General features: G+C 60.1%; 45 protein-coding genes and 4 tRNA genes (2 of these 49 running past the window's edge). 38 read left to right on the top strand and 11 right to left on the bottom strand.

Features of this window, described 5'->3' with window-relative positions:
• The 5 genes from dppA to dppF all read left to right on the top strand — a co-directional run.
• Positions 1–907: the 3' portion of a dipeptide ABC transporter periplasmic-binding protein DppA gene (dppA, locus tag BHU62_RS18055; RefSeq protein WP_073533239.1), read on the top strand. Its footprint begins 701 nt before the window's first position; the window shows 907 of its 1,608 coding nt (coding positions 702–1,608); its start codon lies off the left edge, out of view; its stop codon occupies positions 905–907.
• Between the two features lie 170 nt (positions 908–1,077).
• On the top strand, positions 1,078–2,097 hold the full coding sequence (dppB, locus tag BHU62_RS18050) for a dipeptide ABC transporter permease DppB (RefSeq protein WP_073533232.1): 1,020 nt from the start codon (positions 1,078–1,080) through the stop codon (positions 2,095–2,097).
• A gap of 11 nt (positions 2,098–2,108) precedes the next feature.
• Positions 2,109–3,011 (top strand): dipeptide ABC transporter permease DppC, encoded by a 903-nt coding sequence (gene dppC, locus BHU62_RS18045; protein ID WP_073533231.1) that lies wholly within the window; start codon positions 2,109–2,111, stop codon positions 3,009–3,011.
• 15 nt (positions 3,012–3,026) lie between these two features.
• Complete coding sequence (dppD, locus tag BHU62_RS18040; RefSeq protein ID WP_073533230.1) at positions 3,027–4,007, top strand: dipeptide ABC transporter ATP-binding protein; 981 nt, start codon at positions 3,027–3,029, stop codon at positions 4,005–4,007.
• A complete protein-coding gene (gene dppF, locus BHU62_RS18035; protein ID WP_073533229.1) occupies positions 4,004–4,993 on the top strand; it encodes a dipeptide ABC transporter ATP-binding subunit DppF in 990 nt (329 codons plus the stop codon). Before dppD ends, dppF begins: the two co-directional genes overlap by 4 nt.
• Positions 4,994–5,289: 296 nt before the next feature.
• Here the strand turns inward: dppF and bcsG are convergent, their stop codons facing one another.
• The 3 genes from bcsG to bcsE are packed head-to-tail and all read right to left on the bottom strand — an operon-like array spanning position 5,290 to position 8,700.
• Entirely contained in the window at positions 5,290–6,945 is a 1,656-nt protein-coding gene (gene bcsG, locus BHU62_RS18030) for a cellulose biosynthesis protein BcsG (RefSeq protein WP_073533228.1), read from the bottom strand.
• Positions 6,942–7,145, bottom strand: coding sequence for a cellulose biosynthesis protein BcsF (gene bcsF / locus BHU62_RS18025; protein WP_004934139.1), 204 nt, complete (start codon positions 7,143–7,145; stop codon positions 6,942–6,944). Before bcsF ends, bcsG begins: the two co-directional genes overlap by 4 nt.
• Positions 7,132–8,700 (bottom strand): cellulose biosynthesis protein BcsE, encoded by a 1,569-nt coding sequence (gene bcsE, locus BHU62_RS18020; protein WP_073533227.1) that lies wholly within the window; start codon positions 8,698–8,700, stop codon positions 7,132–7,134. The genes bcsF and bcsE overlap by 14 nt, the downstream gene beginning before the upstream one ends.
• A 189-nt stretch (positions 8,701–8,889) precedes the next feature.
• On the opposite strand from bcsE, the gene bcsR reads away from it, so the two are divergent.
• From bcsR to BHU62_RS17975, 9 genes are all read left to right on the top strand, one after another.
• On the top strand, positions 8,890–9,081 hold the full coding sequence (gene bcsR, locus BHU62_RS18015; RefSeq protein WP_073533225.1) for a cellulose biosynthesis protein BcsR: 192 nt from the start codon (positions 8,890–8,892) through the stop codon (positions 9,079–9,081).
• A gap of 3 nt (positions 9,082–9,084) precedes the next feature.
• Positions 9,085–9,825 carry a cellulose biosynthesis protein BcsQ gene (gene bcsQ, locus BHU62_RS18010; protein ID WP_073533223.1) on the top strand — a complete coding sequence of 247 codons (741 nt, stop codon included), beginning with the start codon at positions 9,085–9,087 and terminating at the stop codon, positions 9,823–9,825.
• Entirely contained in the window at positions 9,822–12,425 is a 2,604-nt protein-coding gene (gene bcsA, locus BHU62_RS18005; protein ID WP_073533222.1) for a UDP-forming cellulose synthase catalytic subunit, read from the top strand. The genes bcsQ and bcsA overlap by 4 nt, the downstream gene beginning before the upstream one ends.
• 62 nt (positions 12,426–12,487) lie before the next feature.
• Complete coding sequence (gene bcsB / locus BHU62_RS18000) at positions 12,488–14,797, top strand: cellulose biosynthesis cyclic di-GMP-binding regulatory protein BcsB (RefSeq protein WP_073533221.1); 2,310 nt, start codon at positions 12,488–12,490, stop codon at positions 14,795–14,797.
• 5 nt (positions 14,798–14,802) lie between these two features.
• A complete protein-coding gene (gene bcsZ / locus BHU62_RS17995) occupies positions 14,803–15,915 on the top strand; it encodes a cellulose synthase complex periplasmic endoglucanase BcsZ (RefSeq protein WP_073533245.1) in 1,113 nt (370 codons plus the stop codon).
• Positions 15,897–19,370 (top strand): cellulose synthase complex outer membrane protein BcsC, encoded by a 3,474-nt coding sequence (gene bcsC / locus BHU62_RS17990; RefSeq protein ID WP_073533220.1) that lies wholly within the window; start codon positions 15,897–15,899, stop codon positions 19,368–19,370. Before bcsZ ends, bcsC begins: the two co-directional genes overlap by 19 nt.
• A gap of 228 nt (positions 19,371–19,598) precedes the next feature.
• Positions 19,599–21,605: a biofilm formation regulator HmsP gene (gene hmsP, locus BHU62_RS17985; protein ID WP_236720689.1), complete on the top strand. Its 2,007-nt coding sequence runs from the start codon at positions 19,599–19,601 to the stop codon at positions 21,603–21,605.
• 273 nt (positions 21,606–21,878) lie between these two features.
• On the top strand, positions 21,879–23,165 hold the full coding sequence (locus BHU62_RS17980) for a dicarboxylate/amino acid:cation symporter (RefSeq protein ID WP_073533218.1): 1,287 nt from the start codon (positions 21,879–21,881) through the stop codon (positions 23,163–23,165).
• A 261-nt stretch (positions 23,166–23,426) separates the two neighbouring features.
• On the top strand, positions 23,427–24,929 hold the full coding sequence (locus BHU62_RS17975; protein ID WP_073533217.1) for a M16 family metallopeptidase: 1,503 nt from the start codon (positions 23,427–23,429) through the stop codon (positions 24,927–24,929).
• Positions 24,930–24,954: 25 nt separating this feature from the next.
• On the opposite strand, the gene ppiC is transcribed toward BHU62_RS17975, so the two are convergent.
• Complete coding sequence (ppiC, locus tag BHU62_RS17970; protein ID WP_073533244.1) at positions 24,955–25,236, bottom strand: peptidylprolyl isomerase PpiC; 282 nt, start codon at positions 25,234–25,236, stop codon at positions 24,955–24,957.
• Between the two features lie 109 nt (positions 25,237–25,345).
• On the opposite strand from ppiC, the gene rep reads away from it, so the two are divergent.
• Positions 25,346–27,370, top strand: a complete 2,025-nt coding sequence (gene rep, locus BHU62_RS17965) for a DNA helicase Rep (protein WP_073533214.1) — start codon at positions 25,346–25,348, stop codon at positions 27,368–27,370.
• Positions 27,371–27,402: 32 nt separating this feature from the next.
• Here rep and ppx read toward each other — a convergent pair whose 3' ends face one another.
• Both ppx and rhlB read right to left on the bottom strand, forming a co-directional pair.
• Complete coding sequence (gene ppx / locus BHU62_RS17960) at positions 27,403–28,899, bottom strand: exopolyphosphatase (protein WP_073533213.1); 1,497 nt, start codon at positions 28,897–28,899, stop codon at positions 27,403–27,405.
• Positions 28,900–28,904: 5 nt separating this feature from the next.
• Positions 28,905–30,191 (bottom strand): ATP-dependent RNA helicase RhlB, encoded by a 1,287-nt coding sequence (gene rhlB / locus BHU62_RS17955; RefSeq protein WP_073533212.1) that lies wholly within the window; start codon positions 30,189–30,191, stop codon positions 28,905–28,907.
• A 131-nt stretch (positions 30,192–30,322) separates the two neighbouring features.
• On the opposite strand from rhlB, the gene trxA reads away from it, so the two are divergent.
• From trxA to BHU62_RS17860, 19 genes are all read left to right on the top strand, one after another.
• Positions 30,323–30,649 carry a thioredoxin TrxA gene (gene trxA / locus BHU62_RS17950; RefSeq protein ID WP_004934187.1) on the top strand — a complete coding sequence of 109 codons (327 nt, stop codon included), beginning with the start codon at positions 30,323–30,325 and terminating at the stop codon, positions 30,647–30,649.
• Between the two features lie 402 nt (positions 30,650–31,051).
• Entirely contained in the window at positions 31,052–32,311 is a 1,260-nt protein-coding gene (rho, locus tag BHU62_RS17945; protein ID WP_004934188.1) for a transcription termination factor Rho, read from the top strand.
• Between the two features lie 295 nt (positions 32,312–32,606).
• Positions 32,607–33,704 (top strand): UDP-N-acetylglucosamine--undecaprenyl-phosphate N-acetylglucosaminephosphotransferase, encoded by a 1,098-nt coding sequence (wecA, locus tag BHU62_RS17940; protein WP_088776068.1) that lies wholly within the window; start codon positions 32,607–32,609, stop codon positions 33,702–33,704.
• A 20-nt stretch (positions 33,705–33,724) separates the two neighbouring features.
• Positions 33,725–34,777 carry an ECA polysaccharide chain length modulation protein gene (wzzE, locus tag BHU62_RS17935; RefSeq protein WP_073533204.1) on the top strand — a complete coding sequence of 351 codons (1,053 nt, stop codon included), beginning with the start codon at positions 33,725–33,727 and terminating at the stop codon, positions 34,775–34,777.
• Positions 34,778–34,861: 84 nt separating this feature from the next.
• Positions 34,862–35,992, top strand: coding sequence for a non-hydrolyzing UDP-N-acetylglucosamine 2-epimerase (gene wecB / locus BHU62_RS17930; RefSeq protein WP_073533203.1), 1,131 nt, complete (start codon positions 34,862–34,864; stop codon positions 35,990–35,992).
• Positions 35,989–37,251 (top strand): UDP-N-acetyl-D-mannosamine dehydrogenase, encoded by a 1,263-nt coding sequence (wecC, locus tag BHU62_RS17925; RefSeq protein WP_073533202.1) that lies wholly within the window; start codon positions 35,989–35,991, stop codon positions 37,249–37,251. The genes wecB and wecC overlap by 4 nt, the downstream gene beginning before the upstream one ends.
• Positions 37,248–38,315 (top strand): dTDP-glucose 4,6-dehydratase, encoded by a 1,068-nt coding sequence (rffG, locus tag BHU62_RS17920; protein WP_073533201.1) that lies wholly within the window; start codon positions 37,248–37,250, stop codon positions 38,313–38,315. The genes wecC and rffG overlap by 4 nt, the downstream gene beginning before the upstream one ends.
• A 47-nt stretch (positions 38,316–38,362) precedes the next feature.
• On the top strand, positions 38,363–39,244 hold the full coding sequence (rfbA, locus tag BHU62_RS17915; protein ID WP_073533200.1) for a glucose-1-phosphate thymidylyltransferase RfbA: 882 nt from the start codon (positions 38,363–38,365) through the stop codon (positions 39,242–39,244).
• Entirely contained in the window at positions 39,222–39,953 is a 732-nt protein-coding gene (gene rffC, locus BHU62_RS17910) for a dTDP-4-amino-4,6-dideoxy-D-galactose acyltransferase (protein WP_073533199.1), read from the top strand. Before rfbA ends, rffC begins: the two co-directional genes overlap by 23 nt.
• Positions 39,940–41,070 (top strand): dTDP-4-amino-4,6-dideoxygalactose transaminase, encoded by a 1,131-nt coding sequence (gene rffA, locus BHU62_RS17905; RefSeq protein WP_073533198.1) that lies wholly within the window; start codon positions 39,940–39,942, stop codon positions 41,068–41,070. Before rffC ends, rffA begins: the two co-directional genes overlap by 14 nt.
• A 1-nt stretch (position 41,071) precedes the next feature.
• Positions 41,072–42,322, top strand: coding sequence for a lipid III flippase WzxE (gene wzxE, locus BHU62_RS17900; protein ID WP_073533197.1), 1,251 nt, complete (start codon positions 41,072–41,074; stop codon positions 42,320–42,322).
• Complete coding sequence (locus BHU62_RS17895) at positions 42,319–43,404, top strand: TDP-N-acetylfucosamine:lipid II N-acetylfucosaminyltransferase (protein ID WP_073533196.1); 1,086 nt, start codon at positions 42,319–42,321, stop codon at positions 43,402–43,404. Before wzxE ends, BHU62_RS17895 begins: the two co-directional genes overlap by 4 nt.
• Positions 43,401–44,765 carry an ECA oligosaccharide polymerase gene (gene wzyE, locus BHU62_RS17890; protein ID WP_073533195.1) on the top strand — a complete coding sequence of 455 codons (1,365 nt, stop codon included), beginning with the start codon at positions 43,401–43,403 and terminating at the stop codon, positions 44,763–44,765. Before BHU62_RS17895 ends, wzyE begins: the two co-directional genes overlap by 4 nt.
• Before the next feature lie 14 nt (positions 44,766–44,779).
• A complete protein-coding gene (gene wecG, locus BHU62_RS17885; protein ID WP_073533194.1) occupies positions 44,780–45,520 on the top strand; it encodes a lipopolysaccharide N-acetylmannosaminouronosyltransferase in 741 nt (246 codons plus the stop codon).
• Positions 45,521–45,885: 365 nt separating this feature from the next.
• Positions 45,886–47,289, top strand: a complete 1,404-nt coding sequence (thrP, locus tag BHU62_RS17880) for a bifunctional threonine/serine APC transporter ThrP (protein ID WP_073533193.1) — start codon at positions 45,886–45,888, stop codon at positions 47,287–47,289.
• A 135-nt stretch (positions 47,290–47,424) separates the two neighbouring features.
• Positions 47,425–47,501: transfer RNA gene (locus BHU62_RS17875), tRNA-Arg, on the top strand.
• A gap of 55 nt (positions 47,502–47,556) precedes the next feature.
• Positions 47,557–47,632: transfer RNA gene (locus BHU62_RS17870), tRNA-His, on the top strand.
• A gap of 41 nt (positions 47,633–47,673) precedes the next feature.
• Positions 47,674–47,760, top strand: a tRNA-Leu gene (locus BHU62_RS17865).
• Between the two features lie 74 nt (positions 47,761–47,834).
• A tRNA-Pro gene (locus BHU62_RS17860) sits at positions 47,835–47,911 on the top strand.
• Between the two features lie 723 nt (positions 47,912–48,634).
• Here the strand turns inward: BHU62_RS17860 and hemY are convergent.
• From hemY to hemC, 4 genes are read right to left on the bottom strand one after another with little or no spacing between them, the layout of a single operon-like run.
• Positions 48,635–49,831: a protoheme IX biogenesis protein HemY gene (hemY, locus tag BHU62_RS17855; RefSeq protein WP_073533192.1), complete on the bottom strand. Its 1,197-nt coding sequence runs from the start codon at positions 49,829–49,831 to the stop codon at positions 48,635–48,637.
• 3 nt (positions 49,832–49,834) lie between these two features.
• The gene (hemX, locus tag BHU62_RS17850; RefSeq protein ID WP_073533191.1) at positions 49,835–50,959 is read right to left on the bottom strand and encodes a uroporphyrinogen-III C-methyltransferase; all 1,125 of its coding nucleotides are present in this window, start codon (positions 50,957–50,959) and stop codon (positions 49,835–49,837) included.
• A 22-nt stretch (positions 50,960–50,981) separates the two neighbouring features.
• Positions 50,982–51,722 carry a uroporphyrinogen-III synthase gene (gene hemD, locus BHU62_RS17845; RefSeq protein ID WP_073533190.1) on the bottom strand — a complete coding sequence of 247 codons (741 nt, stop codon included), beginning with the start codon at positions 51,720–51,722 and terminating at the stop codon, positions 50,982–50,984.
• On the bottom strand, positions 51,719–52,660 hold the full coding sequence (gene hemC / locus BHU62_RS17840; protein ID WP_073533189.1) for a hydroxymethylbilane synthase: 942 nt from the start codon (positions 52,658–52,660) through the stop codon (positions 51,719–51,721). Before hemC ends, hemD begins: the two co-directional genes overlap by 4 nt.
• Before the next feature lie 316 nt (positions 52,661–52,976).
• On the opposite strand from hemC, the gene BHU62_RS17835 reads away from it, so the two are divergent.
• The gene (locus BHU62_RS17835) at positions 52,977–55,529 is read left to right on the top strand and encodes a class I adenylate cyclase (protein WP_073533188.1); all 2,553 of its coding nucleotides are present in this window, start codon (positions 52,977–52,979) and stop codon (positions 55,527–55,529) included.
• Positions 55,530–55,565: 36 nt separating this feature from the next.
• Here the strand turns inward: BHU62_RS17835 and cyaY are convergent, their stop codons facing one another.
• Entirely contained in the window at positions 55,566–55,886 is a 321-nt protein-coding gene (gene cyaY / locus BHU62_RS17830; protein ID WP_015376263.1) for an iron donor protein CyaY, read from the bottom strand.
• A gap of 78 nt (positions 55,887–55,964) precedes the next feature.
• Here cyaY and lptM point away from each other — a divergent pair, with 78 nt between their 5' ends.
• The 3 genes from lptM to BHU62_RS17815 all read left to right on the top strand — a co-directional run.
• Positions 55,965–56,171, top strand: a complete 207-nt coding sequence (lptM, locus tag BHU62_RS17825; protein WP_048232385.1) for an LPS translocon maturation chaperone LptM — start codon at positions 55,965–55,967, stop codon at positions 56,169–56,171.
• A 71-nt stretch (positions 56,172–56,242) separates the two neighbouring features.
• Positions 56,243–57,067 (top strand): diaminopimelate epimerase, encoded by an 825-nt coding sequence (dapF, locus tag BHU62_RS17820; protein WP_073533187.1) that lies wholly within the window; start codon positions 56,243–56,245, stop codon positions 57,065–57,067.
• Positions 57,064–57,671, top strand: partial view of a DUF484 domain-containing protein gene (locus BHU62_RS17815; RefSeq protein WP_073533186.1) — the 5' portion only. It continues 106 nt past the right edge of the window; 608 of the gene's 714 nt are visible here — the first part of the coding sequence; it begins with the start codon at positions 57,064–57,066; its stop codon lies beyond the right edge, outside the window. The genes dapF and BHU62_RS17815 overlap by 4 nt, the downstream gene beginning before the upstream one ends.

Genomic DNA, 57,671 nt, shown 5'->3' with positions numbered 1-57,671 from the left:
CACCAAGCCGAAGATCGATCGCCTGGTGTTCTCCATCACGCCTGACGCCTCCGTGCGCTACGCCAAACTGCAGAAAAACGAATGTCAGGTGATGCCGTACCCGAACCCGGCCGATATCGCCCGCATGAAGCAAGACAAGTCCATCAACCTGATGGAACAGCCGGGCCTGAACGTGGGTTACCTGTCGTTCAACGTCGAGAAAAAACCGCTGGATAACCTGAAGGTGCGCCAGGCGTTGACCATGGCGGTCAACAAGCAGGCGATCATCGACGCGGTCTATCAGGGCGCGGGCCAGGCGGCCAAGAACCTGATCCCGCCGACCATGTGGGGCTATAACGACGCGGTGCAGGATTACGCTTACGATCCGGCCAAGGCGAAAGAGCTGCTGAAAGAAGCGGGCATGGCCGACGGTTTCAGCATCGACCTGTGGGCGATGCCGGTACAGCGTCCATATAACCCGAACGCGCGCCGCATGGCGGAAATGATCCAGGCCGACTGGGCCAAGATCGGCGTGAAGGCCAAAATCGTGACCTATGAGTGGGGTGAATACCTCAAGCGCGCCAAAGCGGGCGAGCACCAGACGGTAATGATGGGCTGGACCGGCGACAACGGGGATCCGGATAACTTCTTCGCCACGCTGTTCAGCTGCGCGGCGGCGAAAGACGGCTCCAACTACTCCCGCTGGTGCTACAAGCCGTTTGAAGATCTGATCCAACCGGCGCGCGCCGAATCCAACCATGACAAGCGTATCGAACTGTACAAGCAGGCGCAGGTAGTGATGCACGATCAGGCCCCGGCGCTGATTGTCGCGCACTCCACCGTGTACGAGCCTGTACGTAAGGAAGTGAAGGGCTACGTCGTGGATCCGCTTGGTAAGCATCACTTCGAGAATGTCTCTGTAGACTGATTCCGACCGCTTAACCGGAGACGCACGAATGGACTTGCAGGGGCGCAACAGGTTTGCGCCCCTGCTGACCAGTCTCCGGCGTATGGCCGTCGAATCGTTCAAAGGCATGTGAGCGTTAATAAGCCTGGCGGACGATGAGCTGCCGGGCATTGATACAGAGAGTTCGGGATATGTTGCAGTTCATACTCCGACGTTTGGGGTTAGTTATCCCAACGTTTATCGGCATTACGTTGCTGACTTTTGCATTCGTCCATATGATCCCCGGCGACCCGGTGACCATCATGGCCGGGGAACGCGGTATCTCCGCTGAACGCCACGCGCAGTTGATGGCGGAAATGGGGCTGGACAAGCCGCTCTATCAACAATATTTATCCTACGTGTCCAACGTGCTGCACGGCGACCTGGGCACCTCACTCAAAAGCCGCATCCCCGTCTGGAGCGAATTCGTTCCGCGCTTCCAGGCCACGCTGGAGCTGGGCTTCTGCGCGATGATCTTCGCGGTGCTGGTGGGCATCCCGGTCGGGGTGTTGGCGGCGGTCAAACGCGGGTCGATATTCGATCACACCGCGGTGGGCATTTCGCTGACCGGCTACTCGATGCCGATTTTCTGGTGGGGCATGATGTTGATCATGCTGGTGTCGGTGCAGCTTAACCTGACGCCGGTGTCGGGGCGCATCAGCGATACGGTATTCCTCGACGACAGCCACCCGCTGACCGGCTTCATGCTGATAGACACCCTGATCTGGGGCGAGCCGGGCGATTTCGTCGACGCGGTGATGCACATGATCCTGCCCGCCATCGTGCTGGGCACCATTCCGCTGGCGGTGATCGTGCGCATGACCCGATCCTCGATGCTGGAGGTGTTGGGGGAAGACTATATCCGCACCGCGCGCGCCAAGGGCGTGAGCCGCATGCGGGTGATCGTCATTCACGCGCTGCGCAACGCGCTGCTGCCGGTGGTGACGGTGATTGGGCTGCAGGTCGGTACGTTGCTGGCCGGCGCCATTCTGACCGAAACCATCTTCTCCTGGCCAGGATTGGGCCGCTGGCTGATCGACGCGCTGCAGCGCCGCGACTATCCGGTGGTGCAGGGCGGGGTGCTGCTGGTCGCCTGTATGATCATTCTGGTTAACCTGCTGGTAGACGTGCTCTACGGCGTGGTCAACCCGCGTATTCGCCACAAGAAATAAGGGGCGCTCTTATGTCTCAAATCGCTGAGTCTGTAGTTAAAGGTGCGCCGAAGCCGATGACCCCGTTTCAGGAGTTCTGGCACTATTTCAAGCGCAACAAAGGGGCCGTGGTCGGCCTGATTTATATCGTTCTGATGCTGGTGATCGCGCTCGGCGCCGGGCTGCTGGCACCGCATGCGCCGGCGGAGCAATTCCGCGACGCGCTGCTCAAGCCGCCGGTGTGGCAAGAGGGCGGCAGCTGGCAATATATCCTCGGCACCGACGATGTGGGCCGTGACGTGCTGTCGCGCCTGATGTACGGCGCGCGCCTGTCGCTGTTGGTCGGCTGCCTGGTAGTGGTGCTGTCGCTGATCATGGGCGTGGTGTTCGGCCTGCTGGCCGGTTACTTCGGCGGCGTGGTGGATGCGGTGATCATGCGCGTCGTCGACATCATGCTGGCTCTGCCGAGTCTGCTGCTGGCGCTGGTGTTGGTGGCGGTATTCGGGCCGTCGATCGTCAACGCCTCGTTGGCGCTGACCTTCGTCGCTCTGCCGCACTATGTGCGCCTGACGCGCGCGGCGGTGCTGGTGGAGGTTAACCGCGACTACGTTACCGCCTCGCGCGTGGCGGGCGCCGGCGCGCTGCGCCAGATGTTCGTCAATATTTTGCCTAACTGCCTGGCGCCGTTGATCGTTCAGGCTTCTCTCGGTTTTTCGAACGCCATTCTGGACATGGCCGCTCTCGGCTTTCTGGGCATGGGCGCGCAACCGCCGACGCCGGAGTGGGGCACCATGCTCTCCGACGTGTTGCAGTTCGCGCAAAGCGCCTGGTGGGTGGTGACCTTCCCCGGCCTGGCGATCCTGCTGACGGTGCTGGCATTCAACCTGATGGGGGACGGCTTGCGTGACGCTCTCGACCCCAAACTCAAGCAGTAACAGAGGACGAGAGAGATGGCGTTATTGAATGTAGACAAACTTTCGGTGCACTTCGGTGACGAAGGCACCCCGTTCCGCGCGGTAGACCGCATCAGTTACAGCGTGGAGCAAGGCCAGGTGGTCGGCATCGTCGGCGAATCCGGCTCCGGCAAATCCGTCAGCTCGCTGGCGATCATGGGGCTGATCGATTTCCCCGGTAAGGTGATGGCCGACAAACTGGAGTTCAACGGCCGGGATCTGCTCAAGATCTCCGAGAAGGAGCGTCGCCAGCTGGTGGGCGCCGAAGTGGCGATGATCTTCCAGGATCCGATGACCAGCCTGAACCCGTGCTATACCGTCGGCTACCAGATCATGGAAGCGTTGAAGGTGCATCAGGGCGGCAACCGCCGCACCCGCCGCCAGCGCACCATCGATCTGTTGACGCAGGTGGGCATCCCCGATCCGGCCTCGCGGCTGGACGTGTATCCGCATCAGCTTTCCGGCGGCATGAGCCAGCGCGTGATGATCGCCATGGCGATTGCCTGCCGGCCGAAGCTACTTATCGCCGATGAGCCGACTACCGCGCTCGACGTGACCATCCAGGCGCAGATCATAGAACTGTTGCTGGACCTGCAGCAGCGCGAAAACATGGCGCTGGTGCTGATCACCCACGATCTGGCGCTGGTGGCGGAAGCCGCGCATCACATCATCGTGATGTACGCCGGCCAGGTGGTGGAATCCGGCAAGGCGGCGGAGATTTTCCGCGCCCCGCGCCACCCTTACACCCAGGCGCTGCTGCGCGCGCTGCCGGAGTTCGCCGCCGACAAGGCGCGGCTGGCTTCGCTGCCGGGCGTGGTGCCGGGCAAATACGATCGCCCGACTGGCTGTCTGCTCAACCCGCGTTGCCCGTATGCCAACGAGCGCTGCCGTATCGAGGAGCCGGAATTGCGCAGCATTCCCGGGCGTCAGGTTAAATGTCACACACCGCTGGATGATGCGGGGAGGCCGACCGTATGAGCCAGAATCAACCTTTACTGCAGGCGATTGACCTGAAGAAGTATTACCCGGTGAAAAAGGGCCTGTTCGCGCCGGAGCGGCTGGTCAAGGCGCTGGACGGCGTTTCCTTTACCCTGGAGCGGGGCAAAACGCTGGCGGTGGTCGGCGAGTCGGGCTGCGGCAAATCGACGCTCGGTCGCCTGCTGACGATGATCGAAGTGCCGACCAGCGGTGAGCTGTACTACCAGGGGCAGGATCTGCTGAAACCGGATGCGTCCGCCGAGAAGCTGCGGCGCCAGAAGATCCAAATCGTGTTCCAGAATCCTTACGGATCGCTCAATCCGCGCAAGAAGGTCGGGCAGATCCTCGAGGAGCCGTTGTTGATCAATACCTCGCTCAGCGCCGCAGAACGGCGGGAAAAAGCGCTGGAGATGATGGCGAAGGTCGGCCTGAAGACCGAGCACTACGACCGCTACCCGCATATGTTCTCCGGCGGCCAGCGCCAGCGTATCGCCATCGCCCGCGGGCTGATGCTGAACCCGGACGTGGTGATTGCCGATGAACCGGTGTCGGCGCTGGACGTGTCGGTGCGCGCTCAGGTACTGAACCTGATGATGGATCTGCAGCAGGAGCTGGGGCTGTCCTACGTGTTTATCTCGCACGATCTGTCGGTGGTGGAGCATATCGCCGATGAGGTGATGGTGATGTACCTCGGCCGCTGCGTGGAGAAGGGCAGCAAAGAGGCGATCTTCAACAATCCGCGCCATCCGTACACCCAGGCGTTGCTGTCGGCGACGCCGCGGCTGAACCCGGATATGCGTCGCGAGCGCATCAAGCTGACCGGTGAGCTGCCCAGCCCGATGAACCCGCCGCCGGGCTGCGCGTTCAATGCCCGCTGCCGCCGTGCCTTTGGTACCTGCGTGCAGCTGCCGCCGCAGCTGAAACAGTATGGTGCGCAGATGGTGGCCTGCTTCGCGGTCGATCAGGACGAACATCCGGGGACGTGAACCGTCGATTGCTCCGCTTAAACTCACGCCGGCATAACGCCGGCGTTTTTTATTTTTCGATCAACGAGTTAATTATTGGCAAACCGTTATAACCGCGATTTTTATTTGATATTCCAAGAATGCCTGAAATATGGTTATTTTTTTAAGAATCTTCGTATGTGATTAATAAGCGAATAATAGGTGTTAACACCTTGCCGTAAATAGCATTTTTACGGTCGACGAGCGTCATCATTTTTCTATGATGAAGCACAAAAAAAAGCACGCCGTCGGCGTGCTTTTGGGCGATGGAGCCGCGTTTATTGTGGATAAGGCACCCAGTCGCCGCCGTTTAACCGAATGTAGGGTTTGCCCTGATACTGCATCACAATGGCGTTGTCGTTTTCGGAGATGACCGGAGTCTGCGGCAGCCCCTGCGTCAGCGCCTGCCAGTTAACGCTGGCCTCGCTGAAGACCTTGCCGTCCACCAGGCGCGACACCAGCTCCGACAACGCCAGATAGCTGCTCGGCGTTTTGATTTGCTGCGGGCTGCCCTGGTGCGGCGTCTTCATGCCCACCAGTTTGATGCCGACCGGCGTATGGGTGATGCTCGGGCTGGGGATATCGCGCAGGCCGGACATTTGCATCTTGTCGCCCACCAGCGCCGCACCGTGTTCCGGTACGATCACCACCACCACTTTGCGGCCGGATTTCTCCAGCTGGTCGAGGAAGGCGTTCAATTGATCGAACAGCTTCTGCGCGCGCGGCTGGTAGTCGGCGCTCTTGTTGGCGCCGACGAAACGGTTGCCGTCGTGCAGCGGGATGACGTTGAAGAAAGTGGCGGTGCGGCCGTTGCCGGCTTTTTGCTGCTGATCCAGCCAGCGGGTCAGCAATTCGAGATCGTTATAAATCGGTTCACCGTCAAACGACGTCAGCTCGTTGCTGATGCCGGCCTGCGATATCAGCGGTGCCTGCATGTCGCCCTGTTCGCGCAGCTCTTTCAGGTAGTTACCGAACACCCCGGAGTGGTCGAGCATCAGCTGTTCCTTGAAGCCAAGCTTCGCCAGGTTGTCGAACAGATAACACTGCTGGTTCACCGGCTGATACAGATCGTGATGCGAAAGCTGGCCGCAGCTGGCGCGCAGCAGTCGTATGGAGGCTGGGCCGCTGTAGGCGGTGGCCGAGTTGAAGCTGTCGAACATGATATCCATCTTCGACCACAGCGGGTGATTTTGCAGGTTGACCGCGTCCATATCGGCCCAGGCCAGCGAACAGATGTTGATCACCAGCAGATCGAACGGCTGGGCGTCGGCGGGCAAGGAGGCCGGGAACGCGGTGGCGCGGCCTTTTTCCCGATCGTAGAACTGATTCAGATAGGCCGTCAGGTTGGCACTGGTCGGCGGCAGGTTGTCTGCCGGCGCACTATCTCCCGCCGCCGGCGCGGTTGCGGACGTCGAGTTGGCGCCGCCGGCGGAAGCTGTGGACGTGGCCGGCAGCAACGAAACCGCCGGTCCGGCGAGGTTGACGATATTGAGCCACGCCAGCACCGCCACGGTAAACACCGTGATGCGCACCCACTGTGCGACGAACAGGTAGGCGATGAGCAGCACGAAGGCGGCGCCGATCATCTGCCAGTTGATAAAGCGATTAATCAGCTCCAGCAGATACTGGGCGCTGAAGCCGGCCAGCTGCGAGCCTTGGCTGAGAATGCTGTTGATGCCCGGCAGCCAGGTATCGTGGTAAAACAGCGCGATACCGATCGGGATGGCGAGGTAATGACGCCAGCGGTGCAGGCGCTGCGAGGGGATAGGCATCAGCAGAAACGCCATGAACACCAGGTTCGGCAGCGCATGGAAGTTCAGGTAGCCGAACCACAGCAGGGCAAACTTGGCCAGAAAATAGAGATTCCAGGCGCCCAGCCCGCGCCAGTAGCGCCACAGAGCGTTATCGGATTGCGTATTCGAGTTTGGATTCATGGCTGCTTCTTACGTTTAATCTGAGATGAGGAGCCTGTGCGCACCCACAAACCGGCGGATTTCAAATAGCGCGGCGATAACAACAGGTTTTGCCAGTATTGACGCAAATGCGGAAACCGCCGGTGAAAGGCGTAACCCAGCGGAATGAAGATCAGCGCGCACAGCAGGATCAGTTGCACGATGTCGTTAAGGTTCAGCATGCTTTGCCTCCTGCGGGCCTAGAGACAGCGTGAAAGCGACCGGTTGGCGACGTTCCACGGGCTCAGCGGCCACCTCAACGCTGGGGCGCGGCGCGATGCCGGTGGCGCCGGTGGCCGAAAGTTGCCAACGCCCCTGGGCCATGCGTTTGATTTCAGAGGTGATATCGACATCCTGGTGCCACACCACCCGGTTACTGAAGGCTTCATCCACCGGCAGACGGAAGATGAACTTCAGTGCGGTATCCAGATCGTTGATGCGGCAGGTGGAGAGGAACAGCACCAATCGGCCCTGCGCCACGGTCATCACGTCGCCGAAACGCCGCAGATGGCACAAGGTTATCGCTTGTTCGGCGCGCAGGCCGGTGGCTGGGCGCAGCGCCACCATCACGCCCTTGCCGTCTTCGGGCAGCAGCGTGTTGCCCATCAGCGAAAGCACTGCCTGGCTGAACGCTTCCGGCCGCATATAGCCTTTCAGCTGCAGCGGACGCAGACCGGCCAGCAATGCATCAATGTCGGCGGGCACATGGCGTGAGAAGCGCTGCCCTTGGATGCCTTCCAGCATGGTCAGAAAACGCGACAGCGGCGCAACGTGCGGCACGATCAGGTTGGCGCCGCAGGCCAGCAGCAGCCGCTCGTCGCTGTAGCGCAAACTGGCGCTCATCTCGCGCACCGCGATTTTCAGGCCGTTGCCGCGGCTGCGGCGCAGGGTGTGGATCTGGTGCGCCAAATGGTCGATTTGATCGCTTTGGTACAACGCGAAAATCAGCGTCGACGAGAGCCTCAGCATGCCGTGCTGCGCCAGTTCGTCGTTGCTCTCCAGCAGCTGCCAGTTGGCGGACAGCGGCGGCGCGCCTTCCAGAATACTGCGCTCGGCCAGATACTGGCCTTCGTCGCTGCGCAAGGCGGTAGGCGAGGGCTGGTTGTTTTCGTCCTCGCCCTGCCAGCCGCCTTCCGCGGCGTACAGCGTCAGCAGCTGATTGGCGTTGATGCCGTTTTCGGTGCTCCACCAGTTCACCAGGTACTGCGCGCTGTCCTGCTGCCACTGCAGGCTGGACAGGCCGTTCAGGATGCGGTGCTGCGCACTGAGCTGCCCCTTGAGCTTGTTGATGCCGCCGCCGTGGCTGAGGATCAACAGCGTACACCCCTGCTGCCGCAACCAGGCGGAGAGGGCAAGTGTCCACGCGCGCAGCTCTTCAGTGGTGAAGGTTTGCCACAGGCTGGCGTGCGCCAGCAGGATTAACAAACGATTTTGCGGCCGCAAGGCGCGCATCAGATCATCGCTGAAATGCGTCAGCGCGGCTTTTTTCTCCGGTAATTGATACAGCGGCAGCTTCTGCAAGGCGGGCGACGCCAGCTCGGCCAGCAGGCGCTCGGGTTTGTCACCGCTGCAGATCAGGGCGACTTTGTGGGTGGCCGGCTGGGCGGCGATGGTTTGTCGACACAGCAGCGCGGCGTCGCTTTGCCGGTCGATATTGATCCAATAAAGCCCGGGAGCCTGCATCACCGCCAGTTCTTCCCAAATCTGCCGAATGCCTAGAGAAAAAGAGTGCGCCATAGGATGTGTTCTACTTTCGTTGAAAGCCGACTAAAGGCGTTTATATTTAAAGATAGCCATTTTTACTCTGGCAATAACAAATCTCCGAAGTTCTTCGACAATATTTGTTGAGAATCATCTTATTGCCTCTCTCTTTTTGTATCGTTGCTATAGTTAATTAACATAGCCTATTTTTGCCAAGGCGGAAGAATGAATAACTCACCCACCCATTTTCGTGCAGCGGCACCTGGGGAGAGCCAGGATGACCTGCAGGCGCTCAGCCAGGCTTTTTCATTGCCAAAATTAAGCTATGTCGATGTTTCACGGCAGGAGCGGCTAGCGCAAATGATGACGCGTTGGCCGCTGCTGGCCGAATTGGCGCAGACCACGGGGAGCCACTGATCTATGCCGGTGATCGCGCTGCAAGGGTTGCGGGGTGGAATGGGGACGACATCGGTCACGGCGGCGCTCGCCTGGGCGTTGCAGCAGCTGGGCGAGTCGGTGTTGGCGATCGATTTCACGCCGGACAATTTGCTGCGCCTGCATTTCAATACGCCGTTCGAGCTGGCGCGCGGCTGGGCCCGCGCGGAGCGGGACGGCGGCGGCTGGCAGGAAGGCGCGCTGCGTTACTGTGAAAACCTCGATTTTCTGCCGTTTGGCCGCCTGAATGCGGCGGAACAGCTGGAAATGCAACGCCAGTGTCGGGACCATCCCGAACGCTGGCGCGAAAATATGCGCCAACTGATCGCCGGCGAGCCGCAGCGCTGGATCCTGCTGGATGTCCCGGTCGGTGATGGCGTGCTGGCGCAGCAGGCGTTGCAGCTTGCCGACAGCGTGTTCATGCTGCTGAACCCCGACGCCAACTGCCAGGTACGGCTTCATCAGCAGACGCTGCCGAACGGCTGCCGTTTCCTGGTTAACCACTACGCCTCCGCCAGCCAGCTGCAGCAGGATCTGCATCAGCTGTGGCTGCAAACCCTGAGCGGCCTGCTGCCGGTGGTGATCCACCGCGATGAAGCGTTGGCGGAAGCGCTGGCGGTTAAACAGCCGCTGGGCGAGTACCGCCCCGAAAGCCTGGCGGCGGATGAAGTGCTGACGCTGGCCAACTGGTGCCTGATCAACCTCAAACGGGACGTTGCGCCATGAGCCGGGTGCTGAGCCTGCTGCTGGTGCCGCCGGTGCGTCAGGCGGTGCAGGCGCGTTACCGCGGCTATCGCCGCAACGGCGCGTCGGCGGCGGCCGCCTTTTTCGCCACGCTGCTGGTGGCGCTGGGGTGGCTGCTGCTGCGCTTCGAGTCGCCGGCCTGGCGGCGCGTGCGCGCCGGCCGCGCTTATTGGTTCCCGCACCTCTCCGCTGAACGCCCGCGCCCGGCGGATGCGTTGCGTTATCTACTGCAGGGGCTGTGGCTGCTGCTGTTCCGCAGTGGCCGGGCGCCGGTGCAGCGCGACTATTTCGCCGGTTGGCGCCGCTTGCAGCAGCGCTACGCCGACGGGCTGCAGAGCCTGCCGCAACGGTTGAAAGACGCCGGCGTGGAACAGCGCTCGGTGGAACGCCTTGGCCGCATGAGCCGCGGCATGCGGCGCGTGCTGTTTATTCTGGTCAGCGTGCTGGCGGCGGGCCTCGCCATGCTGTGCATCTCGCAACCGTTCGATCTGCCGGCGCAGTTCGTGTTCGTCCTGCTGTTGTGGGGGATCGCGATGGTGGTGCGCCGGGTGCCGGGGCGTTTGCCGGGCCTGATGCTGATCGTGCTGTCGCTGACCGTGTCCTGCCGCTACCTGTGGTGGCGCTATACCGCCACGCTGAACTGGGACGACCCGCTTAGCCTGGTGTGCGGTCTGTTGTTGCTGGTGGCGGAAACCTACGCCTGGGTGGTGCTGGTGCTGGGCTATTTCCAAACCATCTGGCCGCTTAACCGCCAGCCGGTGCCGCTGCCTGAAGGCAGCGCGACCTGGCCGACCATCGATCTGATGGTGCCGACCTACAATGAAGATCTCGGGGTGGTGAAGCCGACCATCTATGCGGCGCTGGGCATCGACTGGCCGAAGGAGAAGGTGAACATCTATATTCTCGACGACGGCAACCGCCCAGAACTCCGGGCGTTCGCCGCCGAAGTGGGGGTGAAATACATCGCCAGGCCGACCCACGAACACGCCAAGGCCGGCAACATCAACAATGCGCTGAAGCAGGCCACCGGCGAGTTCGTGGCGATTTTCGACTGCGACCACGTGCCGACGCGTTCCTTCCTGCAGCTGACCATGGGCTGGTTCTTCAAAGACAAAAAGCTGGCGATGCTGCAGACCCCGCACCACTTCTTCTCGCCGGATCCGTTCGAGCGCAACCTTGGCCGCTTCCGCCAGACGCCCAACGAGGGCACCTTGTTCTACGGTCTGGTGCAGGACGGCAACGACATGTGGGACGCCACCTTCTTCTGCGGCTCTTGCGCCATTCTGCGCCGCAGCGCGTTGGACGAGATCGGCGGCATCGCGGTGGAAACCGTTACCGAAGACGCCCATACCTCGCTGCGCTTGCACCGGCGCGGGCACACCTCGGCCTACATTCGCATTCCGCAGGCCGCCGGGCTGGCGACCGAGAGCCTGTCGGCGCACATTGGCCAGCGCATTCGCTGGGCGCGCGGCATGGTGCAGATCTTCCGGCTGGACAACCCGCTGCTGGGCAAGGGGCTGAAACTGGCACAGCGTCTGTGCTACGCCAACGCCATGCTGCACTTCCTGTCGGGCATTCCGCGGCTGATCTTCCTTACCGCGCCGCTGGCGTTCTTGTTGCTGCACGCCTACATCATCTTCGCGCCGGCGCTGGCGATCGCGCTTTATGTGCTGCCGCACATGATCCACGCCAGCCTGACCAACTCGCGCATCCAGGGGAAATACCGCCATTCGTTCTGGAGCGAAATCTATGAAACGGTGCTGGCCTGGTATATCGCGCGGCCGACGACGGTGGCGCTGTTCAATCCGCACAAGGGCAAATTCAACGTCACCGCCAAGGGCGGGTTGGTGGAAGAGGAACACGTCGATTGGGTGATCACTCGGCCTTACATGTTCCTGGTGATCCTGAACCTGGCCGGGCTGGCGTTCGGCGTCTGGCGGCTGGCCTATGGCCCGACGAACGAGGTGATGACGGTGATCATCAGCCTGGTATGGGTGCTGTACAACATGACCATTCTCGGCGGCGCGGTGGCGGTGGCGGTGGAGGCCAAGCAGGTGCGCCAAGCGCACCGTGTGGAAATCGCCATGCCGGCGGCGATCGCGCGCGCCGACGGCCACCTGTACCCCTGCACGCTGCGCGATTACTCCGATGGCGGCGTGGGCATCGAAATGCGGGTGGAGAATGCGTTGAAAGACGGCGACAAAGTCTCGCTGCTGCTCAAGCGCGGCCAGCAGGAGTACAGCTTCCCCTGTGTGGTGACGCGCGCCTTCGGCAGCAAGGTGGGGGTACGCCTGGTCGAACTCTCCACACGTGAACACATCGATTTCATTCAGTGCACCTTCGCCCGCGCCGATACCTGGGCGCTGTGGCAGGACGGGTTCCCTGAAGACCGACCGATCGAAAGCCTGCGCGACGTTCTGGCGCTGGGTTTCCGGGGGTATGTGCGCATGGCGGACTACGCGCCGCCGCTGGTGCGTGGTCTGCTGGTCGGGGTCACTTCGCTGACTGCCTGGGTAGTGTCGTTTATTCCGCGCGGCGTCGGCAGGGATCCGTCCTTGGGTCAACAAGAAACAGTGGGTTAGCTGCGAGTTCAACCGCCCGCTCACTCGCCCGGTGAACAGGCTCCAACATTGATGATGATACGATGACGAGAAAAATAACCTGGTTAACTGCTCTGGCCTTAGGCATCAGCACTTTGTCGCAGGCCGAAACCGCTACCGCGCCGACCGTGACGGCACAACCGCCGATCGCCGTGCCGACCGATGCGACGACCACGCCGCTGCCGCTGGCCGCCGTGCCGCAGGATCCGAATGCGCCGGTGCGCGACGTGTCGCTGCCGTTTGCGCAGATTGCGCCGCCGCCGGGGGCGTTTATTCTGCGCGGCACCCGGCCGGACGGGCAGATCGAATTCGGCGTACGCAGCGATGAGGTGGTGTCGCAGGCGATGCTCGATATGGAGTTTACGCCATCGCCGGCGCTGATCCCGGTGGAATCGCACGTCAAGGTCTACCTGAACGACGAGCTGATGGGCGTGACCACTATCGCCAAGGAGCAGCTGGGCAAACCCAATCGCATCCAGATGGCGATCGATCCGCGCTATATCTCCGATTTTAACCGTGTCAGGCTGGTGTTTGTCGGCCATTATCAGAACATCTGCGAAAACCCGGCCAGCACTTCGCTGTGGCTCGACGTCAGCAAGTCCAGCGCGCTGCAGCTGCGCTTCCAGACGCTGCCGCTGAAAAACGAACTGTCGCACTTCCCTGAGCCGTTCTTCGACGGCCGCGATAATCGGCCTTTGACGCTGCCGATGGTGTTCGCCGGCCAGCCGGATCTCACCCAGCAGCGCGCGGCAGGCATTCTGGCCTCGTGGTTCGGCAGCAAGGCGCAGTGGCGCGGGCAATCCTTCCCGGCGCTGTACAACGCGCTGCCGACGCAGCACGCGGTGGTCTTCGCCACCAATCAGCAGCGCCCGGATTTCCTGCGCGATTATCCGGCGGTCAACGGCCCGACGGTGGAGATGATCAGCCACCCGGACAATCCGTACGTCAAGCTGTTGCTGATCCAGGGGCGTGACGACAACGATTTGGTCACCGCGGTAAAAGGCATCGCGCAGGGCAACATCCTGTTCCGCGGCCAGAACGTGACGGTGGACAAAGTGGAACAGCTGGCGCCGCGCCAGCCTTACGACGCGCCGAACTGGGTGCGCACCGATCGGCCGATGACCTTCGCCGAGCTGCAGCAGTACGCCGAACAGCTGCAGACCAGCGGCATCGAACCCGGCCCGATTTCGCTGACCATGAACCTGCCGCCGGACCTGTTCCTGATCCGCAGTACCGGCATCGACATGCACTTGAAATACCGTTACACCGCGCCGCGCATTCAGGACGGTTCGCGGCTGAGCGTCAGCCTGAACAATCAGTTCGTCCAGGCTTACTCGCTGGTGCCGGAACATGAGCAGGGTACTCAGCTGTTGCGCCTGCCGCTGACGCAGGGGCTGCTCGACTCCGACAAGAGCGTCACTATCCCGGCGCTGCGGCTGGGGGCCACTAACCAGCTGCGCTTTGACTTCGACTACACCACGCTGCTGGCCAGCGGCGCGGAAGGGCGCTGCGAGACTTACTCCTTTACCCAAAACCACGCGGTGATCGACGGTGCTTCCACCATCGATTTCTCCGGCTACCGCCACTTTATGGCGATGCCGGATTTGCGCGCCTTCGCCAACGCCGGTTTCCCGTTCAGCCGCCTGGCAGATCTGTCGCAAACGCTGGTGTTGGTGAACCAGAAACCGCAGCCGCCGCAGGTCAGCGCGCTGCTGAACGCGCTGGGCGTGATTGGCGCGCAAACCGGCTATCCGGCGCTGGCCTTCACGCTGAGCGACGACTGGTCGCAGGCTAAGGATCGCGACGACGATATCCTGATGGTCGGCACCATTCCGCCGGAGTTGCGTGACGATAAGAAAGTCAGCCTGTTGGTCGATGCGACGCAAAGCTGGGTGAAACAGCCGACGCGCCAGCCGCCGATGCCCAGCGCGGAGGTGCTGGCGGAAGATACCAAGCCGGACAGCAAAACCACCGTCCGCGCCGAGGGCGCGATGTCGGCGATCATCGGCGTACAGTCGCCGTTCAACGACCAGCGCAGCATTGTGGCGCTGCTGGCGGACAGCCCGCGCGGCTATGAGCTGTTGAACGATGCCCTGCTGGACAGCGGCAAGCGCGCCGCGGTGTTCGGCTCGGTAGCGGTGATCCGCGAATCGGGGGTCAACAGCCTGCGCGTCGGCGATGTTTACTATGTCGGCCACCTGCCGTGGTGGGAGCGGCTGTGGTATGCCCTCTCCACCCATCCGGTGCTGCTGGCGGTGATCGCGGTGGTGCTGGTGGTGATCCTGGGGCTGATGTTGTGGCGCGGCCTGAAGGCCATCAGCCGGCGCCGTCTGGCGCCTGAAGATCGGGATTGACGGCGGTGAGTGCGATGCTGCAACGCCTGTCGCTCGGCATGCTGCTGCTGTGCGCTTTCAGCGCGGCGGCGGCCTGCGAGTGGCCGGGCTGGCAACAGTACAAACAGTTCTATATCAGTCCACAGGGGCGGGTGATCGATCCGAGCAGCCCGAACAAAATCACCACCTCGGAGGGGCAGAGTTACGGCCTGTTCTTCGCCCTGGTGGCCAACGATCGGCCAACTTTCGACCTGCTGCTGGCATGGACGGAGAACAACCTGGCGGCGGGCGATCTCAGCGCCCGTTTGCCCGCCTGGCTGTGGGGCGAGAGCGACGACAAACGGTGGAAGGTGCTGGACGCCAACTCGGCGTCGGACGCCGACCTGTGGATCGCTTACAACCTGCTTGAAGCCGGCCGTCTGTGGAAAATCCGGCGTTATCAAACCCTGGGGACGCTGTTGCTGCAACGCATCGGTCGCGAAGAAGTGGCCGATATTCCCGGCCTGGGCCTGATGCTGCTGCCGGGCAAGGTCGGGTTCGTGGCGGAAGATCGCTGGCGGCTGAATCCCAGCTACCTGCCGCCGCAGCTGTTGGCGCGTTTTTCGGCGCTGAACGGTCCGTGGCGTGCGATGCGTCAGGTCAATCAGCGGCTATGGCTGGACACCGCGCCGCACGGTTTCTCGCCGGACTGGGTGGTGTGGCGGGTCGGCGCCGGCTGGCAGCCGGACACCGTCAAGCCGAACGTTGGCAGCTACGACGCCATTCGGGTCTACCTGTGGGCCGGTATGCTGGCGGACGACGATGAGCACAAGGCTGCGCTGCTCGAACGCTTCCAGCCAATGGCGCAGCTCACCGCCAAACAGGGCGTGCCGCCGGAGAAAACCGATACCGCCAATGGCAAAACTACCGGCGATGGCCCGGTCGGTTTTTCCGCCTCGTTGCTGCCGATGCTGGCGGCGCAGGCCGAGGCGCTGGCGGTGCAGCGGCAACGCATCAGCGATCACCCGCCGGGTGACGACGCCTATTTCAGTGCCTCGCTGACGCTGTTCGGTCAGGGGTGGGATCAACATCGTTATCGCTTTAATCGTCAGGGTGAATTGCAACCCTCGTGGGACGGCCAATGCACAACTTCAAAATAAACTGGCTGAATTTGATTCCGCTGAGTCTGGCGATGCTGCCGCAGGCGCGCGCCGCGGAAGCCGTGGCCCCGGAGCAGTGGCTGCTGGAGCAGGTACGCATTGGCGAGGCCGGCAATAAGGACGATCTGGTGCGCCAATCGCTGTACCGGCTCGAGCTGATGGATCCGAACAACCCGGACGTGATCGCCGCGCGCATGCGGTTGGCGCTGCGGCAGGGCAACATGGCGCTGGCGCAGCAGCAGTTGGACAAGCTGAAAACCCTTGCGCCGCAGTCCGGCGCCTATCGCCAGGCGCAGATGAACATGCTGCTGACCCAACCGGAAACTCGGGAAAAGCTGCAGCAGGCGCGCCTGATGGCGACCGCCGGCCGGTTGCCGGAGGCCAAGGCGCAGTACGATGCGTTGTTCCACGGTGAACCGCCGACGCTCGATCTGGCGGTGGAGTATTGGCGGCTGGTGGCGCGCTTGCCGGGGCAGGAAGCGAAGGCGTTGGTACAGCTGCAGGCGCTGGACCAGCAATATCCCGGCAACGGGGCGCTGCGCATGTCGCTGGCGCGCATGTTGTTCAGCCAAAATCAGGACGCGCAGGCCTATGATCTGCTGCAGAAGGTTGCCGCCGATCCGGCCGGGCGTGGCGATGCCGCCGAGCTGTGGCTGGGCAAGGTGAAAGCGATGCCGGTCAGCGCGCAGAGCGTGGCGGCGCTTAACCGTTTTCTCGGTGTGTTCGACACCGGCGATCAGGTGACCAGCGCCCGTGAAGAACTGGCCAGACAGCAGAAACTGCTAGCCGATCCGGCCTATCAGGCGCGGATGCGCGGACTGGCGGAGGTGGATAAAGGCGGCAGCCGAGCGGCCATTCCTGAGTTGCAAAAGGCGCTGGCGGCGGCACCGAACGACGCCGACGTGCTGGGCGCGCTCGGCCAGGCTTATTCACGCGCCGGCGACCGGGCGCAGGCGTTGATGCTGTTCCGCAAGGCGCTGGCGGCCGATAAAAACGGCTACGACAGCGGTAAGTGGCAAAGCCTGATCAAGAGCACCGGCTACTGGCTGGCGATCGACGAGGGCGACAAGGCGCTGAAGGCCGGCAATTTGCCGCTGGCCCGGCAGAAATATCAGCAGGCGCGCCAGCTCGACGACAGCGACGGTGACGCATTTATCGGCCTGGGCGATGTGGCGGTGGCGAGCAAGGATGACGCTGCGGCGGAAGGGTTTTATCAACAGGCGTTGCGGCGCGATCCCGGCAACGGTAGCGCGTTGCGCGGTCTGGTGAATATCTACCAGCGGCAGTCGCCGGAAAAAGCGCTGGCCTACCTCAACGGGCTGCCGCGCAGCCAGCAGGCCAAGCTGCGCAGCACCCTCGACGGGCTGCGGATCGACATGCTGAAACAGCAGGCGGAGGCGCTGGCGGCGCAGCAGCAGTGGCGGCAGGCGGCAGAAGTCTATCGCCGTGCCCGGCAGATGGATCCCGACGATGTCTGGCTGACTTATCGCTACGCGCAGGCGCTGCGTCAGGCCGGGCAGCCGCAGCAGGCGGACGCCTTATTCCGGCAGTTGGCGCAGCGCCAGCAGGCCAATCCGCAATTGGCCTATGCTTATGCGCTCTATCTTTCCGGCAGCGATCGCGACGATCAGGCGCTGGCGCAGCTCAATACGCTGCCCGCTGCGCAGTGGAACGACAACATGCGCGAACTGGCGCAGCGGCTGAAAATGCAGGCGGTGATCGATCATGCCGAACGGCTGCGGGCGGCCGGTGACGAACCGGCGGCGGAGGCCTACTTGCGCAAGCAGCCGGCGGACACACGTATCGATCTGCTGCTGGCCGACTGGGCGCTGGCGCGCGGGGAGTATGCGGCGGCGCTGGACGATTATCAGCGGGTGAAGCGGCGTGAACCGAACAACCCGGACGCGCAGCTGGGCGAAATCGAAGCCTATGTCGCGCAGGGGGATCTGGACGCGGCTCGCCAGCGGCTGAAGACCGAACCGCAGCCGCAAGACGCGTCACTCAACAGTCAGCGCAGGGTCGCCAACGCCTGGGGTGCGGTCGGCGATCCGCAGCAGGCCGAGGCTATTTTCGGCCGGCTGAAAACGGCGGCGGCATCGGAGCCTGTCGGGCAGACCAAGGCGCTGATCTACCGCGACGCCGCCCGTCTGGAACGGGCGCAGCGGCAGCCGGAGCAGGCGCAGCAGGATTACCGGCAGGCGATGGTGGCCGGCGGCATTACGCCGACGCTGCCGCAGGATAATGACAGTTACACCTATCTAACGCGCAATAACCCGGGCGACGACTGGTTGAAACGCGGCATCCGTTCCGACGCCGCGGATCTGTACCGGCAGCAAGACGTGAACGTCACGCTCGATCACGATTACTGGCGCTCGAGCGGCACCGGCGGCATTTCCGACTTTAACGCGCACGACACTATGCTGCAGGTGGACATGCCGCTGTATGACGGGCGCGCGTTCTTGCGCACCGACACCGTTCAACTGGACGCCGGCCGCTTCTCGACCGACGGCAGCGGTAACTATTACGAGACCTTCGGCACCTGCCACACGCAAGGATGCCGCGGTGACGAACACCAGAAAACCACCGGCACCAGCGTGGCGATCGGCTGGAAAAACGATCGCTGGGCCGCCGATGTCGGCACCACACCGATGGGCTTTGCGGTGGTCGACTGGGCCGGCGGCCTAGCCTACAGCGGCGACTGGAATCATATCGGCTGGACGTTGGCGGCCTCGCGGCGGCCGATCTCCAGTTCGCTGTTGGCGTTCGGCGGCGCCAAAGACCCGAATACCGGCATTACCTGGGGCGGCGTGCGCGCCACCGGCGTCAGCCTGAGCGCCAGCTACGATCGTGGAGAGGCGAACGGCGTCTGGGCCGATCTCAGTGCGCATCAGATCACCGGCAAGAATGTGGCGGACAACCAGCGGCAGCGGTTGATGGCCGGCTATTACTACAAACTGATCAACGAAGACGACCGTCGCCTGAGCGTTGGGCTCAATACCATGCTGTGGCACTACCAGAAAGATTTGAGTGGCTATTCGCTGGGGCAGGGTGGCTATTACAGCCCGCAGCAATACCTGTCGCTGGCGCTGCCGGTCAACTATCGCCAGCGCACCGAAAACTGGTCGTGGGAGCTGGGCGGCTCGGTGTCGCTGTCCCATTCGAAAACCAACAGCCAGCACCGTTATCCGCTGCCGGGGCTGATCCCGGATTCGCTGCCCGACAAGTTCGCCGTCGAGGACGGCAGCGCCTCCAGCGGCTATGGCTACACCCTGCGGGCGATTGTCGAACGCCGTCTCAGTTCACACTGGACGCTCGGCGCTGGCATCGATATTCAGCAGGCGAAGGACTATACGCCGAGCCATGCGTTGATTTATCTGCGTTATTCCCTGGCCGGCTGGCAGGGGGATCTCGATTTGCCTCCTCAGCCGTTGACGCCTTACGCCGACTTCAAGTAACCGGAAGGGGAAAGATTCGGAGTGTCGGACGCAGGGGAGTTTTGTTACCCTGTGTCCGGGTGGCGTTTGTCCGCTTTAGGAAAAGACTGAAACCCGCGATTTTCTTGGTTTTGCCTGCGGCATGGCCAGATAAAAACACCCGATAATCGAGTATACTCAGCCCGGTTCGAGGGGGCGGGTGAGAATCGGCCCCCTTTTTGTTTCAGCCCGATTTCACGGAGAGCAAGTTTGCGGGTCAGGCGTTCGTTAACGATTAAGCAGATGGCGACGGTGTCCGGCGTGGCGCTGGTCACGATCTGCATCTTTATCGTGATCCAGTTATTCCACTTTGTGCAGCAGCGCAGGGATGACTACGCCCAGCAGTTGGAGAATATCGCCCACTCTGTGCGCCAGCCGCTGGCGGATGCGGTGTTGCGCATGGATGTGCCGGAAGCCAAAAAGGTGCTGAACACGCTGTTGCCGGTCGGCATCCTGAGCCGGGCGGATATCGTATTGCCGAACGAGTTTCAGGCGCTGCACGCCAATTTCCCGCCGGAACGTCCGGTGCCGACGCTGATCGCCCGGTTGTTCGAACTGCCGATCCAAATCTCCGTGCCGCTCTATTCGCTGGAGCGGGTGCCGGCCAATCAGCAGCCGCTGGCCTATCTGGTGCTGCAGGCCGATTCGTTCCGCATGTACCAGTTTATCCTCAGTATTTTGTCGACCATGCTGTCGACCTATCTGCTGTTGGCGCTGATTCTGTCGGTGGCCATCACCTGGTGCATGAACCGGCTGATGGTGCATCCGCTGCGCGCGATGGCCAAAGAGCTGGAAAACATTTCACAGGACGAAGCGCCCTATCACCAGCTGATGCTGCCGGCGCTGCACCAGGACGACGAGCTCGGTTTGCTGGTGCGTAACTACAACCGCAATCAACAGACGCTGGCCAAGGCGCATGCCGACATGAGCCGCCTCAGCACCCGCCACCCGGTGACCGAACTGCCGAATCAGGCGTTGCTGAACGCGTTGCTGGAGCAGCATATCGCCTCCAGCCTGCGTCCCGAACGTTTTAACCTGTTGGTGATCGGCATCGAAACGCTGCATGAAGCGTCGGGCGTGATGAGCCCGGCGATGCGCGAAGCGTTGCTGCTGGCGTTGGCGAAGAAGCTGCGCGGCTGCATCGACGAAAACGGCGTGCTGGCGCAGCTGAGCAATACCGAATTTGCCATTCTGGCCAAAGGCATCGAGCGGCCGTTCCACGCCATGCAGCTGGCGCGGCGCATTATGGCGGAGATCAACGCGCCGTTGACGCTGGAAGGTTTGGCGTTGCGGCCCAACGCGAGCATCGGCATCGCGCATTATCTCAATCAGGGGGAGAGCGCGGAACAGCTACTGCGCAGCGCCACTTCGGCGATGATGTCCGCACACCGCGAAGGCAAAAATCAGATCCTGTTCTTCGAACCCAGCCTGACGGAACGCACGCAGAAGCGGCTGACGCAGGAGAGCGAGATCCTGCACGGTATCGAGCAGCGGCATTTCACGTTGTTCCTGCAGCCGCAGGTCGACATGCAGTCCAACGAGGTGATCGGTGCCGAGGCGCTGCTGCGTTGGCAGCAGTATGACGGCAGCTACACTCTGCCGGCCGACGTTATCCCGCTGGCGGAAGAACTGGGCGTGATCGTGCCGCTCGGCAATTGGGTGCTGGAAGAGGCTTGCCGCATTCTGGCGGACTGGCAGCAGCGCGGCATTGCGCTGCCGTTGGCGGTCAACGTTTCCGGCATTCAGATGCAGCATGAGGCGTTCGTCCCGCATTTGAAAAGCCTGCTGGCGCAGTATCGGATCGATCCGCGCAAGCTGCTGCTGGAGATCACCGAGACGGTGCGCATCGACGATCTGGACCGCGCGCTGGCGTTGCTGCGCGAGCTGCACGATCTGGGGTTGTCGATCGCGTTGGACGACTTCGGCATGGGCTACTCCAGCCTGGAGTATCTGAACCGCTTGAAATCCCTGCCGATCGATTTGATTAAAATCGACCGCAGCTTCATCCAGGGCCTGCCGGCCGACGATGCGATGGTGCGCATCGTGAGTTCAATTTCCGAAGTGCTGGCCTTGCCGGTGATGGCCGAAGGCGTGGAAAACGCCGAACAGCGCGCCTGGTTGCTGCGGCACGGCATCCGCAGCGGGCAAGGGTTCTTGTTCGCCCGGCCGCTGCCGCGCGAAGCGTTCGAAGCCGAGTTTTGCCGCGCGGCGCAGTGAGCGCCGCGTTACCTTTCCGGTACTTTTACGCGTCCGAAAATCGCCATTCCCCTTCTACCTCTTTTGCGTTAGTGCAAACAAAGGCTTACGCAATTTTCAGCTTTGCACCCGGACTGACGCGTTTCAGCTCTTAAATTCACATCAACCCCGAGGGGCGGGTGCAACAAATTATTTCCATGTTGTTAAGTGGGTGTTATTTTCCGCGCAAGCAATGAACAGGCTGGATTTTTAGACTGCCGCCTGGTGCGTGTCTTCCCCCCATAGGATGTTCATATGAAACCAACTATTTTTAAGAGCCTCTATTTTCAGGTGCTGACGGCGATCACGCTGGGTATCCTGCTTGGCCACTTCTACCCTGACCTCGGTGCCCAGATGAAACCTCTGGGCGATGGCTTCGTCAAACTGATCAAGATGATAATCGCCCCGGTGATCTTCTGCACCGTGGTGACCGGCATTGCCGGCATGGAAAGCATGAAAGCGGTGGGGCGCACCGGCGCCATCGCGCTGCTTTATTTTGAGATCGTCAGCACCATCGCGCTGATTATCGGGCTGGTGATCGTCAACCTGGTGCAACCGGGCGCCGGCATGAACGTCGATCCCGGCACGCTGGACGCCAAAGCGGTTGCGGTCTACGCCGAGCAGGCGCAGCAGCAAGGCATCATCCCGTTCCTGCTGGACATCATCCCCGGCAGCGTGATCGGCGCGTTCGCCAGCGGCAATATCCTTCAGGTGTTGCTGTTCGCCGTGTTGTTCGGCTTCGCCCTGCATCGCTTGGGCGAGAAGGGGCAGCTGATTTTCAACGTGATCGACAGCTTCTCGCGGGTGATTTTCGGCATCATCAATATGATCATGCGCCTGGCGCCGCTGGGGGCCTTCGGCGCTATGGCGTTTACCATCGGCAAGTACGGCGTCGGCACCCTGGTGCAACTCGGCCAGCTGATCGTGTGCTTCTATATCACCTGTATCCTGTTCGTGGTGGTAGTACTGGGCGCTATCGCCCGCGCCAACGGCTTCAGCATCTTCAAATTCGTCAACTACATCAAAGAAGAGCTGCTGATCGTGCTGGGGACGTCGTCATCCGAATCCGCGCTGCCGCGCATGCTGGATAAAATGGAGAAGCTGGGCTGCAAGAAATCGGTGGTGGGCCTGGTGATCCCGACCGGGTACTCCTTCAACCTGGACGGCACCTCGATCTACCTGACCATGGCCGCAGTGTTTATTGCGCAGGCGACCAACACCCACATGGACATCATGCACCAGGTTACCCTGCTGGTGGTGCTGCTGCTTTCCTCCAAGGGCGCGGCGGGCGTGACCGGCAGCGGTTTCATCGTGCTGGCCGCCACCATCTCCGCCGTAGGTCACCTGCCGCTGGCCGGCCTGGCGCTGATCCTCGGCATCGACCGCTTTATGTCGGAAGCGCGCGCGCTGACCAACCTGGTGGGCAACGGGGTGGCGACCGTGGTGGTGGCGAAGTGGTGTAACCAGCTGGATGAGAAACAGCTGAAAGACACGCTGAACAACAAAAACGCCGGCGCTGACAAAACGCTGCCTTCCGCCTGATCCCGGCGGTGAATCACCGGCCGCCGCCGCGGCCGGTGAGGCTTTCCCCCTGCTTCGTAACGATTTCTTGCATTAAAAACCCCGCTATCCATTATTTTTCACTCTAATGAGTGACATCCGCAAAGGCGCGCGGTCTAACACGATGGTACACTTTCTGCTTTCCGCCCCACTGTGAAACTCAGGGCGTATTTTTATGATTCCATTGAATGGAATACCCGCATTTGCATAAAGAAATTGGATAGTCATTAAGTAGGGGTTCACATGCAGGGCACCAGAATTCATCTTATAGTTGGTGGGCTGCTATTGGCTGCAGCCAGTAGCAGCGTGCAGGCTGAAGCACTACAACCCGACCCTGCCTGGCAGCAGGGGACGTTGGCCAACGGGTTTTCATGGCAGATTCTCGATACGCCACAGCGGCCGAGCGACCGCGTGGAACTGCGGCTGATCGTCAATACCGGCTCTCTGGTGGAGTCTTCGCAGCAGACCGGCTTCGCCCATCTGCTGCCGCGGCTGTCGTTGATGCGCAGTGAGAGCTTCACCGCGCCACAGCTGCGCGCCCTGTGGCAGCAGAGCGTGGATAACGAGCGGCCGCTGCCGCCGGCTATCATCTCGTATGATTTCACCATGTATAACCTCAGCCTGCCGAACAACCGGCCCGATCTACTGAAGGAAGCGCTGAGCTGGCTGGCCGACACCACCGGCAAACTGGCGATCGACGAGCATACGGTGCACGCGGTGATGAATTCCAGCGTCAATCCGGTCGGCACTTTCCCGCCGAATACCAAAGACGCCTGGTGGCGTTACCGCCTGAAAGGCTCGACGTTGCTGGCGCACGATCCGGCGCAGCCGGCGAAACGGCCGGTCAATCTCGAGCAGTTGAAAAAATTCTATCAACAGTGGTACACCCCGGATGCCATGACGCTGATCGTGGTCGGCAAGGTCGACAGCCGCAGCCTGGGCGAGCAGATCAACAAGGCGTTCTCGCCGCTGCAGGGCAAACGTGAAACGCCGGCCCCGATGCCGACCCTGACGCCGTTGCCGCAGCAGCCAGTGAGCCTGATCAGCGAACAGGTGAAGCAGGATACGCTGTCGATCATGTGGGACGCGCCCTGGCACCCGATTCGCGATTCGCAGAGCCTGATCCGCTACTGGCGCGGCGATCTCGCCCGCGAGGCGCTGTTCTGGCACCTTCAGCAGACGCTGGAAAAGAGCGACCAAAAGAACCTGCATCTGGGCTTTGACTGCCGCGTGCAGTACCAGCGCGGGCAATGCGCCATCCATCTGGATACGCCGAACAACAATCTGAACGGCAGCCTGGGCTTTATCGCCCGCGAGCTGGCCAACGTGCGCGACAACGGCCTGTCGAAAGAGGAGTTCGATGCTCTGCTGGCGCAGAAAAGCGATCAGCTGAGCAAGTTGTTCGCCACCTACGCCCGCACCGATACCGATGTGTTGATGAGTCAACGCCTGCGTTCGCAGCAGAGCGGGGTGGTGGATATCGCGCCGGAGCTGTACCAGAAGCTGCGCCAGGAGTTCCTGTCCAGCCTGACGCTGGAAACGCTGAATCAGGCGTTGAAGCTGCAGCTTTCTCAGGAGGCGACGCTGGTGCTGTTGCAGCCGAAGGGCGAGCCGGAAATGAGCATGAAGCAGTTGCAGGATACCTATAACGGCATCATGATGCCGGCGCCGGCGGTGGTGACGGAAGAGGCCAAACCGGCCGACGCCGCGGCTGTTGCACCGGCGACGGACGCCGGCGCGCAGTAATTCGCAGCAGGGGGCTCAGGCCCCCTCAGTTGCGGTACAGCACCTTGATGATGTGGTAACCGAACTGGGTTTTGACCGGGCCGTAAGGTTTGAGCAGCGGAATGCTGAATACTGCCTTGTCGAACGCGGCCACCATCGCGCCTTTGTTGAATTCACCCAGCGAACCGCCGTTGCGCTTTGACGGGCAGCTCGAATATTTGCGTGCCAGCGTGTCGAAGCTGACGCCGCGCTTCAGCTTGGCCAGCAGCTCGTTGGCCAGCTTTTCATTGTCTACCAGAATGTGCAGGGCGCACGCCGTTTTTGCCATGGTATTGCCTTTGTCGATGCGAAAATTGCGCTGATTATACCCGCTAAATCTCATCGGCGCTTTCTGCTACAATTCCCTTCCACGTTTTACAGCCGAGCAAGCCAGCACCATGCGATTAAACCCCAGCCAACAACAAGCCGTCGAATTCGTTACCGGGCCCTGCCTGGTGTTGGCCGGTGCCGGTTCCGGCAAGACGCGCGTGATCACCAACAAGATAGCCCACCTGATCCACCACTGCGGTTATCAGGCGCGGCACATCGCCGCCGTGACCTTTACCAACAAGGCCGCGCGTGAGATGAAAGAGCGCGTGTCGCAAACCCTGGGACGCAAAGAGGCGCGCGGGCTGATGATTTCCACTTTCCATACCCTGGGGCTGGAGATCATCAAACGGGAATACGTGGCGTTGGGGATGAAGTCCAACTTCTCGCTGTTCGACGATCAGGACCAGCTGGCGCTGTTGAAAGAGCTGACCGAGAAGTGGTTGGAAAGCGACAAAACGCTGGTGGCGCAGCTGATCTCGACCATCTCCAACTGGAAAAACGATCTGATCGATCCCCAGCGGGCGGCGGAGTTGGCGCGCTCGGAGCGCGACAAGCTGTTCGCCCATTGCTACGGCCTGTATCACGCCCATATGCGGGCGTGCAACGTGCTGGATTTCGACGATCTGATCCTGTTGCCGACGCTGTTGCTGCAACGCAACGAAGAGGTACGCGAACGCTGGCAGCAGCGCATCCGCTATCTGCTGGTGGATGAGTATCAGGATACCAACACCAGCCAGTATGAATTGGTGAAGCTGCTGGTGGGCAACCGCGCGCGCTTTACCGTGGTGGGCGACGACGACCAGTCGATCTATTCCTGGCGCGGCGCGCGGCCGCAGAACCTGGTATTGCTGAAGGAAGACTTCCCGGCGTTGCAGGTGATCAAGCTGGAGCAAAACTACCGTTCCAGCGAGCGCATTCTGAAGGCGGCCAACATCCTGATCGCCAATAACCCGCACGTGTTTGAAAAGCGGTTGTTTTCCGAGCTGGGCTATGGCGAAGAGCTGAAGGTGGTGACCGCCAATAACGAGGATCACGAAGCCGAACGGGTGGTGGGGGAGCTGATCGCCCACCACTTCGTGAAAAAGACTAACTACGGCGATTATGCAATCTTGTATCGCGGCAACCACCAGTCGCGGGTGTTTGAAAAGATGCTGATGCAAAACCGCATTCCGTACAAGATTTCTGGCGGCACGTCGTTCTTCTCGCGGCCCGAGATCAAGGATCTGCTGGCCTACCTGCGCGTACTGACCAACCCAGACGACGACAGCGCTTTTCTGCGCATCGTCAATACCCCCAAGCGCGAGATCGGCCCGGCGACGCTGCAGAAGCTCGGTGAATGGGCCAACCAGCGCAACAAGAGTTTGTTCCACGCCAGTTTCGATCTGGGCCTGAGCCAGCACCTGACCGGGCGCGGGCTGGAGTCGTTGCAGCGTTTCACCCACTGGTTGGGCGGCATCGCCCAGCAGGCGGAGCGTGAGCCGATAGCGGCGGTGCGCGATCTGATCCGCGGCGTGGATTACGAAAGCTGGCTGTTTGAAACCTCGACCAGCCCGAAGGCCGCCGAAATGCGAATGAAGAACGTCAATACGCTGTTCGGCTGGATGACGGAGATGCTGGAAGGCAACGATCTGGACGAGCCGATGACGCTGACCCAGGTGGTGACGCGCTTTACCCTGCGCGACATGATGGAGCGCGGCGAAAGCGAAGAAGAGCTGGATCAGGTACAGCTGATGACGCTGCACGCTTCCAAAGGGCTGGAGTTCCCCTACGTGTTCCTGGTGGGGATGGAAGAAGGGCTGTTGCCGCACCAGAGCAGCATCGATGAGGACAATGTCGATGAAGAGCGGCGTTTGGCCTACGTAGGGATCACCCGCGCGCAAAAAGAGCTGATTTTCACCCTGTGCCGCGAGCGCCGTCAGTATGGCGAGCTGGTTCGGCCGGAGCCGAGCCGGTTCCTGTTGGAGTTGCCGCAGGACGATCTGGCGTGGGAAAGCGAGCGCAAAGTGGTGAGCCCGCAAGAGCGGATGCAAAAGGGGCAGAGCCATCTGGCCAATATCCGCGCCCAGTTGGCCAAGGCCAAAGGCGGGAATTAAAAAGACAGGGCGCGAATCGCGCCCTGGTCATATCAACGTTGTTCTTCCAGCCGCAGCGTCCAGTGGACGTAGCTCTGCCAGTGGCTCTCCTGCTCCAGCGCCTCGGCGCGCAGCGGATGCTGTTCCAGCCAACCCGGCGGCAAAATCACCGTCAGTTCATCGTCCTGATTGGCGCGTAAACGCACCGCCGGCAGCGTGTCATCGCGGCGGCGGCTGGCGAAGATGATCGCCAGGCGCAAAATGCGGCACAGGCGCTGCGCGGTGCGCGGCTGCAGCGCGTTTTGCTGGTTCAACAGCGACAGGTCGAGGGGGTTGCTCTGGTTTTGCAGCAGGGTGGCCAGCAGTTTTTTCTGCGCCGGGGTGAAGCCGGGTAAATCCAGGTAGCGGATCAGGTAGGCGGCGTGTTGTGGCGCCTGCTTGAAATCGACGCTGAGGCCGAGTTCGTGGATCAGACAGGCGCTGTGCAATAGCTCGCGACATCGCGCATCCAGCTGCCACTCGTTGGCGACCTGCTGCGAGAAGTTGGCGGCGAGTTGGCTGACGCGTTCGGCCTGTTCGGTGTCGATCAGGTAGCGGCGCTGCAGGTTGCGGATGGTGCGGATGCGAATATCCTGCTCCACCGGCAGATGCAGCATGCCGTAGACCAGTCCTTCACGCAGCGCCCCGCCGGCCAGCATCATGCTTTCGATGCCCAACTCCTGGAAGATGGCCAGCAGGATGGACAGGCCGCTCGGGAACACCAGAGCACGCTCCAGCGTTAACCCTTCGATCTCCAGCTCTTCCAGCTTGCCGCATTGGATGGCGCGCTGTTTCAGCTGGCGCAGTTTGGTCAGGGTGATGCGCTCGTCCATGCCCTGCGCCACCATGATTTCCTGCAGCGCCTGCACGGTGCCGGAGGCGCCGACGCAGATCTGCCAGCCTTGCTGACGCAGCTGCGGCGCGATCGGCCGCACCATTTCGCGCGCGGCCTGTTCGGCGCGCTCGAAGTTCTCTTGCCCAAGGTTGCGATCGCTGAAGTAACGTTCCAGCCAGGTGACGCAGCCCATCGACAGGCTGTACAGCTGCGACGCCTGCGCGCCGGTACCGGTCACCAGTTCGGTGCTGCCGCCGCCGATATCGACGACCAGCCGCTGATCCGGCCCGCCGGTAGTGTGCGCGACGCCGTGGTAAATCAGCCGCGCCTCTTCTTCGCCGCTGATTACCTGCACCGGGCAACCGAGGATCTGTTCGGCGGCCTGCAAGAACTCATCGGCGTTGGAGGCCAGCCGCAGCGTGGCGGTGGCGACGACGCGGATCTGCTCGCGCGGAATGTCCTGCAGGCGTTCGGAGAACAGCCGCAGGCACTGCCAGCCGCGCTGCATGGCCTCATGCGACAGGTGATTGTTCTGATCCAGCCCGGCCGCCAGGCGCACTTTGCGCTTGATCCGCGCCAGCGTCTGAATGCTGCCGGCTACCTCGCGCACCACCAACATATGGAAGCTGTTGGAGCCGAGATCGATGGCAGCATAAAGCGTGCTGGAGCTGAGCATGGCGATCAGCCCGAACGTTTACGGTTGTTGCGCGGCGCGCCGCCGCGACGAGGCGCGGAGTTGCGGCGTGGGCCGTTGCCGCCGCGCGGACGCGACAGGCGCTTCGGCGCAGGCAGATCGGTCAGCAGCGCATCGCTGTTGTACTTGCTTACCGGAATGCTGTGGTCGATATAGGTCTCGATCGCCGGCAGGTTGAGTGCGTACTCTTCGCAAGCCAGGCTGATGGAATGACCGCTGGCACCTGCGCGGCCGGTACGGCCGATGCGGTGCACGTAGTCTTCACAGTCGTCAGGCAAATCGTAGTTGAAGACGTGCGTGACGGATGGGATGTGCAGACCGCGCGCGGCGACGTCGGTGGCGACCAGGATATCGAGGTTGCCCTTGGTGAAATCCTCGAGGATGCGCAGGCGTTTTTTCTGCGCTACGTCGCCGGTCAGCAGGCCGACGCGGTGACCGTCGGCGGCCAGGTGGCCCCAGATGTCTTCGCAGCGGTGCTTGGTGTTGGCGAAGATGATGGCGCGATCCGGCCACTCTTCTTCGATCAGCGTCTGCAGCAGGCGCATTTTTTCTTCGTTGGACGGGTAGAACAGCTCTTCTTTAATACGATGGCCGGTTTTCTGTTCCGGTTCCACTTCAACATATTCGGCGTTGTTCATCTGCTCGAAGGCCAGTTCGCGTACGCGGTAGGACAGGGTAGCGGAGAACAGCATGTTCAGGCGTTGATCGGCCGCAGGCATGCGGCGGAACAGCCAACGGATGTCTTTGATAAAGCCCAGATCGTACATGCGATCGGCTTCGTCCAGCACGACGACCTGCATCGCGCCGAGATCGACATAGTTCTGTTTGGTGTAATCGATTAAACGACCGGTGGTGCCGATCAGAATGTCCACGCCGCTTTCCAGCACTTTCAGCTGTTTGTCGTAGCCGTCGCCGCCGTAGGCCAGGCCCAGTTTCAGGCCGGTGGTCTGGGAGAGAGCTTCCGCATCGGAGTGGATTTGCACCGCCAGTTCACGCGTAGGCGCCATGATCAAGGCGCGCGGCTGATTGGTCTGGCGATCCTGTTTCGCCGGGTGAGTCAGCAAATAGTGAAAAGTAGACGCCAAAAACGCCAGCGTCTTTCCGGTACCGGTTTGCGCCTGACCTGCGACGTCACGCCCGGAGAGCGTGAGCGGCAATGCTAACGCCTGGATGGGCGTGCAATTGTGAAACCCTTTTTTCTCAAGGGCTTCAAGGACTAACGGGTGCAGGGCGAAGTCGGAAAACTTCTGTTCAGTCAAGTGTGTTTTGCTCATAGTGTGGTAGAATATCAGCTAACTATTGCTTTACGAAAGCACATCCGTTGAAATAAACGTGGTGCAATAAAATCACCTTGAGTTGGTTAATGCTACACCAACAAGGTAGACATAATCCTGTGGAGTAGAACATGAGCGATAAAATTATTCACCTGACTGACAGCAGCTTCGAAGCCGATGTGCTGAAAGCGGAAGGGCCGATCCTGGTCGATTTCTGGGCTGAATGGTGTGGGCCGTGCAAGATGATTGCTCCGATTCTGGATGAGATTGCCGAAGAGTTCGAAGGCAAACTGACTATCACCAAGCTGAATATCGATCAGAACCCGGCTACCGCACCTAAGTACGGTATCCGTGGTATCCCTACGCTGTTGCTGTTCAAGAACGGTGAAGTGGCCGCGACCAAGGTTGGCGCGTTGTCCAAAGGTCAGCTCAAAGATTTCCTGAACGCGAATCTGTAATCGGGCGGGAAGCCCAGTATCAGGCGTCTGGCGGGGATGTTCAATTCACCGCTAGACGCCTGCCAAGAAGCGTGTTAAGTTTAACCACACTGCATATAGAACTTGCCCGAAGTTTTAAATCTAAAGAGTTTGAATCTAAAGCTATACTCTGTGTTGAACCACTGGCGTTGAAAGTAAACTGAACTCAGCCCGTGTTTTGGCAATCAAACGGTTTTGCAAAAATCATTTTTAAGGTACCTTCGATCTTAAACCGTCAATGCGCGCGTCCAATGTAAGCCATTTCTTACCGCGACGGCTCTGCGCCCGGTGATCGAACGTCCAGTAAACAGGCACGCGCATCTCGCTGCCATACCATTCACGATACAAGTTCGAGACATACCCCGAGTTTAAGAACCCACCACTATGAATCTTACCGAATTAAAGAATACGCCGGTTTCTGAGCTGATTACTCTCGGCGAAAATATGGGGCTGGAAAACCTTGCCCGCATGCGCAAGCAGGACATTATCTTCTCCATTCTGAAGCAACATGCGAAAAGCGGAGAAGATATCTTCGGCGACGGCGTGCTCGAGATATTGCAGGATGGATTCGGTTTCCTCCGCTCTGGAGACAGTTCCTACCTCGCCGGCCCCGACGACATCTACGTATCCCCTAGCCAAATCCGCCGTTTCAACCTCCGCACAGGTGACACCATTTCCGGTAAGATTCGTCCGCCAAAAGAAGGCGAGCGCTATTTTGCCCTGTTGAAAGTCAACGAAGTCAACTACGACAAGCCGGAAAACGCCCGCAGCAAGATCCTGTTCGAAAACTTGACGCCGCTGCACGCCAATTCCCGCCTGCGGATGGAACGCGGCAACGGCTCAACCGAAGACCTGACGGCGCGCGTACTGGATCTGGCGGCGCCGATTGGCCGCGGCCAGCGTGGCCTGATCGTGGCACCGCCGAAAGCCGGTAAAACCATGCTGCTGCAGAACATCGCGCAGAGCATCGCCTACAACCACCCAGACTGCGTGCTGATGGTGCTGCTGATCGACGAACGTCCGGAAGAAGTGACCGAGATGCAGCGTCTGGTGAAAGGCGAAGTGATCGCATCGACCTTCGACGAACCGGCTTCGCGTCACGTGCAAGTGGCCGAAATGGTGATCGAGAAGGCCAAGCGCCTGGTTGAGCACAAGAAAGACGTCATCATCCTGCTCGACTCCATCACCCGTCTGGCGCGCGCTTACAACACCGTGGTACCGGCCTCAGGCAAGGTGCTGACCGGTGGTGTGGACGCCAACGCCCTGCATCGTCCGAAGCGCTTCTTCGGTGCGGCGCGTAACGTGGAAGAAGGCGGTAGCCTGACCATCATCGCGACCGCGCTGGTTGATACCGGTTCGAAGATGGACGAAGTGATCTACGAAGAATTTAAAGGTACCGGCAACATGGAATTGCATCTGGCGCGTAAAATCGCCGAGAAGCGCGTATTCCCTGCTATCGATTACAACCGCTCCGGTACCCGTAAAGAAGAGCTGCTCACCACCTCTGAAGAGCTGCAAAAAATGTGGATCCTGCGCAAAATCATTCACCCGATGGGTGAGATTGACGCGATGGAGTTCCTCATTAATAAGTTGGCGATGACTAAAACCAACGACGAATTCTTCGATATGATGAAACGCTCATAATTCGTTAAAAATTCGCGGAACGCCACGCCTAGTCGTGGCGTTTTTCGCTTTTGGCGGATACGATAAGTAGCAGTAATGGAAAAGTAAGTTGTTTCCTCGACTTATTGAGAATTCATCTTGTTTGTCGAACGGTTCTGCGCCGGTCGGCTTTGCTGCTGTCGTTTTGTCAGCCGAAGCGAAGAAAATAGGCATGAATCACCGTTGTCATAGGAAATGACCGAAAGGTAGCGGGGGTCGGTGGCACAAGCTGTTGCCCGTGGTAAGCTGCCTTATCTTCTACAGAGATCTGTTAACTGTGAACTTACTCACTATGAGTACTGAAATTCTATTTGTTTTCCTGTTTTCTTTGGCTTTTCTCTTTGTTGCTCGCAAGGCGGCAAAACGTATTGGTCTGGTAGATAAACCCAATTATCGCAAACGCCATCAGGGGCTGATTCCTCTGGTTGGCGGTATTTCCGTTTATGCCGGGTTGTGCTTCGCTTTTTGGATCTCCGAACAACCCATCGCACACGCCAAGCTTTACCTCACCTGCGCCGGTATTCTGGTGTTTGTGGGCGCGCTCGACGACCGTTTCGACATCAGCGTTAAAATTCGTGCCTTGGTTCAGGCGCTGGTCGGTATCGCCATGATGGTGTTCGCCGGCCTGTATCTGCGCAGTTTCGGCCATGTGCTGGGCGACTGGGAGATGTTGCTGGGGCCGTTCGGTTATCTGGTGACGCTGTTTGCGGTATGGGCGGCGATCAACGCCTTCAATATGGTCGACGGCATCGATGGCCTGTTGGGCGGGCTGTCGTGCGTCTCTTTCGGCGCGCTGGGCTTGTTGCTGTATCTGAACGGCCATAATGAGCTGGCGTTCTGGTGCTTTGCGATGATCGCCACCATCGTTCCCTATATTTTGCTCAACCTCGGCATCTTCGGCCGCCGTTATAAGGTGTTCATGGGGGACGCCGGCAGCACGTTGATCGGTTTTACCGCCATCTGGCTGCTGCTGCAGAGCTCGCAGGGGAAGGTGCACTCGATCAACCCGGTGACCGCGCTGTGGATCATCGCTATTCCGCTGATGGACATGATAGCGATCATGTATCGTCGTTTACGCAAGGGGATGAGCCCCTTCTCTCCCGATCGTCAACATATCCACCACCTGATCATGCGCGCCGGTTTTACGCCGCGGCAGGCTTTCGTATTGATCACCCTGGCAGCCGCGTTGCTGGCGGCGGTAGGTGTGATCGGTGAACGCCTGACTTTTATACCAGAGTGGGTTATGTTGGCATTATTCTTGCTTGCTTTCTTCCTGTACGGTTATTGCATCAAGCGCGCCTGGCGGGTTGCGCGATACATTAAGCGTATCAAGCGCCGCCTGCGGCGTTCGAGCGATAACAAGCAAGTATCTTAACCAGAGGCTTTTTGGCTGTGATGAATCCAGAAACAACGTCTGACAAGCATACCCCGGCGGTGGATAACGAACTCGATATCCGCGGCCTGTGCTGCACCTTATGGCGCGGCAAACCGTGGATTATCGGCATCGCGGTGCTGTTCGCGGCGGTCGCGCTGATCGTCTCCTACCTGGTTAAGCAGGAGTGGAGCGCTACCGCGATCACCGACAGACCGACGGTGAATGCGCTGGGCGGCTACTATTCGCAACAGCAGTTCTTGCGCAATCTGGACGTGCGCACGCTGCCGGCGGCGGCCGGCGATCAGCCGAGCATTGCGGACGAGGCATACAATGAATTCATCATGCAGCTGGCGGCCTACGATACGCGCCGCGATTTCTGGCTGCAGAGCGATTACTACAAGCAGCGTCAGGAAGGGGATGCCCGCGCCGATGCGGCGTTGCTTGACGAGCTGATCAACAACATTCAGTTTACCCCGCGCGACGACAAGAAAGTGCCGAACGACGGTGTGAAGCTGACGGCGGAAACCGCCGCGGACGCCAACCACCTGCTGCGCCAATATGTCGCCTTCGCCAGCCACCGTGCCGCCCTGCACCTGAACGAAGAGATTCAGGGCGCCTGGGCCGCCCGCACCACGTCGATGAAAGCGCAGGTCAAGCGTCAGGAAGCGGTGGCGGAGTCGGTGTACAAGCGTGAGCTGAACACCACTCAGCAGGCGTTGAAAATCGCCGAGACCCAAGGCATCAGCCGTACGCAAACCGACACCCCGGCCGAGCAACTGCCGGATTCGGATCTGTTCTTGCTGGGCCGGCCAATGTTGCAGGCGCGTCTGGAAGGGCTGCAGGCCTCCGGCCCGACCTACGACCTGGATTACGATCAGAATCGTGCGATGTTGGCAACGCTGAACGTTGGCCCGACGTTGGATGAAAAGTTCCAGACCTATCGCTATTTGCGCACGCCGGAAGAGCCGGTAAAACGCGACAGCCCACGCCGGGCATTCTGGCTGATTCTGTGGGGCGCGATGGGCGCTTTGGTTGGCGCAGGCGTAGCCTTGGCGCGTCGGCCGTCGAATTAATTATAGACTTAACTTACCGATGGGCGCTTAGTGCGCTCGGTTCGCAGGTACGCCTGCGCTTAACTGACGAAAAAGAGATTCTCTGTGAAAGTGTTGACTGTTTTCGGCACCAGACCTGAAGCCATTAAAATGGCGCCGCTGGTACATGCTTTGGCCCAGGATGAGGCCTTTGAATCGAAAGTCTGCGTAACGGCGCAGCATCGCGAGATGTTGGATCAGGTATTGCGGTTGTTTGAGATAGCGCCAGACTACGATCTGAACATCATGAAGCCGGGCCAGGGGCTGACTGAAATTACCTGCCGCATTTTGGAAGGGCTGAAGGGCGTGCTGGAAGCGTTCAAACCGGATGTGGTGTTGGTGCATGGTGATACCACCACCACGCTGGCGACCAGCCTGGCGGCATTCTATCAGCGCATCCCTGTCGGGCATGTTGAAGCCGGCTTGCGTACTGGCGATCTGTACTCCCCTTGGCCTGAAGAAGCCAACCGCACTCTAACCGGACACCTGGCGAAATTCCATTTTGCGCCGACCGAAAACTCGCGCCAGAACCTGCTGCGCGAGATGCTGCCAGATGATCATATTTTCGTGACCGGCAATACGGTGATCGACGCGCTGTTCTGGGTGCGCGATCGCGTGATGAGCGATGCCGAACTGCAGGCTAACCTGGCGGCGCAATATCCATTCCTCGATGCCAACAAAAAGCTGATCCTGGTCACCGGCCATCGGCGTGAAAGCTTTGGCGGCGGTTTCGAGCGGATCTGCAGCGCGCTGGCGGAAATCGCCCGCAACCACCCGGAAGTGCAGGTGGTGTATCCGGTGCACCTGAACCCGAACGTCAGCGAGCCGGTGAATCGCATCCTGAAAGGCATCGATAACATCATGTTGATCGAACCGCAGGATTATCTGCCGTTTATTTATCTAATGACTAAAGCGCACCTGATCCTGACCGATTCCGGCGGCATTCAGGAAGAGGCGCCGTCGTTAGGCAAACCGGTGCTGGTGATGCGTGATACCACCGAACGTCCAGAGGCGGTAGATGCGGGCACGGTGCGCCTGGTGGGTACTGATGTGGCCAAAATTGTTGATGCGGTGACCCGACTGTTGACGGATGAAAGCGAATATCAAGCCATGAGTCGCGCACACAATCCATACGGCGATGGACATGCCTGCCAGCGTATCCTCGAAGCTTTAAAAAATCGTCGGGTGACACTATGAGCTTTGACACCATTTCTGTCATTGGTCTGGGTTATATCGGTTTGCCAACGGCGGCGGCGTTCGCCTCCCGCAAGAAAAAAGTGGTTGGCGTAGATGTTAACCAACATGCGGTAGATACCATTAACCGCGGCGCGATCCACATCGTCGAGCCGGATCTGGATAAAGTGGTCAAGGACGCCGTCGACGGCGGTTTCCTGCAGGCGGTGACCAAACCGCTGGCGGCCGACGCGTTCCTGATCGCGGTGCCGACGCCGTTTAAAGGCGACCATGAGCCGGATCTGGCCTATGTCGAGGCGGCGGCGAAATCGCTGGCGCCGGTGCTGAAAAAAGGCGACCTGGTGATCCTCGAGTCCACCTCGCCGGTCGGTGCCACCGAACAGATGGCGGAGTGGCTGGCAGAGACGCGCAGCGACCTCAGCTTCCCGCAGCAAGCGGGCGAAGCGGCGGATGTGAATATCGCCTACTGCCCGGAGCGCGTGCTGCCGGGGCAGGTGATGGTGGAGCTGATTAAAAACGACCGGGTGATCGGCGGCATGACGCCGAAGTGCTCGGAGCGTGCCAGTGCGCTGTATAAAATCTTCCTTGAGGGCGAATGCGTATTGACCAATGCACGCACTGCGGAGATGTGCAAACTGACGGAGAACAGTTTCCGCGACGTGAACATCGCCTTCGCTAACGAACTGTCGCTGATTTGCTCAGAGCAGGGGATCAATGTCTGGGAACTGATTCGCCTGGCGAACCGCCACCCGCGGGTGAACATTCTGCAGCCGGGCCCGGGCGTCGGCGGCCACTGCATCGCCGTCGATCCGTGGTTTATCGTGGCGCAGAACCCGCAACAGGCGCGCTTGATCCACACCGCGCGCCTGGTGAACGACGGTAAACCGCTGTGGGTGGTCGATCGTGTAAAAGCCATGGTGGCCGACTGTTTAGCCGCCACTAACAAGCGTGCTTCCGAGGTGAAAATCGCCTGCTTCGGCCTGGCCTTTAAACCAAACATCGACGATCTGCGCGAGAGTCCGGCAGTGGAAGTCGCGCATATGATCGCCGAGTGGCATGCTGGCGAAACGCTGGTGGTGGAGCCGAATGTGGAACAGCTGCCGAAATCGCTGGCGGGCCTCGTGTCGTTGAAATCTGTCAACGAGGCGCTGCAACAGGCCGACGTGATCGTGATGTTGGTCGACCACAAACAGTTCAAAGCCATTCAGCCGGACGAAATCAAGCAAGCCTGGGTGGTAGACACCAAAGGAGTCTGGCGTTGAAACGTATCTTAGTTACCGGTGGCGCCGGTTTCATTGGCTCCGCAGTCGTGCGGCACATCATCGAGGCCACTCGCGACAGCGTGGTGGTGGTGGATAAGCTGACCTATGCCGGTAACCAGGAGTCGCTGGCGGTGGTGGCCGATAGCGAGCGCTATGCTTTCGAGCAGGTCGACATCTGCGATCGCGCCGAGTTGGATCGGGTGTTTGCCCAGTATCAGCCGGACGTGGTGATGCATCTGGCGGCGGAAAGTCACGTCGATCGCTCCATCGATGGTCCAGCGGCGTTTATCGAGACCAATGTGGTCGGTACTTACACCCTGCTGGAGGCGGCGCGCCACTACTGGCAGCCGCTGGCGGCGGAGAAGAAGCAGGCATTCCGCTTCCATCATATCTCCACCGACGAAGTGTATGGCGACCTGCACGGCACCGACGATCTGTTCACCGAAACCACGCCGTATGCGCCGAGCAGCCCGTATTCCGCTTCCAAGGCATCGAGCGATCATTTGGTGCGCGCCTGGCTGCGCACCTATGGCTTGCCGACCCTCGTCACCAACTGTTCGAACAATTACGGCCCTTATCACTTCCCGGAGAAGTTGATTCCGCTGGTGATCCTGAACGCGGTGGCAGGCAAACCGCTGCCGGTGTACGGCAACGGCGCGCAGGTGCGCGACTGGCTGTATGTTGAAGATCACGCGCGCGCGCTCTATCGGGTGGTGACCGAAGGCGTGGTGGGCGAAACTTACAATATCGGCGGCCATAATGAGCGCAAGAATATCGAGGTGGTACAGACCATCTGCGATCTGTTGGAAGAGCTGGCGCCGAATAAACCTCAGGGCGTGGCGCAGTACCGCGATCTGATCACTTACGTGAAGGATCGCCCAGGCCACGATATGCGTTACGCCATCGACGCCGGCAAGATCGAGCGTGAGCTGGGTTGGCGGCCGCAAGAAACGTTCGAAAGCGGTATTCGCAAAACCGTGGTTTGGTACCTGAAAAACGAAATCTGGTGGCGTCGAGTGCAAGACGGCTCTTATGCCGGCGAGCGTTTGGGGCTGTCCGACTGAATGCAACGCAGTGCTTTTCAGATGGCGCTGCGGATTTGGGAGCAAGTATGAAAGGTATTATTCTGGCTGGCGGTTCAGGTACGCGTCTGCATCCGATCACGCGCGGCGTGTCCAAGCAACTGCTGCCTATCTATGATAAGCCGATGATCTATTACCCTATGTCGGTACTGATGCTGGCGGGGATCCGCGACATCTTGATCATCTCTACCCCGGAAGATTTGCCGTCCTTCGAACGTTTGCTGGGCAACGGCGAACAGTTCGGCGTCAATCTCAGCTACGCCGCGCAACCTAAGCCGGAAGGCTTGGCGCAGGCGTTTTTGATCGGCGAAGAGTTCATCAATGGTGATTCTTGCTGCCTGGTGTTGGGCGATAACATCTTCTTTGGCCAGTCCTTCAGCCCGAAATTAAAAACCGTCGCGGCCCGTACCGAAGGCGCTACCGTGTTCGGTTATCAGGTGATGGATTCAGAGCGCTTCGGCGTGGTGGAGTTTGACGATAATTTCCGCGCATTGTCGATCGAAGAAAAACCGAAGAAGCCGAAATCTGATTGGGCGGTGACCGGTCTGTATTTCTACGATAGCCAGGTGGTGGAGTTCGCCAAACAGGTGAAGCCTTCCGAGCGCGGCGAACTGGAAATCACCAGCATCAACCAGATGTATCTGGAGCGCGGTGAACTGACCGTCGAGCTTCTGGGCCGTGGCTTTGCCTGGTTGGACACCGGTACCCACGACAGCCTGTTGGAGGCCAGCAGCTTCGTGCAGACGGTGGAGAAGCGGCAGGGCTTTAAAATCGCCTGTCTGGAAGAGATCGCCTGGCGTAACGGCTGGTTGGATGATGCTGGCGTCAAGCGTGCCGCCAACTCGTTGTCCAAAACCGGCTACGGCAAGTATTTGCTGGATCTGCTGCATGCGCGTCCACGCCACTATTGAGCCCCTGGCGTGGGAAAGCGAGTTTTTCGCCCTGAACAGCGCGAAACTCAGCTTCTCTCCCTCGGCCCCGGCGCTTGCCGAGGCCGACTTGGCGGCTTACGCCCTGGTGCAAGCCAAGATCCCCGCACAGCACCTTGCGTTGGCGGATGGCCTGGCCGATTTCGGGTTTCGCCTGGTTGAGGGCGAGGTCGATCTGGTCTTGGATCTCGACAGCGGGCGAGTGACTAAGTCAGGCGACGACGCGCAGGCGGTTCGTCTGGCGATCGAAGCCGATATCCCGGCATTGCGCGCAGCGGCGGCTCAGGCGTTCACCGTCAGCCGCTTTCGCGCGCCTTGGTATCAAGCTGATGACAGCGGCCGGTTTTATGCTTTGTGGATTGAAAAAGCCGTTCTGGGCACCTTCGATCACCAGTGCCTGTTGGCGCTGGACGCACAGGGGCGGCCAGAGGGGTTCGTCAGCCTGCGCAATCTGGGCGGACGGGAGGCGCGCATCGGCCTGTTGGCAGCGTTTCCCGGCGCTGCGGGAAAAGGCGTGGGAGGGCGGCTGATGGCGGCCGCCCGAGAAACGTGTCGGCAGCAAGGTGTGCAGCGCCTGCGGGTCGCGACCCAGATCGGCAATATTGCCGCATTACGACTCTATCAACGACAGGGTGCCGTGATTGAAAGCACCGCGTACTGGTTATACAGAGGTAGACATGATTCCATTTAACTCTCCACCGGTTGTTGGCACTGAACAGGATTATATGCAGGCTGCGATGAGCAGCGGCAAGTTGTGCGGCGACGGCGGTTTCACCCGCCGCTGCCAGCAGTGGATGGAACAGCGTTTCGGCAGCGCGAAAGTGCTGCTGACGCCGTCCTGCACCGCGTCGTTGGAAATGGCCGCCATCTTGCTGGATATTCAGCCGGGTGACGAAGTGATCATGCCAAGCTTTACCTTCGTTTCAACCGCCAACGCCTTCGTGCTGCGCGGCGCCAAGGTGGTGTTCGTCGATCTGCGTCCGGACACCATGAACATCGATGAAACCAAAATCGAAGCGGCGATTACCGATAAAACCCGCGTCATCGTGCCGGTGCATTACGCCGGCGTCGCCTGCGAGATGGATACCATCATGGCGCTGGCGAAAAAATATAACCTGTTCGTGGTGGAAGACGCCGCGCAGGGCGTGATGTCTACCTACAAGGGCAAGGCATTGGGCACCATCGGCCATATCGGCTGTTTCAGTTTCCATGAAACCAAAAATTACACCGCCGGCGGTGAAGGCGGCGCGACCCTGGTGAACGATCCGGCCCTGGTCGATCGGGCGGAAGTGATCCGTGAGAAGGGCACCAATCGCAGCCAGTTCTTCCGCGGTCAGGTGGACAAATACACCTGGCGCGACATCGGCTCCAGCTATTTGATGTCTGATCTGCAGGCCGCCTACCTGTGGGGGCAGCTGGAAGCGGCGGAACGTATCAACCAGCGCCGCCTGTCGCTGTGGCAGAAGTACTACGAGAGCTTCCTGCCGTTAGCCCGCTCAGGCCGCATCGAGCTGCCGAGCATTCCGGCGGACTGTGTGCATAACGCGCACATGTTCTATATCAAGCTGCATGATATTGAAGAGCGCACGGCCTTTATCGACTATCTGAAAGAAGCCGAGATTATGGCGGTGTTCCATTATATTCCGCTGCATGATTGCCCGGCCGGCGAGCAGTTCGGCTGCTTTGCCGGCGAGGATCGCTATACCAGTCAGGAAAGTGCGCGTCTGGTGCGGTTGCCGTTGTTCTACAACATGTCCGATGTCAATCAGCGTACGGTAATCAATACCATCCTGAGCTTCTTCGCCTGATATGTCGTTGGCAAAAGCGTCGATTTGGACCGCCGGCTCCACGCTGATCAAGATCGGCGTGGGGTTGCTGGTGGTGAAGCTGTTGGCGGTGGCGTTCGGCCCCAGCGGCGTAGGGCAGGCGGGTAACTTTCGTCAGTTGATCACCGTGCTGGGCGTGCTGTCCGGTGCGGGCATTTTTAACGGCATCACCAAGTATGTGGCGGAGTACCATCAGGATCCGCAGCGTCTGCGCCTGGCGGTCGGCACCGCGTCGAGCATCGTGTTGGGCTTTTCGACGCTGCTGGCGTTGGTATTTCTGTTCGCCGCCGAGCCGATCAGCATCGGGCTGTTCGGCCATGCCGATTATGTCGGCGTAGTGCGCGCCGTCGCCTTTATTCAGATGGGTATCGCTTACGCCAACCTATTCATGGCGGTGCTGAAAGGCTATCGCGATGCGATGGGCAATGCGCTGGCGGTGATCGGCGGTAGCCTGATCGGCGTGGTGGCCTATTATCTGTGCTTTACGCTGGGCGGCTATGAAGGCGCGCTGGCTGGGCTGGCACTGGTGCCGGCGTTGGTGGTGTTGCCGGCCGGGCTGATGCTGTGGCGGCGTAAAACGCTGCCGCTGCGTTATCTGGCGCCGCGCTGGGACAAGCTGGTGGCCGGCAACCTCAGCAAGTTCACCATCATGGCGTTGATCACCTCGGTGACGCTGCCGGTGGCTTACGTGATGATGCGTAACCTGCTGGCCGCGCATTATGGTTGGGATGAGGTGGGTATCTGGCAGGGCGTCAGCAGCATTTCCGACGCCTATTTGCAGTTTATCACCGCCTCGTTCACCGTTTATCTGTTGCCGACGTTGTCGCGGCTGACGGACAAGGGCGCCATCTCGCGGGAGATCGTGCGTTCGCTGAGGTTCGTGCTGCCGGCGGTGGCGGCGGCGAGCTTGACGGTCTGGCTGCTGCGCGATTTCGCCATTTGGCTGTTGTTCTCGGACAAGTTCGTCGCCATGCGCGATTTGTTCGCCTGGCAGCTGGTGGGCGATGTGCTGAAAGTCGGGGCTTACGTGTTCGGCTATCTGGTGATCGCCAAAGCGTCGTTGCGCTTTTACATCCTGACGGAAGTCAGCCAGTTTCTGCTGCTGACGCTGTTCTCGCACTGGCTGATCCCGCAGCATGGCGCGCTGGGGGCGGCTCAGGCCTATATGGCAACCTACATCGTGTATTTCACGCTCTGTAGCTGCGTATTTCTTATTTATCGTAGACGAGTATGACCACACTGATTCACGTTCTGGGATCCGATATCCCGCATCATAACCAGACGGTGCTGCGCTTCTTCAACGACGTGCTGGCGCCGGGCCTGCCGGCTGAACAGACGCGGCATTTTATGGTGGCGGCCAAGGATGTGGCGGCGCTGGGGGATTTCCCTGCCCTGGACATTGAGCCTTACGCAGACAAAAAGGGGTTGGCGGCGGCGGTGATCGCCCGCGCTCAGGCCGATCGCAGTGCGCGTTTCTTCCTGCACGGCCAGTTCAATCCGGGGCTGTGGCTGGCGATGCTGAGCGGCAAGATCCAGGCGCGTCAGGTCAGTTGGCATATTTGGGGCGCCGATCTGTATGAAGACGCCACCAGCTGGAAATTCCGGCTGTTTTACCTGCTGCGCCGCATTGCACAGGGGCGGGTGGGCAACGTATTCGCCACCCGCGGCGACGTGATTCATTACCAGCAGCGTCATGCGCGGGTACCGGCCTCGCTGCTGTACTTCCCGACCCGGATGGATCCGGCGCTGACCGACGTGCGCGTCGAAAAAAGCCTGGCCGGGCCGATGACCATTTTGGTGGGCAACTCCGGCGACCGCAGCAATCGGCATATCGAAGCGCTGCGGGCGATTCATCAGCAGTTCGGCGCCGACGTGCGCGTGATCCTGCCGATGGGCTACCCGGCCAACAACGACGCTTACATTGAGCAGGTGCGCGCTGCCGGGTTGCCGCTGTTCGGCGAGAAAAACCTGCAGCTGCTCACACAGCAGGTGGCGTTTGAGGACTATCTCAATATTCTGCGCGCTTGCGATCTCGGCTATTTCATCTTTAACCGCCAACAGGGGATCGGCACCCTGTGCCTGCTGATTCAGTTCGGCGTGCCTTTCGTGCTCAGCCGGCAAAACCCGTTCTGGCAGGATTTGGCGGAGCAGCGCCTGCCGGTGCTGTTCTACGGCGATTCGCTGGACGAGGCGGTGGTGCGTGAAGCGCAGCGTCAGCTGGCGGCGGTGGATAAGCAGGCGATCGCCTTCTTCAATCCGAATTATGTCGACGGCTGGCGGCAAGCGCTGGCGTTGGCGGCGGGAGAACACGCATGACGTTGGCGCAATTCGGCGGTCTGCTCGTCGTTTATCTGGTCAGCCTGACGTTTATTCTGACGCTGACCTACCAGGAGTTTCGGCGCGTGCGCTTTAACTTCAACGTCTTCTTCTCGCTGTTGTATTTGCTGACGTTCTACTTCGGTTTCCCGCTGACCTGCCTGCTGGTGTTTCAGTTCGACGTCGAGGTGGTGCCGGTGGAGTTTCTGCTGTACGCCCTGCTGTCGGCGACGGCGTTTTACGCCATCTATTACGTCACATACAAGACCCGGCTGCGCAAGCGGCGCACCCAGCCGCGTGCGGCGTTGTTCACCATGAATCGGGTGGAGACCCATATTACCTGGGTGCTGCTGGCGCTGGTGGCGATCGGCACCGTGGGGATCTTCTTCATGCAGAACGGTTTCCTGCTGTTCAAGCTTAATTCCTACAGCCAGATCTTCTCCAGCGACGTTTCCGGCGTGGCGCTCAAGCGGTTCTTCTATTTCTTCATTCCGGCGATGCTGGTGGTCTATTTCCTGCGGCAGGATCTGCGTGCCTGGTTCTTGTTCCTGGTGGCGACGGTGGCGTTCGGCATTCTGACCTACGTGATCGTCGGCGGCACCCGCGCCAACATCATTATTGCCTTCGCGCTGTTCCTGTTTATCGGCATTGTGCGGGGTTGGATCACGCTGTGGATGCTGGCGGCGGCGGGCGTTTTCGGCGTGGTCGGCATGTTCTGGCTGGCGTTGAAGCGTTATAGCCTGGACGTCAGCGGCGCGGAAGCGTTTTATACCTTCCTCTACCTGACCCGCGATACCTTCTCGCCGTGGGAAAACCTGGCGCTGCTGCTGCAAAATTACGACAAGATCGATTTCCAGGGGCTGGCGCCGATCGTGCGTGATTTTTACGTCTTTATCCCAACCTGGTTGTGGCCGGGCCGGCCGGACGTAGTGCTGAACTCGGCCAACTATTTTACCTGGGAAGTGCTGAACAACCACTCCGGGCTGGCGATTTCACCGACGCTGATCGGTTCGCTGGTGGTGATGGGTGGCGCGCTGTTTATCCCGCTCGGCGCGATTCTGGTGGGCATGATCATCAAATGGTTCGACTGGCTGTACGAGCTGGGCAAAACCGAACCGAACCGCTATAAGGCGGCTATCCTGCAAGGATTCTGCTTCGGCGCGGTGTTCAATATGATCGTGTTGGCGCGTGAAGGGGTAGACTCGTTCGTGTCGCGCGTGGTGTTCTTCTGCATTATTTTCGGCGCCTGTCTGGTGCTGGCGAAGTTGCTGTATTGGTTGTTCGATACCGCCGGGCTGATCAAAGCCAGGGTGACGCGCGCCCGAGCGCTGACGCCCCCGCGGGCGAACGGTCTTTTGTAAGGGTAATGACGACGATGGAAGCAAAGATTTCGGTGCCGCAGTATGAGCTGCGCGGTTTCAGCCTGTGGGGCTTTCGCGATATGGCGCACTGCATGGACTTTCTGTTCGACGGCGGCCGGGTAAAACGGGGCACGCTGGTGGCCATGAACGCGGAAAAGATCCTGAAGGCTGAAGAGGATCAGGCGCTGCACGCGTTGCTGGACGAAGCGGAATATAAGTACGCCGACGGCATCAGCATGGTGCGCTCGATTCGCCGCAAATACCCGGCGGCAGACGTTTCGCGCGTCGCGGGCGCCGATCTGTGGGAAGCTTTGATGCAGCGGGCCGGCCGTGAAGGCACGCCGGTCTTCCTGGTCGGCGGCAAGTCGGAGGTCTTGGCGGAAACCGAGCAGAAGCTGCGCAGCCAGTGGAACGTCAATCTGGTGGGCAGCCAGGACGGCTATTTCACGCCGGAGCAGCGACAGGCGCTGTTCGAGCGCATTCGCGCCAGCGGTGCCGCCATTGTGACGGTGGCGATGGGATCGCCGAAACAGGAGATCCTGATGCGCGACTGCCGCAAGGTGCATCCGCAGGCGCTGTATATGGGCGTGGGGGGCACCTACGACGTGTTCACCGGCCACGTGAAGCGGGCGCCCAAGGTGTGGCAGAACCTCGGTCTGGAGTGGCTCTACCGCCTGCTCAGCCAGCCCAGCCGTATCGGCCGGCAGTTGAAACTGTTGAAGTTTGTCGGCTACTACTACAGCGGCAAGATGTAACCCCTCATCCGGGGCGGAAAGTGCTGTTCCTCCCCGGTCTGCTGTACCAATAATCTGCTTTTGTGTATTTCTCCCGCATATCTATAACCCCCGGCCCTAAACGTCGTCGCATTTATTCCATAAAGTTTTAAATTGCGGTTTGCTTATAGCGGCGAAATGCGAAACGATACCGCCCGGAAATTATCCCTGGCCGCTGAAGCCTGATGCGACAGCGCTGAACGATGTTCTTCTCACGGTAACTTCGCTCCGACTACCCGTTGCTGCCAACCCGATCGGCAGGGGATGATTTATTCTTTTAATAACGACAATAACGACCGGCAGCGGCCGGCAGGCAAACACAACCCGAGAAAAATTATTGAGGATTTATGGCACACAAAGAGAAACCGCAAGGGCTACACCGGGGCCTTGAGGCCCGGCACATCGAGCTTATCGCTCTGGGGGGCACCATCGGTGTCGGCCTGTTCATGGGTTCGGCAAGTACGCTGAAGTGGGCGGGGCCGTCGGTGCTGCTGGCTTACATTATCGCCGGGCTGTTCGTGTTCTTCATTATGCGCTCGATGGGGGAGATGTTATTCCTCGAGCCGGTTGCGGGCTCGTTTGCCGTTTATGCGCACAAGTACATGAATCCCTATTTCGGTTACCTGACCGCCTGGGGTTACTGGTTTATGTGGATTGCCGTCGGCATTTCGGAAATCACCGCCATCGGGGTATATGTCCAGTTCTGGTTCCCGGAAATACCGCAGTGGGTGCCGGCGCTGATCGCCGTGGCGATGGTGGCGCTGGCCAACCTCGCGGCGGTGCGCCTGTACGGTGAGCTGGAGTTCTGGTTCGCCATGATCAAAGTCACCACCATCATCGTGATGATTCTGGTGGGGCTGGGGGTGATCTTCTTCGGCTTTGGCAACGGCGGTGAACCGATCGGCTTTGCCAATTTGACGGCGCACGGCGGCTTCTTTGCCGGTGGCTGGAAAGGTTTCCTGTTCGCGCTGTGCATTGTGGTGGCGTCCTACCAGGGGGTTGAGCTGGTGGGCATCACCGCCGGTGAGGCCAAGAACCCGCAGGTCACGCTGAAGCGCGCGATCAACAATATCCTGTGGCGCATCCTGATCTTCTATGTTGGCGCGATCTTCGTCATCGTCACCATCTTCCCGTGGAACGGCATCGGCACCACCGGCAGCCCGTTTGTGCTGACCTTCGCCAAGATCGGCATTGTCGCCGCCGCCGGTATCATCAACTTCGTGGTGTTGACCGCTGCGCTCTCAGGCTGTAACAGCGGCATGTACAGCGGTGGCCGTATGCTGTATGCGCTGGCCAAGAATCGCCAACTGCCGGCGGCGCTGACCAAGCTTTCCGCCAGCGGCGTGCCGGTGAACTGCATCGCCGTCACCATTGGCTGCCTGTTGGTGGGCTCCGCGCTGAACTACATCATTCCTAATCCGGAGCAGGTGTTCGTCTATGTCTACAGCGCCAGCGTGCTGCCGGGTATGGTGCCGTGGTTCGTGGTGCTGATCAGCCAGCTCTATTTCCGCCGTGCCCATAAGGAAGCGATCAAAACCCACAGCTTTAAGTCGATCATGTTCCCGTATGTGAACTATCTGACTATCGCTTTTCTGGTTTGCGTGCTGGTCGGCATGGGAATTAACCCGGATACGCGGATTTCCCTGCTGGTTGGGGCGATTTTCTTAGCGGGCGTCAGCCTGTGCTACTTCGCTTTCGGTATGCACAAGAAACATCATCCGGCTGAAAATCGGGTGGAAAAGCGGCAGTAAACGGTGAAAAGGGGCTACGGAGAGCGCTTTTCTGCGCGGGAGTGAGCAAAGCGTAATCAAACGCAACATTTCTGCGAAAAAGCACTAGACAGAATTGGCGTAAATCCGTAGTATCCCCTCCCGCAACGGCGCTACGCGCCCGTAGCTCAGCTGGATAGAGCGCTGCCCTCCGGAGGCAGAGGTCTCAGGTTCGAATCCTGTCGGGCGCGCCATTAAGTTTGTGCGCAGGAGCTGCGGTGGTAACATCGTGAGTAAGAAGTAGTAATGGTGGCTATAGCTCAGTTGGTAGAGCCCTGGATTGTGATTCCAGTTGTCGTGGGTTCGAGTCCCATTAGCCACCCCACTTCCTAGGGAAGTGAAGATTTAGCAGTATTTTGTGACAGTGCGAAGGTGGCGGAATTGGTAGACGCGCTAGCTTCAGGTGTTAGTGTTCTTACGGACGTGAGGGTTCAAGTCCCTCTCTTCGCACCACGCAAAATATCTGATAAATATACGATTTATATGGACAACGGTCTGATAAATCGAGTAGTATGAGCAACACAAATCGGCGAGTAGCGCAGCTTGGTAGCGCAACTGGTTTGGGACCAGTGGGTCGGAGGTTCGAATCCTCTCTCGCCGACCACTTTCAAAAAGAACCGACGCAAGTCGGTTTTTTTACGCCTGCAGTTTAAGAGGATGAGCACCTCCGCAGGAGGTTCGAGCCTCGCGAAGTGAAGCGAACATCGACAAGCCCGTGCAGCACTGCGCGGGCTTTTGCGTATCTGGCGCTGGCATTTTCATGCGTTGGCGAGCGTGTTGGTTTTCAGCGACAGCGCTATCTGACATTGTCGTCAGTTTGAGACAAATAACGCATTGATTTTAAATAATAAAAATGGCTTTGGCTTAAGTCGTCGTTTTGCGGCGACATGTCCGGAACGGTAGCCGCAGGTGGCTATGGGCAGCGGCAAACAACAGGAAAAGCACGGTGATGATTAAAAACTTATATTTTTCAAGTTGTTGAAAAATATTTTGACGGTGGTGGTCATGAAATTGAAAGTTGGCACGCCAAGTGCAATATCTCTAGCGTAGATGCTCATTCCATTTCTTATGTTCGCCTTAGGCCTCATAAACCCTGGGAATGACGCAGAGCCGATTTAGGGTGCCTATCGCCCACGAGAACGATGACTAACCCGTCATCACGCTCAGGGCAGAACGTTGAGTGAGGCACCGCCCCTGTTGTCCTAGACCTGATTGCTTCTTATACACTTGCCACTGCGGCAAGTGTTTTTTTTTTGCGCTTCAGCCAGCCGGCGGGCAAAAAAAAAGCGCGGCCTCGAGGCCGCGCTTTTCTCAACCGGGCAAGGCGTTATTCGCCGCCGTTCTGTTTCAGCGTCAACATCAGCCCTTCACGCCGCATCTGCGCCGCCTCATCCGAGCGATGCAGTTTCTCCAGCGTATCGGCCAACCAGGCGTAATCGTAGGCGTCCGGGCGCTGTTTCAGCGCTTCACGGAAGGCGTCGGCCGCCTGCTGCCATTCGCCATGCTTCATCAGCAGCTGCCCCAGCGTACTGTTCAACAGCGGCGTTGCGCCGTGCTGTTTCATCTGCTGACGCAACGCTCTTTCCAGCTGCTCGGGGTTGCCGGACTTCAGCCGCGGCAACAACAGCACCAGGCGCTCGTCGTATTGGCGCTTCAGGCTGTCGAGCACAATCTCCTGCGCGAGTTGGTGATCGTTGCATTCGATCAGGTGTTCCACCATCGCGATTTGCAGCGGCACTTCGTGACGCGTCTTGCGGCTCTGATCTTTCCACCAGCGCTTCAGGCCTTCGCTGCCTTCGTCCGCCATTGCCTGATTCATCAGCCCGATGTAGGCCTGTTGCTGCAATGCCTGCAGTTGCTCCTCGCTGTGCAGTTCGATTTTACGCATCGACGGCAGCACTTCCAGCAGCGACGCGTAGGCGCCGGTGCGCAGATAGGCGTGTTCCGCCAGGCGCAGCACTTCCGGATGACGCGGTGCCTGGTTCAGCAGGCGATCGACGCCGTGGCGCGCGGCGTGATTCTCGCCCTGCGCCAGCTGGATGCGCACGCGAGTAATATCCACCGGCAGCTGATCGGTGTCGGCAGCTTCGGCGGCGCGCTCCAGATATTGGTTGGTGCGGAAGCCGTCGCCGCGTTGCTGCGCGGCCTCGGCAGCCAGCAGGTAGTTTACCACCGGCTGTTCGGCGTGGTCGGCGTTGCGCGTCAGCAGTTTCTCAACCTGCTTGTAGTCGCCTTCCGCCAGTTTGATCAGCGCGGCTTTGGTCTGCTGGCGCGCGCGGGTGCGCTTGCGGCCGATAAACCAACCGCGTGTGCGGGCGCCGGTACGGAAGATACGGCGCAGGATCCACTCGATCGCCAGCAGCAGCACGAACAGCAACACCAGCATAATCACCAGGCCGGTGACGCTGGTTTCAATATTGTAGTTGTCGGTCTGGATCAGCACATAGCCCTGATGCCCGGCCAGCATCGGCCCGAGCACCACGCTGGCGATCACCACCAGAAACAGAAATAGCACGCGTAACATGGCTTAACCCTCCTGGTGAGCGACAGGGGACTGGGTCATCAGGTTGCGCACCCGGGTCTGCATCACTTTTTCCAGCAGCGGCTGGCTTTTCAGCTGATCCGGCACGTCCATCGAGATCGACTGTTGGCTCAGGCTATCCAGTTCTTCAAGGAAGGCCTTGGTCGCCGGGTCGGTGGTGTCGAAATAGGCACGCACCCAAGTGGAGACGGTTTCCAGCGACTGCTTGTAGGTCTCGTTCTGGTGGCGCGGGATGGCCTGCGCGGCCACCAGCAGGCGCGAACGGATGTTCTCGCGCAGGTAGATATCCTGGTTCGGTGCCAGCAGCGGTTCGGCGCTGGTGTCGCGGCGGCGGATGGTGATGAAATCGGCCATGAAATTGCGCCAGCTCTTGGCCAGGTTCTGCCGCCATTCGCCGATCGAGCTGGAGAGCTCGCTGCTGTTTTGATCCATCGGCGCTTCATCGGTGTCGTTGTCCGCCAGACGCAGGTTATCCACCTGATTGGACAGCTGATTGACCTTGAGGATGATGCCGTCGTAATCGACCTGGGTCAGCGTAGAAAGCGTGCTGATGTCTTCGGTAATGGCGCGGCGCACGTCGAGCAGGCTCGGATCGTTCATGTCCGCCAGGCTGGCATCGGCGCTTTTCAGCAGCGCAGCGGCGCTGGTCACGTCCTGATCGCTCCACAGTTTGCGACCGGCCATTTTCACCAGGAAGTCGGCCTGCGCCAGCAGCCAGGTTTTGGCGTCGCTGCCGGAGATGATCGCCACTTTTTGCTGCAGTTCGCCAAGCTGGCGCGCCAGGTTCGCCTGTTCGCGATCGGCGGCGTCCAGGGTTTTACCCTGTTGTTGCAGCAGGCCTTCCAGCGCGTTTCTTTCCTGTTGTTGGCTCTGCTTCACGCCTTCGAGCTGTTGCTGCAGCGCCTGATTGGCGGCGATCAACTGTTGCGCCTGTTTATGCGTGTGGTAATAGCCGCCCGCGCCGAGGGCAATGACCAGCACGATGGCGATCGCGCCGAGCACCGGGCCGGTGTTTTTTCCTTTGCGGCTGGCAGCGGCTGGCTGCTGGGAGCTCTCAACCGCGGTGGCTGGCTCTTCAACCGGTGCGGATGGGGTATTTTGTTCCGTCATAGTGGCACATCCCATAGTCAGATTATTGTAGCGCGCGGATCAGCGCGTCATTATCGGCGTTGTCAGCTACCCGAATCGTACGCCAGCCCAAGTCCTGGGCGAGGGTAGCCAGGCGTTCGCTCACTACTACCAGGCGGCAACGCAGCAGCCATGAAGAACGATAGTAATCAGGAACTAAAGTATAGAGCTGTTGTAACATTTCACCGCTGGTCACCACCAGCGTATCCACGCCGGCACGCTGCCAGTGGGCGCTCTGCTCGCTGCCGTCGTAGTGCACCGGGCTGCGTTGATAGCATTCATAATAGCTGACGTCGGCGCCGCGCTCGCTCAGCGTCGACCCCAACAGTTCGCGGCCGCCGTTGCCGCGCAAAATCAGCGCGCGTTTGCCTGCCAGCTTTTGCAGCGCCGGCAGCAGCAGCAGCGTTTCGCTGATCTCGCGCTCGCGCGGGTATTCCACCGGCAAACTGCTGATGCGGTGCAGCGCCAGCCCGGTGGTGCGGCCGATGGCGTAATAGGTCGGGTTAACGGGCCAGGTCAGCCCGGCGCGGCCGATGACCGAATCGGCATAGCTCACCGCATGCTGCGACAGCACGAACACCAGATCGCCGGCGCGCAACTGCTGTAACGCCTGCGGCAGCTTCGGCAGATCGCCGCCGGGGGCGAAGTCGATCAGTGGTGCATGATAGGCAACCCGGCCGAGTGCGCGCAGCCGGCTCACCAACAGCTCTCCCGAAGGCGATGGGCGGGTTACCAGGATCGTCATGCCGGCGGATTTCCCTGATAAACCTCACGCAGGATCTCGCGCGCGCCGCGCGCCAGCAACTCTTCCGCCAACTCAACGCCCATCCGTTCGGCCTCGGCGGCCGGGCCGCGGCGTTCGCCGCGCACCATCTGGCTGCCGTCCGGGGCGCCGACCAGAGCGCGCAGCCACAGGCTGTCGCCATCCAGTTCGGCATAGCTGCCGATCGGTACCTGGCAACCGCCTTCCAGGCGGGTGTTCATCGCCCGCTCGGCGCGGACGCGGGTTTCGGTGGCGGCATGGTTCAGTGGCGTCAGCAGCGCGCGGGTGACGCTGTCGTCGAGGCGGCATTCAATGCCGACCGCACCCTGACCGACCGCCGGCAGGCACTCTTCGGCGCTCAGCGGGCTGCGGATACGTTGTTCCAGCCCCAGGCGCTTCAGGCCGGCCACTGCCAGAATAATCGCGTCGTAGTCGCCGTTGTCCAGCTTGGCCAGACGGGTGCCGACGTTGCCACGCAGGTCGCGCACGATAAGATCCGGGCGGCGTTCACGCAGCTGGCACTGGCGGCGCAGGCTGGAGGTGCCGACCACGCTGCCCTGCGGCAGTTGATCGAGCGAGGCGAAGCGGTTGGAAACAAAAGCGTCGCGCGGATCTTCGCGTTCGCAAATGGTGGTCAAACCCAGGCCGGCAGGGAAATCAACCGGCACGTCTTTCATCGAGTGCACGGCAATGTCGGCGCGGCCTTCCAGCAGCGCCAGTTCGAGTTCTTTAACAAACAGGCCCTTACCGCCGACTTTCGCCAACGGCGTATCCAGAATAACGTCGCCGCGCGTCACCATCGGCACCAACTCGACCTGCAGGCCGGGATGGCAGGCCATCAGACGTTGCTGCACATAATGTGCTTGCCAAAGCGCAAGCGGGCTTTGTCGGGTGGCAATTCGAATAATTTTGTCTAACATGCTTGTTACCGTTTTTATATTTCGCCATCCATCCTACCACTGAGAGCCAATACTGTCAGTGCAAGAAGCCGGAGGCGGAAAAAGGACAACGGAATCAAAGGGACGTGTGATGTGTTTTGGGGCAGTTAACACTGCGGGTAAATCGTTTAGGGAAGCGCTACAATAATTGTGAAGCGTTACCTCCTTTACGGTCAATCAGCAAGGTGTTAAATTGATCACGTTTCCAGCAATAAGTCGCCAAATATTCTTCTTACACTAACGGCGCTTATGGAATACGGGTTTTTTTCTAAACACCGGGATAATCAGGCGAGACGTCTTGTACCTCTACATCGAGACATTGAAGCAGAGACTGGATGCGATCAATCAGCTACGTGTCGATCGCGCCCTGGCGGCTATGAAGCCCGCGTTTCAACGGGTATACAGTCTGCTGCCTACCTTATTGCACCATCATCACCCGCTGATGCCGGGTTACCTGAACGGTAACGTTCCCCACGGCATTTGCCTCTACACGCCTGATGAAACCCAACAAGATTATCTGAACGATCTAGAAGACAAATGGGGCAGCCCGTTTGACAAACCGGCCATCGGCGAGCTGCCGATCACCGGTCTCTATTCGATGGGCAGCACCTCGTCTATCGGCCAAAGCTGCAGCTCGGATCTCGATATCTGGGTCTGCCACCAGTCCTGGCTGGACAACGAAGAACGCACCCGCCTGCAGCAAAAATGCAGCCTGCTTGAGAAGTGGGCCGCCTCGATGGGGGTGGAAGTCAGCTTCTTCCTGATCGACGAAAACCGCTTCCGCCATAATGAAAGCGGCAGCCTGGGCGGCGAAGACTGCGGTTCGACGCAGCACATCCTGTTGCTGGACGAATTTTACCGCACCGCGGTGCGCCTGGCCGGCAAACGCATCCTGTGGAACATGGTGCCGGGCGAAGAAGAAGCGCACTACGATGAATACGTGCTGTCGCTGTACGCGCAGGGCGCGCTGACGCCGAACGAGTGGCTGGATCTCGGCGGCCTGAGTTCGCTGTCGGCGGAAGAGTACTTCGGCGCCAGCCTGTGGCAGCTGTACAAGAGCATCGATTCGCCTTACAAGGCGGTGCTGAAGACCCTGCTGCTGGAAGCCTATTCCTGGGAATACCCCAATACCCAGCTGCTGGCGACGGACATCAAACACCGCCTGCATCAGGGCGAGATCGTCAGCTTCGGGCTCGATGCCTATTGCATGATGCTCGAGCGTGTGACCCGCTACCTGACCGACATCAACGACACCACCCGTCTCGATCTGGCCCGCCGCTGTTTCTACCTGAAAGTGTGCGAAAAGCTGTCGCTGGCCAAGGCTTGCGTCGGCTGGCGGCGCGAAATCCTCAGCCAATTAGTCAGCGAGTGGGGCTGGAGCGAAGAGCGTCTGGCTATGCTGGACAACCGCGCCAACTGGAAAATCGAGCGGGTACGCGAAGCGCATAACGAACTGCTCGACGCCATGATGCAGAGCTACCGTAACCTGATCCGTTTCGCCCGCCGCAACAACCTCAGCGTCAGCGCCAGCCCGCAGGATATCGGCGTACTGACCCGCAAACTGTACGCGGCGTTCGAAGCGCTGCCCGGCAAGGTGACGCTGGTGAACCCGCAGATTTCGCCGGACCTGTCGGAAAACGATTTAACCTTTATTCACGTGCCGGTTGGCCGCGCCAACCGTACCGGCTGGTACCTGTATAACCAGGCACCGGCCATGGATTCGATCGTCAGCCATCAGCCGCTGGAATATAACCGTTACCTGAACAAGCTGGTGGCCTGGGCCTACTTCAACGGCCTGCTGACGCCGCAGACTCGCCTGCACATCAAGAGCGGCAACCTGTGTGATACCGCCAAGCTGCAGGAGCTGGTGGCCGACGTTTCTCATCACTTCCCGCTGCGCCTGCCGGCGCCGACGCCGAAAGCGCTGTACAGTCCGTGCGAGATTCGCCATCTGGCGATCATCGTCAATCTGGAAAACGATCCGACCGCCGCCTTCCGCAATCAGGTGGTGCACTTCGATTTCCGCAAGCTGGACGTGTTCAGCTTCGGCCAGCAGCAGCAGTGCCTGGTGGGCAGCATCGATCTGCTGTACCGCAATTCCTGGAACGAAGTGCGCACCCTGCATTTCAGCGGCGAGCAGTCGGTACTGGAGGCGCTGAAGACCATTCTCGGCAAAATGCACCAGGACGCCGCGCCGCCGGAGTCGGTGGAAGTGTTCTGCTACAGCCAGCACCTGCGCGGCCTGATCCGCACCCGCATTCAGCAGCTGGTGTCGGAATGCATCGAGCTGCGCCTGTCCAGCACCCGCCTGGAACCCGGCCGCTTCAAGGCAGTGCGCGTTGCCGGGCAGACCTGGGGGCTGTTCTTCGAGCGCCTGAGCGTGTCGGTGCAAAAGTTGGAGAATGCGGTGGAGTTCTACGGCGCCATCTCCAACAACAAGTTACACGGCCTGTCTATCAAGGTGGAAACCGATCAGGTGCATCTGCCGCCGGTGGTGGACGGCTTCGCCAGCGAGGGGATCATCCAGTTCTTCTTCGAAGACACCTCGGACGACAAGGGCTTCAACATCTATATTCTGGACGAGTCGAATCGGGTGGAGGTGTATCACCACTGCGAGGGCAGTAAAGAGGAGCTGGTGCGCGACGTCAGCCGCTTCTATTCATCTTCGCACGATCGCTTCACCTACGGCTCCAGCTTCATCAACTTCAACCTGCCGCAGTTCTATCAGATCGTACAGCTCGACGGGCGCACACAGGTGATCCCGTTCCGCAGCAACGTGCTGTCCAGCCTGTGCGTGACGGTGGCCGACGGCGCTCCTCAGCCGCTGAAGCAGCAGTTCCAGCTGCATTGACGCTGCAAGGGCTCGGTGGCCGAGCCCTGTACTGCCTCAGGAAAAACGCAATTCCTCGCCGGCCTGCGCGCTGGCCGCTTCGCTGAGCAGCTGATAAAACGGCTGCCCACTGCGATCGCATAGCCAAACGCCGTCGCGGTAGTTGAAGTGGTAACCGCCGGCCTTGGTGGCGAGCCACACCTGGTGCAGCGGCTCCTGGCGGTTGATGACGATTTTGGTGCCGTTTTCGAAGCTCAGCGTCATCACGCCGCCATTGGTTTCGTAATCGATATCCGCATCGCCGTCAAAATCGTCCAGTGTCTCTTCAATATTCAGCATCAGCTGGTCGGCCAACTGATGAAACTCGCTGTCGTTCATATTCAATTCCTATTGCTTTTCATGATCCACCTGCGATTATAGAGACCTTGGACGCATGAATTACAGGCATTAATGCAAATGAAAAAACAACTACGCTATGCGCTGATGGCAGTTCTGCTTACCGGCCTCGCCGGCTGTGGTCTGAAGGGCCCGCTTTACTTCCCACCTGCCGACTCCGCCGGCCAAAAACCGGCCAAGCCGCCGGTGCAAACGGGCGATCAGGTGCAAAAGAACCAGCAGGAGCAGTCTGGCTCTCAGCAAAAACCGTCGATGGTCGACCAGTAACACCCTGTTTGCGGTGGCGAATGCCGCCGCAAAATCAAGACGGATAGCGCGTCCAGATAGCGGAGTATGATATGCAGTTCTCCAAAATGCACGGTCTGGGCAACGACTTTATGGTGGTCGATGCCGTTACACAGAATGTCTATTTTTCACCTGAGCTGATCCGCCGGCTGGCCGATCGGCACCTGGGCGTCGGCTTTGACCAGATGCTGGTGGTAGAACCGCCTTACGATCCCGAGCTGGATTTTCACTACCGGATTTTCAACGCCGACGGCAGCGAAGTGGCGCAGTGCGGCAACGGCGCGCGCTGTTTCGCGCGCTTTGTGCGGCTGAAAGGGTTGACCAACAAACGCGACATTCGCGTCAGCACCCAAACCGGGCGCATGGTGCTCAGCGTCACCGACGACGATCTGGTGTGCGTGAATATGGGCGAGCCGAATTTCGATCCGCAGGCGGTGCCGTTCCGCGCCGCCAGAGCCGAAAAGACCTACATCATGCGCGCGGCGGAACAGACCGTGTTGTGCGGCGTGGTGTCGATGGGCAACCCGCATTGTGTTTTGCAGGTGGATGATGTAAAAACCGCCAAGGTGGAGCTGCTCGGGCCGGTGCTGGAGGGGCATGAACGCTTCCCGGAACGGGCCAACATCGGCTTTATGCAGGTGGTCAGCCGCGATCACATCAAGCTGCGCGTTTATGAGCGCGGCGCCGGTGAAACGCAGGCCTGCGGCAGCGGCGCCTGTGCGGCGGTGGCGGTGGGGATCCAACAGGAGTTGCTGTCAGAAGAGGTACATGTAGAACTGCCGGGCGGCAGCCTGCATATTCGCTGGAAAGGGCCGGGCAACCCGCTGTTTATGACCGGCCCGGCAACCCATGTCTATGACGGATTTATTCATCTATGAAGAGCGTAGAAGAACAGAGCGTCGCCGGCCTGGCGCTGGATGACGACACCGTGATGCAGTACCTGCTGCAGAACCCGGATTTCTTTATGCGCAACGCGCGCCAGGTTGAACAGATGCGCGTGCCTCATCCAGTGCGCGGCACCGTTTCGCTGGTGGAGTGGCATCTGGCCCGCCAGCGCAATCACATCGAACGGCTGGAAGAAGAGATCACGCTGTTGATGGAGCAGGCCAGCGCCAACGAAGGGCTGTTCGCCAGGTTGCTGCATTTGCAGGCCGATCTGGCTACCGCCGATAACCTGCAGGATATGCTAAACCGGCTGCAACGCTGGGCGCGCGGCTTCGGTTTGGCCGGCGCCACGGTGCGCCTGTTCGCCGATCGCTGGAATATCGGCGCGCCTTCCGACTTCACCCACCTGGCGCTGACGCGTTCGGCGTTCGAGCCGTTCCGCATTCAGCGGCTGGGCAGCGAGCAACACTACCTGGGTGGCCTGAACGGCCCCGAACTGCTGTTGCTGCTGCCGCAGGCCAAACAGATCGGCCAGATTGGCTCGGTGGCGCTGTCGATGCTGGGCGACGACAACGAACTGGGCATGGTGATCTTCAG

The sequence above is a fragment of the Serratia marcescens genome, from assembly GCF_001902635.1.
In the GTDB taxonomy this organism is placed as follows: Bacteria; Pseudomonadota; Gammaproteobacteria; order Enterobacterales; family Enterobacteriaceae; genus Serratia; species Serratia marcescens_F.
The sequence above is the reverse complement of the archived record's forward strand: the minus strand, read 5'-3'. Positions and strand labels throughout refer to the sequence as shown.

What these genes read in the sequence shown, in the direction of transcription:
- wzyE (WP_073533195.1), top strand. Translation starts at nt 43,401, where the DNA reads ATGACGTTGGCGCAATTCGGCGGTCTGCTCGTCGTTTATCTGGTCAGC.
- dapF (WP_073533187.1), top strand. Translation starts at nt 56,243, where the DNA reads ATGCAGTTCTCCAAAATGCACGGTCTGGGCAACGACTTTATGGTGGTC.
- thrP (WP_073533193.1), top strand. Translation starts at nt 45,886, where the DNA reads ATGGCACACAAAGAGAAACCGCAAGGGCTACACCGGGGCCTTGAGGCC.
- bcsQ (WP_073533223.1), top strand. Translation starts at nt 9,085, where the DNA reads ATGCCGGTGATCGCGCTGCAAGGGTTGCGGGGTGGAATGGGGACGACA.
- wzxE (WP_073533197.1), top strand. Translation starts at nt 41,072, where the DNA reads ATGTCGTTGGCAAAAGCGTCGATTTGGACCGCCGGCTCCACGCTGATC.
- lptM (WP_048232385.1), top strand. Translation starts at nt 55,965, where the DNA reads ATGAAAAAACAACTACGCTATGCGCTGATGGCAGTTCTGCTTACCGGC.
- trxA (WP_004934187.1), top strand. Translation starts at nt 30,323, where the DNA reads ATGAGCGATAAAATTATTCACCTGACTGACAGCAGCTTCGAAGCCGAT.
- dppF (WP_073533229.1), top strand. Translation starts at nt 4,004, where the DNA reads ATGAGCCAGAATCAACCTTTACTGCAGGCGATTGACCTGAAGAAGTAT.
- wzzE (WP_073533204.1), top strand. Translation starts at nt 33,725, where the DNA reads ATGAATCCAGAAACAACGTCTGACAAGCATACCCCGGCGGTGGATAAC.
- bcsR (WP_073533225.1), top strand. Translation starts at nt 8,890, where the DNA reads ATGAATAACTCACCCACCCATTTTCGTGCAGCGGCACCTGGGGAGAGC.
- ppiC (WP_073533244.1), bottom strand. Translation starts at nt 25,236, where the DNA reads ATGGCAAAAACGGCGTGCGCCCTGCACATTCTGGTAGACAATGAAAAG.
- dppD (WP_073533230.1), top strand. Translation starts at nt 3,027, where the DNA reads ATGGCGTTATTGAATGTAGACAAACTTTCGGTGCACTTCGGTGACGAA.
- dppC (WP_073533231.1), top strand. Translation starts at nt 2,109, where the DNA reads ATGTCTCAAATCGCTGAGTCTGTAGTTAAAGGTGCGCCGAAGCCGATG.
- cyaY (WP_015376263.1), bottom strand. Translation starts at nt 55,886, where the DNA reads ATGAACGACAGCGAGTTTCATCAGTTGGCCGACCAGCTGATGCTGAAT.
- bcsA (WP_073533222.1), top strand. Translation starts at nt 9,822, where the DNA reads ATGAGCCGGGTGCTGAGCCTGCTGCTGGTGCCGCCGGTGCGTCAGGCG.
- bcsG (WP_073533228.1), bottom strand. Translation starts at nt 6,945, where the DNA reads ATGAATCCAAACTCGAATACGCAATCCGATAACGCTCTGTGGCGCTAC.
- rho (WP_004934188.1), top strand. Translation starts at nt 31,052, where the DNA reads ATGAATCTTACCGAATTAAAGAATACGCCGGTTTCTGAGCTGATTACT.
- bcsE (WP_073533227.1), bottom strand. Translation starts at nt 8,700, where the DNA reads ATGGCGCACTCTTTTTCTCTAGGCATTCGGCAGATTTGGGAAGAACTG.
- rhlB (WP_073533212.1), bottom strand. Translation starts at nt 30,191, where the DNA reads ATGAGCAAAACACACTTGACTGAACAGAAGTTTTCCGACTTCGCCCTG.
- ppx (WP_073533213.1), bottom strand. Translation starts at nt 28,899, where the DNA reads ATGCTCAGCTCCAGCACGCTTTATGCTGCCATCGATCTCGGCTCCAAC.
- wecG (WP_073533194.1), top strand. Translation starts at nt 44,780, where the DNA reads ATGGAAGCAAAGATTTCGGTGCCGCAGTATGAGCTGCGCGGTTTCAGC.
- hemY (WP_073533192.1), bottom strand. Translation starts at nt 49,831, where the DNA reads ATGTTACGCGTGCTATTTCTGTTTCTGGTGGTGATCGCCAGCGTGGTG.
- hemD (WP_073533190.1), bottom strand. Translation starts at nt 51,722, where the DNA reads ATGACGATCCTGGTAACCCGCCCATCGCCTTCGGGAGAGCTGTTGGTG.
- rffC (WP_073533199.1), top strand. Translation starts at nt 39,222, where the DNA reads ATGCGCGTCCACGCCACTATTGAGCCCCTGGCGTGGGAAAGCGAGTTT.
- dppB (WP_073533232.1), top strand. Translation starts at nt 1,078, where the DNA reads ATGTTGCAGTTCATACTCCGACGTTTGGGGTTAGTTATCCCAACGTTT.
- wecC (WP_073533202.1), top strand. Translation starts at nt 35,989, where the DNA reads ATGAGCTTTGACACCATTTCTGTCATTGGTCTGGGTTATATCGGTTTG.
- rffA (WP_073533198.1), top strand. Translation starts at nt 39,940, where the DNA reads ATGATTCCATTTAACTCTCCACCGGTTGTTGGCACTGAACAGGATTAT.
- bcsC (WP_073533220.1), top strand. Translation starts at nt 15,897, where the DNA reads ATGCACAACTTCAAAATAAACTGGCTGAATTTGATTCCGCTGAGTCTG.
- bcsB (WP_073533221.1), top strand. Translation starts at nt 12,488, where the DNA reads ATGACGAGAAAAATAACCTGGTTAACTGCTCTGGCCTTAGGCATCAGC.
- rep (WP_073533214.1), top strand. Translation starts at nt 25,346, where the DNA reads ATGCGATTAAACCCCAGCCAACAACAAGCCGTCGAATTCGTTACCGGG.
- BHU62_RS17980 (WP_073533218.1), top strand. Translation starts at nt 21,879, where the DNA reads ATGAAACCAACTATTTTTAAGAGCCTCTATTTTCAGGTGCTGACGGCG.
- rfbA (WP_073533200.1), top strand. Translation starts at nt 38,363, where the DNA reads ATGAAAGGTATTATTCTGGCTGGCGGTTCAGGTACGCGTCTGCATCCG.
- BHU62_RS17895 (WP_073533196.1), top strand. Translation starts at nt 42,319, where the DNA reads ATGACCACACTGATTCACGTTCTGGGATCCGATATCCCGCATCATAAC.
- hemC (WP_073533189.1), bottom strand. Translation starts at nt 52,660, where the DNA reads ATGTTAGACAAAATTATTCGAATTGCCACCCGACAAAGCCCGCTTGCG.
- bcsF (WP_004934139.1), bottom strand. Translation starts at nt 7,145, where the DNA reads ATGCTGAACCTTAACGACATCGTGCAACTGATCCTGCTGTGCGCGCTG.
- hemX (WP_073533191.1), bottom strand. Translation starts at nt 50,959, where the DNA reads ATGACGGAACAAAATACCCCATCCGCACCGGTTGAAGAGCCAGCCACC.
- BHU62_RS17975 (WP_073533217.1), top strand. Translation starts at nt 23,427, where the DNA reads ATGCAGGGCACCAGAATTCATCTTATAGTTGGTGGGCTGCTATTGGCT.